At 65.3% G+C, this 54,957-nt stretch carries 55 protein-coding genes, 1 tRNA gene, 1 pseudogene and 1 riboswitch (2 of these 58 only partly in view); of the genes and pseudogenes, 30 read left to right on the forward strand and 27 right to left on the reverse strand.

Annotated features, from left to right (window positions below; translation table 11 throughout):
• Positions 1 to 54 carry the 3' portion of a DUF1801 domain-containing protein gene (locus EWH10_RS04240; RefSeq protein WP_044660366.1) on the forward strand. The gene continues 351 nt to the left of window position 1, outside the view, so only the last 54 of its 405 coding nucleotides appear in the window; the start codon falls outside the window, past its left edge; it ends in the stop codon at positions 52 to 54.
• A 57-nt stretch (positions 55 to 111) separates the two neighbouring features.
• On the opposite strand, the gene EWH10_RS04245 is transcribed toward EWH10_RS04240, so the two are convergent.
• The gene (locus EWH10_RS04245) at positions 112 to 795 is read right to left on the reverse strand and encodes a hypothetical protein (RefSeq protein WP_025547473.1); all 684 of its coding nucleotides are present in this window, start codon (positions 793 to 795) and stop codon (positions 112 to 114) included.
• 171 nt (positions 796 to 966) lie between these two features.
• Positions 967 to 1,353: a PH domain-containing protein gene (locus EWH10_RS04250; RefSeq protein WP_044660367.1), complete on the reverse strand. Its 387-nt coding sequence runs from the start codon at positions 1,351 to 1,353 to the stop codon at positions 967 to 969.
• Between the two features lie 102 nt (positions 1,354 to 1,455).
• On the opposite strand from EWH10_RS04250, the gene EWH10_RS04255 reads away from it, so the two are divergent.
• Entirely contained in the window at positions 1,456 to 1,683 is a 228-nt protein-coding gene (locus tag EWH10_RS04255) for an AbrB/MazE/SpoVT family DNA-binding domain-containing protein (RefSeq protein WP_025547477.1), read from the forward strand.
• 3 nt (positions 1,684 to 1,686) lie between these two features.
• Positions 1,687 to 2,076, forward strand: a complete 390-nt coding sequence (locus tag EWH10_RS04260) for a type II toxin-antitoxin system death-on-curing family toxin (protein ID WP_044660368.1) — start codon at positions 1,687 to 1,689, stop codon at positions 2,074 to 2,076.
• 46 nt (positions 2,077 to 2,122) lie between these two features.
• Here EWH10_RS04260 and lepA read toward each other — a convergent pair whose 3' ends face one another.
• Entirely contained in the window at positions 2,123 to 3,928 is a 1,806-nt protein-coding gene (gene lepA, locus EWH10_RS04265; protein WP_025547480.1) for a translation elongation factor 4, read from the reverse strand.
• A 187-nt stretch (positions 3,929 to 4,115) separates the two neighbouring features.
• On the opposite strand from lepA, the gene EWH10_RS04270 reads away from it, so the two are divergent.
• Entirely contained in the window at positions 4,116 to 4,886 is a 771-nt protein-coding gene (locus EWH10_RS04270) for a CsgG/HfaB family protein (RefSeq protein ID WP_025547481.1), read from the forward strand.
• A gap of 85 nt (positions 4,887 to 4,971) precedes the next feature.
• On the opposite strand, the gene EWH10_RS04275 is transcribed toward EWH10_RS04270, so the two are convergent.
• Positions 4,972 to 5,487: a hypothetical protein gene (locus EWH10_RS04275; RefSeq protein WP_044660369.1), complete on the reverse strand. Its 516-nt coding sequence runs from the start codon at positions 5,485 to 5,487 to the stop codon at positions 4,972 to 4,974.
• Positions 5,488 to 5,615: 128 nt separating this feature from the next.
• On the opposite strand from EWH10_RS04275, the gene EWH10_RS04280 reads away from it, so the two are divergent.
• From EWH10_RS04280 to EWH10_RS04295, 4 genes are all read left to right on the forward strand, one after another.
• Entirely contained in the window at positions 5,616 to 7,136 is a 1,521-nt protein-coding gene (locus tag EWH10_RS04280) for a fumarate hydratase (protein ID WP_044660370.1), read from the forward strand.
• An 88-nt stretch (positions 7,137 to 7,224) separates the two neighbouring features.
• Positions 7,225 to 7,545, forward strand: coding sequence for a DUF559 domain-containing protein (locus tag EWH10_RS04285; protein WP_229742335.1), 321 nt, complete (start codon positions 7,225 to 7,227; stop codon positions 7,543 to 7,545).
• Between the two features lies 1 nt (position 7,546).
• The gene (locus EWH10_RS04290; RefSeq protein WP_044660371.1) at positions 7,547 to 8,464 is read left to right on the forward strand and encodes a DMT family transporter; all 918 of its coding nucleotides are present in this window, start codon (positions 7,547 to 7,549) and stop codon (positions 8,462 to 8,464) included.
• Positions 8,465 to 8,560: 96 nt separating this feature from the next.
• Positions 8,561 to 9,925, forward strand: a complete 1,365-nt coding sequence (locus EWH10_RS04295; RefSeq protein ID WP_025547487.1) for a methyl-accepting chemotaxis protein — start codon at positions 8,561 to 8,563, stop codon at positions 9,923 to 9,925.
• Positions 9,926 to 10,206: 281 nt separating this feature from the next.
• Here the strand turns inward: EWH10_RS04295 and uvrB are convergent, their stop codons facing one another.
• Positions 10,207 to 12,390: an excinuclease ABC subunit UvrB gene (gene uvrB / locus EWH10_RS04300; protein ID WP_025547489.1), complete on the reverse strand. Its 2,184-nt coding sequence runs from the start codon at positions 12,388 to 12,390 to the stop codon at positions 10,207 to 10,209.
• A 341-nt stretch (positions 12,391 to 12,731) separates the two neighbouring features.
• On the opposite strand from uvrB, the gene EWH10_RS04305 reads away from it, so the two are divergent.
• Together EWH10_RS04305 and EWH10_RS04310 are read left to right on the forward strand one after the other, a co-directional pair.
• Complete coding sequence (locus EWH10_RS04305) at positions 12,732 to 13,277, forward strand: DUF3617 domain-containing protein (protein ID WP_044660372.1); 546 nt, start codon at positions 12,732 to 12,734, stop codon at positions 13,275 to 13,277.
• A gap of 109 nt (positions 13,278 to 13,386) precedes the next feature.
• Positions 13,387 to 13,890, forward strand: coding sequence for a DUF3617 domain-containing protein (locus EWH10_RS04310; RefSeq protein ID WP_025547492.1), 504 nt, complete (start codon positions 13,387 to 13,389; stop codon positions 13,888 to 13,890).
• Positions 13,891 to 14,210: 320 nt separating this feature from the next.
• Here the strand turns inward: EWH10_RS04310 and EWH10_RS04315 are convergent, their stop codons facing one another.
• Positions 14,211 to 16,508, reverse strand: a complete 2,298-nt coding sequence (locus tag EWH10_RS04315; protein ID WP_044660373.1) for a putative bifunctional diguanylate cyclase/phosphodiesterase — start codon at positions 16,506 to 16,508, stop codon at positions 14,211 to 14,213.
• Between the two features lie 158 nt (positions 16,509 to 16,666).
• Entirely contained in the window at positions 16,667 to 18,427 is a 1,761-nt protein-coding gene (locus tag EWH10_RS04320) for a fatty acyl-AMP ligase (RefSeq protein WP_044660374.1), read from the reverse strand.
• A 150-nt stretch (positions 18,428 to 18,577) separates the two neighbouring features.
• On the opposite strand from EWH10_RS04320, the gene EWH10_RS04325 reads away from it, so the two are divergent.
• The 4 genes and pseudogenes from EWH10_RS04325 to EWH10_RS22170 form a co-directional block, all read left to right on the forward strand.
• Positions 18,578 to 19,102, forward strand: coding sequence for a regulatory protein RecX (locus EWH10_RS04325; protein WP_065846156.1), 525 nt, complete (start codon positions 18,578 to 18,580; stop codon positions 19,100 to 19,102).
• A 49-nt stretch (positions 19,103 to 19,151) separates the two neighbouring features.
• Positions 19,152 to 19,670: a DUF192 domain-containing protein gene (locus EWH10_RS04330; RefSeq protein ID WP_025547498.1), complete on the forward strand. Its 519-nt coding sequence runs from the start codon at positions 19,152 to 19,154 to the stop codon at positions 19,668 to 19,670.
• A gap of 49 nt (positions 19,671 to 19,719) precedes the next feature.
• Positions 19,720 to 20,118, forward strand: a complete 399-nt coding sequence (locus tag EWH10_RS04335; RefSeq protein ID WP_025547500.1) for an NADH:ubiquinone oxidoreductase subunit NDUFA12 — start codon at positions 19,720 to 19,722, stop codon at positions 20,116 to 20,118.
• 227 nt (positions 20,119 to 20,345) lie between these two features.
• Positions 20,346 to 20,516, forward strand: a pseudogene (locus EWH10_RS22170) (DUF2155 domain-containing protein); the annotation flags it as partial.
• A gap of 35 nt (positions 20,517 to 20,551) precedes the next feature.
• Here EWH10_RS22170 and aat read toward each other — a convergent pair.
• From aat to EWH10_RS04370, 6 genes are all read right to left on the reverse strand, one after another.
• Complete coding sequence (gene aat / locus EWH10_RS21940; protein ID WP_044660376.1) at positions 20,552 to 21,316, reverse strand: leucyl/phenylalanyl-tRNA--protein transferase; 765 nt, start codon at positions 21,314 to 21,316, stop codon at positions 20,552 to 20,554.
• A 116-nt stretch (positions 21,317 to 21,432) separates the two neighbouring features.
• Positions 21,433 to 22,467: a tRNA preQ1(34) S-adenosylmethionine ribosyltransferase-isomerase QueA gene (gene queA / locus EWH10_RS04350; RefSeq protein ID WP_044660377.1), complete on the reverse strand. Its 1,035-nt coding sequence runs from the start codon at positions 22,465 to 22,467 to the stop codon at positions 21,433 to 21,435.
• A gap of 111 nt (positions 22,468 to 22,578) precedes the next feature.
• Entirely contained in the window at positions 22,579 to 23,355 is a 777-nt protein-coding gene (locus EWH10_RS04355) for a peptidylprolyl isomerase (protein WP_044660378.1), read from the reverse strand.
• Positions 23,356 to 23,449: 94 nt separating this feature from the next.
• Complete coding sequence (gene coaD / locus EWH10_RS04360) at positions 23,450 to 23,962, reverse strand: pantetheine-phosphate adenylyltransferase (protein ID WP_025547507.1); 513 nt, start codon at positions 23,960 to 23,962, stop codon at positions 23,450 to 23,452.
• 4 nt (positions 23,963 to 23,966) lie between these two features.
• Complete coding sequence (locus EWH10_RS04365) at positions 23,967 to 24,887, reverse strand: polyprenyl synthetase family protein (RefSeq protein ID WP_044660379.1); 921 nt, start codon at positions 24,885 to 24,887, stop codon at positions 23,967 to 23,969.
• Positions 24,888 to 24,913: 26 nt separating this feature from the next.
• A complete protein-coding gene (locus EWH10_RS04370; protein WP_025547511.1) occupies positions 24,914 to 25,174 on the reverse strand; it encodes an exodeoxyribonuclease VII small subunit in 261 nt (86 codons plus the stop codon).
• Positions 25,175 to 25,341: 167 nt separating this feature from the next.
• On the opposite strand from EWH10_RS04370, the gene EWH10_RS04375 reads away from it, so the two are divergent.
• The gene (locus tag EWH10_RS04375; protein ID WP_025547512.1) at positions 25,342 to 25,722 is read left to right on the forward strand and encodes a hypothetical protein; all 381 of its coding nucleotides are present in this window, start codon (positions 25,342 to 25,344) and stop codon (positions 25,720 to 25,722) included.
• A 160-nt stretch (positions 25,723 to 25,882) separates the two neighbouring features.
• On the opposite strand, the gene EWH10_RS04380 is transcribed toward EWH10_RS04375, so the two are convergent.
• Entirely contained in the window at positions 25,883 to 26,311 is a 429-nt protein-coding gene (locus EWH10_RS04380; protein WP_025547513.1) for a DUF805 domain-containing protein, read from the reverse strand.
• A gap of 105 nt (positions 26,312 to 26,416) precedes the next feature.
• Between EWH10_RS04380 and purL the strand changes: the two genes are divergently transcribed.
• The 3 genes from purL to EWH10_RS04395 all read left to right on the forward strand — a co-directional run bounded on the left by purL (position 26,417) and on the right by EWH10_RS04395 (position 30,692).
• Positions 26,417 to 28,594, forward strand: a complete 2,178-nt coding sequence (gene purL / locus EWH10_RS04385) for a phosphoribosylformylglycinamidine synthase subunit PurL (RefSeq protein ID WP_044660380.1) — start codon at positions 26,417 to 26,419, stop codon at positions 28,592 to 28,594.
• Positions 28,595 to 28,677: 83 nt separating this feature from the next.
• Positions 28,678 to 29,847, forward strand: a complete 1,170-nt coding sequence (gene purT, locus EWH10_RS04390; protein WP_065846162.1) for a formate-dependent phosphoribosylglycinamide formyltransferase — start codon at positions 28,678 to 28,680, stop codon at positions 29,845 to 29,847.
• A 125-nt stretch (positions 29,848 to 29,972) separates the two neighbouring features.
• Positions 29,973 to 30,692: a dienelactone hydrolase family protein gene (locus EWH10_RS04395; protein WP_044660381.1), complete on the forward strand. Its 720-nt coding sequence runs from the start codon at positions 29,973 to 29,975 to the stop codon at positions 30,690 to 30,692.
• Between the two features lie 17 nt (positions 30,693 to 30,709).
• Here the strand turns inward: EWH10_RS04395 and EWH10_RS04400 are convergent, their stop codons facing one another.
• Together EWH10_RS04400 and EWH10_RS04405 are read right to left on the reverse strand one after the other, a co-directional pair.
• Positions 30,710 to 31,840, reverse strand: coding sequence for a M14 family metallopeptidase (locus tag EWH10_RS04400; protein WP_044660382.1), 1,131 nt, complete (start codon positions 31,838 to 31,840; stop codon positions 30,710 to 30,712).
• The gene (locus tag EWH10_RS04405) at positions 31,837 to 32,451 is read right to left on the reverse strand and encodes a DUF4136 domain-containing protein (protein WP_083198934.1); all 615 of its coding nucleotides are present in this window, start codon (positions 32,449 to 32,451) and stop codon (positions 31,837 to 31,839) included. The genes EWH10_RS04400 and EWH10_RS04405 overlap by 4 nt, the downstream gene beginning before the upstream one ends.
• A gap of 208 nt (positions 32,452 to 32,659) precedes the next feature.
• On the opposite strand from EWH10_RS04405, the gene ykgO reads away from it, so the two are divergent.
• Positions 32,660 to 32,785 carry a type B 50S ribosomal protein L36 gene (ykgO, locus tag EWH10_RS04410; protein ID WP_004210176.1) on the forward strand — a complete coding sequence of 42 codons (126 nt, stop codon included), beginning with the start codon at positions 32,660 to 32,662 and terminating at the stop codon, positions 32,783 to 32,785.
• Positions 32,786 to 32,788: 3 nt separating this feature from the next.
• Positions 32,789 to 33,415 carry an HAD family hydrolase gene (locus EWH10_RS04415; protein WP_025547522.1) on the forward strand — a complete coding sequence of 209 codons (627 nt, stop codon included), beginning with the start codon at positions 32,789 to 32,791 and terminating at the stop codon, positions 33,413 to 33,415.
• Positions 33,416 to 33,468: 53 nt separating this feature from the next.
• Here EWH10_RS04415 and pyk read toward each other — a convergent pair whose 3' ends face one another.
• Positions 33,469 to 34,926: a pyruvate kinase gene (gene pyk / locus EWH10_RS04420; protein WP_025547524.1), complete on the reverse strand. Its 1,458-nt coding sequence runs from the start codon at positions 34,924 to 34,926 to the stop codon at positions 33,469 to 33,471.
• Positions 34,927 to 35,028: 102 nt separating this feature from the next.
• Here pyk and EWH10_RS04425 point away from each other — a divergent pair, with 102 nt between their 5' ends.
• The 5 genes from EWH10_RS04425 (at position 35,029) to ruvC (ending at position 37,457) form a co-directional block, all read left to right on the forward strand.
• Positions 35,029 to 35,328 (forward strand): DUF1244 domain-containing protein, encoded by a 300-nt coding sequence (locus tag EWH10_RS04425; RefSeq protein ID WP_025547525.1) that lies wholly within the window; start codon positions 35,029 to 35,031, stop codon positions 35,326 to 35,328.
• A 51-nt stretch (positions 35,329 to 35,379) separates the two neighbouring features.
• Positions 35,380 to 35,622, forward strand: a complete 243-nt coding sequence (locus EWH10_RS04430) for a DUF2312 domain-containing protein (RefSeq protein WP_007688707.1) — start codon at positions 35,380 to 35,382, stop codon at positions 35,620 to 35,622.
• Between the two features lie 23 nt (positions 35,623 to 35,645).
• The gene (locus EWH10_RS04435) at positions 35,646 to 35,972 is read left to right on the forward strand and encodes a heavy metal-binding domain-containing protein (protein ID WP_170825568.1); all 327 of its coding nucleotides are present in this window, start codon (positions 35,646 to 35,648) and stop codon (positions 35,970 to 35,972) included.
• Between the two features lie 68 nt (positions 35,973 to 36,040).
• Positions 36,041 to 36,784, forward strand: coding sequence for a YebC/PmpR family DNA-binding transcriptional regulator (locus EWH10_RS04440; RefSeq protein ID WP_065846157.1), 744 nt, complete (start codon positions 36,041 to 36,043; stop codon positions 36,782 to 36,784).
• Positions 36,785 to 36,965: 181 nt separating this feature from the next.
• Complete coding sequence (gene ruvC / locus EWH10_RS04445; RefSeq protein ID WP_025547533.1) at positions 36,966 to 37,457, forward strand: crossover junction endodeoxyribonuclease RuvC; 492 nt, start codon at positions 36,966 to 36,968, stop codon at positions 37,455 to 37,457.
• A 189-nt stretch (positions 37,458 to 37,646) separates the two neighbouring features.
• On the opposite strand, the gene ppc is transcribed toward ruvC, so the two are convergent.
• Positions 37,647 to 40,346 carry a phosphoenolpyruvate carboxylase gene (gene ppc, locus EWH10_RS04450; RefSeq protein WP_044662821.1) on the reverse strand — a complete coding sequence of 900 codons (2,700 nt, stop codon included), beginning with the start codon at positions 40,344 to 40,346 and terminating at the stop codon, positions 37,647 to 37,649.
• A 139-nt stretch (positions 40,347 to 40,485) separates the two neighbouring features.
• Here ppc and EWH10_RS04455 point away from each other — a divergent pair, with 139 nt between their 5' ends.
• On the forward strand, positions 40,486 to 41,940 hold the full coding sequence (locus EWH10_RS04455) for a helicase HerA domain-containing protein (RefSeq protein ID WP_044662822.1): 1,455 nt from the start codon (positions 40,486 to 40,488) through the stop codon (positions 41,938 to 41,940).
• Positions 41,937 to 42,404 (forward strand): low molecular weight protein-tyrosine-phosphatase, encoded by a 468-nt coding sequence (locus EWH10_RS04460; RefSeq protein ID WP_044660383.1) that lies wholly within the window; start codon positions 41,937 to 41,939, stop codon positions 42,402 to 42,404. The genes EWH10_RS04455 and EWH10_RS04460 overlap by 4 nt, the downstream gene beginning before the upstream one ends.
• Before the next feature lie 132 nt (positions 42,405 to 42,536).
• Here the strand turns inward: EWH10_RS04460 and EWH10_RS04465 are convergent, their stop codons facing one another.
• The 5 genes from EWH10_RS04465 to paoA form a co-directional block, all read right to left on the reverse strand.
• Entirely contained in the window at positions 42,537 to 43,322 is a 786-nt protein-coding gene (locus EWH10_RS04465; RefSeq protein WP_044660384.1) for a S1/P1 nuclease, read from the reverse strand.
• Between the two features lie 159 nt (positions 43,323 to 43,481).
• Positions 43,482 to 45,485, reverse strand: coding sequence for a TonB-dependent receptor (locus tag EWH10_RS04470; protein ID WP_044660385.1), 2,004 nt, complete (start codon positions 45,483 to 45,485; stop codon positions 43,482 to 43,484).
• Positions 45,486 to 45,537: 52 nt separating this feature from the next.
• Positions 45,538 to 47,754, reverse strand: a complete 2,217-nt coding sequence (gene paoC, locus EWH10_RS04475) for an aldehyde oxidoreductase molybdenum-binding subunit PaoC (protein ID WP_044660386.1) — start codon at positions 47,752 to 47,754, stop codon at positions 45,538 to 45,540.
• A gap of 3 nt (positions 47,755 to 47,757) precedes the next feature.
• Positions 47,758 to 48,708: an FAD binding domain-containing protein gene (locus tag EWH10_RS04480; RefSeq protein WP_044660387.1), complete on the reverse strand. Its 951-nt coding sequence runs from the start codon at positions 48,706 to 48,708 to the stop codon at positions 47,758 to 47,760.
• Complete coding sequence (paoA, locus tag EWH10_RS04485) at positions 48,705 to 49,355, reverse strand: aldehyde dehydrogenase iron-sulfur subunit PaoA (protein WP_044662823.1); 651 nt, start codon at positions 49,353 to 49,355, stop codon at positions 48,705 to 48,707. Before paoA ends, EWH10_RS04480 begins: the two co-directional genes overlap by 4 nt.
• Before the next feature lie 258 nt (positions 49,356 to 49,613).
• Here paoA and EWH10_RS04490 point away from each other — a divergent pair.
• Positions 49,614 to 49,688, forward strand: a tRNA-Gly gene (locus EWH10_RS04490).
• Between the two features lie 313 nt (positions 49,689 to 50,001).
• Positions 50,002 to 50,394, forward strand: coding sequence for an ArdC-like ssDNA-binding domain-containing protein (locus EWH10_RS04495; protein ID WP_065846158.1), 393 nt, complete (start codon positions 50,002 to 50,004; stop codon positions 50,392 to 50,394).
• Positions 50,395 to 50,495: 101 nt separating this feature from the next.
• On the opposite strand, the gene EWH10_RS04500 is transcribed toward EWH10_RS04495, so the two are convergent.
• The 3 genes from EWH10_RS04500 to EWH10_RS04510 all read right to left on the reverse strand — a co-directional run bounded on the left by EWH10_RS04500 (position 50,496) and on the right by EWH10_RS04510 (position 53,609).
• Positions 50,496 to 51,211, reverse strand: a protein-coding gene (locus tag EWH10_RS04500; protein WP_229742333.1) for an IS5 family transposase whose coding sequence is annotated in 2 segments (ribosomal slippage) — positions 50,496 to 50,917 and positions 50,917 to 51,211 — 717 coding nt in all. Because the reading frame shifts where the segments join, the coding sequence is not laid out codon by codon here.
• A 119-nt stretch (positions 51,212 to 51,330) separates the two neighbouring features.
• Entirely contained in the window at positions 51,331 to 53,190 is a 1,860-nt protein-coding gene (gene thiC / locus EWH10_RS04505; protein WP_044660390.1) for a phosphomethylpyrimidine synthase ThiC, read from the reverse strand.
• Positions 53,191 to 53,201: 11 nt separating this feature from the next.
• On the reverse strand, positions 53,202 to 53,609 hold the full coding sequence (locus EWH10_RS04510; RefSeq protein ID WP_044660391.1) for a DUF2065 family protein: 408 nt from the start codon (positions 53,607 to 53,609) through the stop codon (positions 53,202 to 53,204).
• A gap of 55 nt (positions 53,610 to 53,664) precedes the next feature.
• Positions 53,665 to 53,775: riboswitch (TPP riboswitch) on the reverse strand.
• An 83-nt stretch (positions 53,776 to 53,858) separates the two neighbouring features.
• On the opposite strand from EWH10_RS04510, the gene EWH10_RS04515 reads away from it, so the two are divergent.
• Positions 53,859 to 54,155: a hypothetical protein gene (locus EWH10_RS04515; protein ID WP_044660392.1), complete on the forward strand. Its 297-nt coding sequence runs from the start codon at positions 53,859 to 53,861 to the stop codon at positions 54,153 to 54,155.
• Positions 54,156 to 54,564: 409 nt separating this feature from the next.
• Here EWH10_RS04515 and EWH10_RS04520 read toward each other — a convergent pair whose 3' ends face one another.
• Positions 54,565 to 54,957, reverse strand: the final stretch of a protein-coding gene (locus EWH10_RS04520) for a cytochrome P450 (protein WP_044660393.1). It continues 981 nt past the right edge of the window; only the last 393 of its 1,374 coding nucleotides appear in the window; its start codon lies beyond the right edge, outside the window; the stop codon is at positions 54,565 to 54,567.

Consider the following 54,957-nt stretch of genomic DNA (forward strand, 5'->3'; position numbering starts at 1 on the left):
GGGGCGCTCAACATGAGCAGGCTGAGGAAGAAAAGTCAGATGACATCTGAATAATGGAAGAGCGGCGCGCCCATAACCAACGGATCAGACCACAGCGCCGCCCACGCCCCATCAACATTCCAGCCCGATCAGCGTCCCGCTGCCGATCCGCCCGACATAACGCTTCCCGTCGATCTCCAGCCAGTCGGGCGTCACTTCCAGCCGCCGCCCCCTGATCGTGGTGCGCAGATGCTCGACGGCAATGCGGTTGCGCGCCACGATGCGCAGCACCGCCAGCCCCTCGCCCCGCGCCGCCATCATGCTGTAGCGGTCGCCGCGCAGCAGGAAGTGCCAGCTACCGTCCGTCGGCATCCACTCATTGCCGTTCACGACCTGCACCGGCTCGCCATCGGGGCCACCCATGCGCACGCTGATGCGGGTCGCGCCATTGCTTCGGCGCGGCGGCGCGAAGATCAGGATCGGCTCCCCCTCCAGCGTCAGCGGGATCGGCGTGTCCCTCAGCAATTGCGAGCCGCCCATGATCAGCGTCGGCAATTCCGGCGAGAAGGGCAGGCGGTCCCGCGCGAAATGGCGCTGCCGCACGACGGGATTGGCATGGAAGCCCTGCACCTGCATCGGCGTCAGGCGCCCTTCCTCCACCAGCCCATGGCAGGTGGGGCAGAGCAGCGTCACCCCATGACTTTCGGGCAAGCGAAGATAGCGGTAGATGGTCACGCCACAGCGGACGCAGGCGAAACCGCAAGCCTGACGCACTTCGTCCTGCTGCTGCGCGGTCAGTTCTGGCAGCGACGGCATCACACGCAAGCCCATGCACGACGACCCCTTGCTCACCTGCCCGCGCCACTGCGGACCGGCGTTCCTCCGGCGTCCTTCCTGCTGGCCGTGGGCGCTCCAAAGCACCCCTTCTCGCTATTGCACTATCGTTGAAATAAATGCGGACAAGTCAAGAGGCTGTTCACCATTCTCCTACCGCTGGGGCAGCAGGTCGAGATTGCGCGAAGCCGCGATCGCCCGGATGCGGTCCGGCCGCGGCATGGACTTGATCGCGATTTCCGCCATGTCCCCGGCGCTGAACAGTTCCACATTGCCGACGTTGAAGATGCGCTGGCCCAACGTCTGGGTGATGCGCACGCTGCGGATGCTGGAAAGCGCGATCTCCGTCCGCTGCTTGGCCAGAAGGCCCCGTTCCAGCAGCACTTCCCGGTCGGAAAGCGCCAGCCGCTCCCCCTTGTGCAACACCCACCACACGCCGATGGCGAGGATGCCGACGACGGAGATCAGCAGGAGGATGAACAGGAAGGGATGCGCGCGGAACATCGCGGGATGCTCGTCATACAGCCATGTCTCGCTCATGCCGGTCCCCTGCGGTTGGTCGTGAGCATTGACCATGGACGCCCCGCCGCCGTCAAGGCCGCCGGGCTTGCACCGCGGCCGGATAATGGTTATAACATCCGTATGAACACACCGCTCAAGATCACGAAGATCGGCAATTCCGCCGGGGTCATCCTGCCCAAGGAGGTGCTGGCGCATCTCAATGTCGGCGTCGGCGAGACCCTGTCGGTCGTCACCACGCCGCGCGGCATCGAATTAAGCGCAGCCGAACCCGATTTCGACGCTCAGATGGCGGCAGCGCGGGAAGTCATGCAGCGCCGCAAACGCGCACTGCGCGAGCTTGCGAAATAAACCATGCCCCGCAATTGGGTCTGGATCAGCGCCGAAGTGGCGCTTGCGGCGCATGCCGAACAGTTGGCCGAACATGGCGGCGGTGAAGGCGTGCGCGACTCAGGCTTGCTGGAAAGCGCCATGGCCCGCCCGCAGAATCTGGCGGCCTATCATGAACCCGATGCGGCGGAACTGGCGGCTGCCTATGCCTATGGCATTGCGCGCAACCATCCCTTTGTCGACGGCAACAAGCGCACCGCCGCAGTTGTCAGCGAAACCTTCCTGGCGCTGAACGGCTATGTGCTGACGGCCACCGACGCCGAGTTGGTAGTAGCCTTCCTGGCTCTCGCGGCCGGAGAACTGAGCGAGGAGGAAACCACCGCCTGGTTTCGGGACCATCTGGCGGCGGAATGAAGTCCCTTTAGTTCGGGAATAGCGTACTCCTGCACCGGCAGGAGCCTCAGTTCTCATCCCCCATGCGCAGCGCGGCAATGAAGGCTTCCTGCGGGATCTGCACGGACCCATATTCGCGCATCCGCTTCTTGCCCTCCTTCTGCTTCTCCAGCAGCTTCTTCTTGCGGGTGATGTCGCCGCCATAGCATTTGGCGGTCACGTCCTTGCGCATCGCGGCGATCGTTTCGCGCGCAATCACCTTGCCGCCGATCGCCGCCTGGATCGGAATCTTGAACAGGTGGCGGGGGATCAGGTCCTTCAACCGCTCGCACATGCCGCGCCCGCGTGATTCGGCGGTGCCCCGGTGAACGATCATGCTGAGCGCGTCCACCGGCTCATTGTTGACGAGGATGCTCATCTTGACGAGGTCGCCTTCCCGCGCCCCGATCTGATGATAGTCGAAGCTGGCATAGCCGCGGCTGATCGACTTCAGCCGGTCGTAGAAATCGAACACCACCTCGTTGAGCGGCAGTTCATAGGTCACCTGCGCGCGCCCGCCGACATAGGTCAGGTTCTTCTGGATACCCCGCCGGTCCTGGCAGAGCTTCAGGATCGACCCCAGATATTCGTCGGGGCAGTAGATCACCGCCTCGATCCACGGCTCCTCGATATAGTCGATATGGTTGGCGTCGGGCATGTCGGCGGGGTTGTGCAGATGCCGGACCGTCCCGTCATTCATGTGGATCTCGTACACCACCGAAGGCGCGGTGGTGATGAGGTCCAGATCATATTCCCGGCTCAGCCGCTCCTGAATGATCTCCAGATGCAGCAGCCCCAGGAAGCCGCAGCGGAAGCCGAAGCCCAGCGCGGCCGACGTCTCCATCTCGAAGGAGAAGCTGGCGTCGTTCAGCCGCAGCTTGGAAATCGATTCGCGCAGCTTCTCGAAATCATTGGCGTCGACCGGGAACAGGCCGCAGAACACCACCGGCTGCACTTCCTTGAAGCCGGGCAGCGGTTCCTTCGCCGGATTCTTGACCGTGGTGATGGTGTCGCCGACGCGGGTCTGGCTGATGTCCTTGATCTGCGCGGTGATGAAGCCGATCTCGCCCGGCCCCAGTTCGCCCAGTTGCTCGATCTTCGGCCGGAAACAGCCGACGCGGTCGATCAGATGCTCGGTGCCGCCGATCATGAACTTGATGTTCTGGCCCTTCTTGATGACGCCGTTGACGACGCGCACCAGGATGACGACGCCCAGATAGGGGTCGTACCAGCTATCGACCAGCATCGCTTCCAGCGGCGCCTCCCGGTCGCCCTTGGGCGCGGGGATCTTGGCGACCACGGCTTCCAATATGTCATCGATGCCGATGCCTGCCTTGGCGCTCGCCAGCACGGCTTCCGATGCGTCGAGGCCGATCACCTCCTCGATCTCGGCCTTCACCTTCTCCGGCTCGGCGGCGGGCAGGTCGATCTTGTTGATGACCGGCACGATCTCATGGTCATGCTCGATCGACTGGTAGACGTTGGCCAGCGTCTGCGCCTCTACCCCCTGCGCGGCGTCCACCACCAGCAACGCGCCCTCGCAGGCGGCGAGCGAGCGGCTCACCTCATAGGCGAAGTCTACATGGCCCGGCGTGTCCATCAGGTTCAGTTCATAGGTCTCGCCGTTCTTCGCGACATAGTCGAGGCGCACGGTCTGCGCCTTGATGGTGATGCCGCGCTCCTTCTCGATATCCATGTTGTCGAGGACCTGCGCCGACATTTCCCGGTCGGTCAGGCCGCCGGTGCGCTGGATCAGGCGGTCGGCCAGGGTCGACTTGCCATGGTCGATATGGGCGATGATCGAGAAATTGCGGATGTGCGAGAGATCGGTCATGGCCCGCGCCGATAGCAGCCATTTGAGGGCCTGTCAGCAGGCTCGCACATCCCAGGCCCGTTAAGGCTATGGCGGTGATAACCGTTCGCATTACTTGCGCGCCCGCGCGGTTGTGCTAGAGCATGGTGCAAATATCGGGGCGCCACAAAATCAAAACGACTTCAGCAACTTTCAGGGGTGCATGACAATGCGTGTGTTCGCGAAGTTCGTCGCTGCCGCAGCCGGTCTGGCTGTCGCGGCTTCTCCGGCGATGGCCGCCGACAAGGGTTCGTCCGCCCGGCAGCAGCAGGCCAAGAAAACCGCCGAAATTCCTCATTGCACCCGGCGCCTCGGCACGGTGGCCATCGTCGAGCCGGACAACCAGTGGTGGCGTGAGCTGAACCTGGGCAGCCCGGAGGCGATCCTCAAGGTGTTCATCCAGCAGTCGGGCTGCTTCGGCATCGTCAACCGCGGCCGCGCCATGGCCAGCCGCAATATGGAACGCGCCATGGCGGACTCCGGCGAATTGCAGGCGGGGTCCAATCTGGGCAAGGGCCAGGTGAAGGCGGCGGATTATTATCTGCAGCCCGACATCGTCTCCTCCAACAAGAATTCAGGCGGCAATGCGCTGGGCGGCATGCTCGGCGGCTTCCTGGGCGGCCGGACCTTCGGCGCGCTGGCAGGCGGCATTTCGGTCAAGAAGAGCGAGGCCAATGTGACGCTCTCCATCGTCAACGCCCGTACGACCGAGGAAGAGGCGCTGACGGAGGGCTATGCGCGCAAGTCGGACCTGAGCTTCGGCGGCGGCGGCGGCGCCGGCTGGTGGGGCGGCTTCGCCGCGGCCGGCGGCGGCGGCTACCAGAATACGGAGATCGGGCAGGTGATCGTGCTCGCCTATCTCGACGCCTATACCAAGCTGGTGACGCAGCTTGGCGGCCTGCCCGCCAATGCGGCCGCAGCGGCGCCCCGCGCACAATAAAGGACGGTTTTGAAGGGAAGGGCGCTGCCGGAGCTTCCGGTGGCGCCTTTTTTTCACTGGTCTCGCCATCCTGCTGCGCGATATTCTAGCCTTCCCACGTCCTGAGCGCCCGTTCATAGCGTTTTGCCGCTGCGTCGCGGGCTTTCTCCAGCGGGTGCCTTTCGGCTTGATGCCGTTTTTCCAGGTCCTGACGCGCGCGCCGAAGGGCGGCTTCGCGGCGGGCCAGTTGACGGCGCTCTGCTTCCTGCTGCCGGTCGAGAGCCGCCAATGCCTCCTCCGCCGCCTCCAGCGGTGCGCGGTCGGGGCGGGGCCTGGGCCTGGCCGCGCCGCGCGCCTTCGCCTTTCTGGGGCTTGCGGGCTTCTCTTCGGGCAGCGCGGCGAGATGTTCCGCCATGGAACCGCGCGGGCGCTTGATGACCTGGCCTGGACGGGCGAGCGGCTCGGCCATGAGGGCCGGATCGGTCACGACCTCCGCCACGCCGCGGGCGAAGAGATTGGCGTCGGCGCCCCAGGCCTCCAGCGCCGCCTTCTGGCTGGGCGCGGCGACATAGGCGTCGTGAAAGCCGATGGCGGTGCGATAGGTCTTGAGCGCGCGGGGCATGGGCGGGAAACGCCCGGGACAGGCGGCCGGCTCCCTGCCGCTACTGGACTCACGCGCGATTCCCTACTAGCCGCTCCCCTGCATGGACCCGCCGTGCGGGGCGGGCCTTAGATTAGGGACCAGGGTAGATGACCGTCATCAAGACCGCCGATCTGATCGAGAGCGTGGCCGACGCGCTCCAGTTCATCAGCTATTATCATCCGATGGATTATATCCGCGCGCTGGGCAAAGCCTATGAAGCGGAGGCCAATCCTGCGGCGAAGGACGCCATCGCCCAGATCCTGACCAACAGCCGCATGTGCGCAGAGGGGCATCGCCCGATCTGCCAGGACACCGGCATCGTCAACGTCTTCATCAAATGGGGCATGGACTGCCGGCTGGACGATAACAGCCGCTCCATGCAGGAGGTCGTGGATGAAGGCGTGCGCCGCGCCTATCTGAACCCGGAGAACCGCCTGCGCGCCTCGATCCTGAAGGACCCCGCCTTTTCGCGCGTCAATACGAAGGACAACACGCCCTGCGTGCTGAATGTCGAGATGGTGCCGGGCGACAAGGTCATCGTCGACGTCGCGGCCAAGGGCGGCGGGTCGGAGAACAAGACCAAGTTCAAGATGATGAACCCCAGCGATTCGATCGTCGACTGGGTGCTGGAGATGGTGCCGCAGATGGGCGCGGGCTGGTGCCCGCCCGGCATGCTGGGCATCGGCATCGGCGGCACGGCGGAAAAGGCCGTGGCGCTGGCCAAGGAATCGCTGATGGAGCCCATCGACATGGGCGAATTGAAGGCGCGCGGACCGCAGAACGAGATCGAGAAGCTGCGCATCGAGATTTTCGACAAGGTCAACGCGCTCGGCATCGGCGCGCAGGGGCTGGGTGGCCTCGCCACCGTGCTGGACGTCAAGATCTACGACTATCCCTGCCATGCGGCGGGCAAGCCGGTGGCGATGATCCCCAATTGCGCGGCGACCCGCCATGCGCATTTCACGCTCGACGGCTCGGGTCCCGCCTATCTGGAGGCGCCGAAGATTTCGGAATGGCCGCAGGTCGACTGGAAGCCGAGCAAGGAGGCGATCCGCGTCGACCTCGACACGCTGACGCCGGAAGTGGTGCAGAGCTGGAAGCATGGCGACCGCCTGCTGCTCAACGGCAAGATGCTGACCGGGCGCGACGCGGCGCACAAGCGCATCCAGGACATGCTGAGCCGCGGCGAGGAACTGCCGGTCGATTTCAAGGGTCGCGTCATCTATTATGTCGGCCCGGTCGATCCGGTGCGCGACGAGGTGGTGGGCCCGGCCGGTCCGACCACGGCGACCCGCATGGACAAGTTCATGGACATGATGCTGGAACAGGGCCTCGCGGCCTGCGTCGGCAAGGCGGAGCGCGGCCCGGCGGCGACCGACAGCATCGCCAAGCATAAGAGCGCCTATCTGATGGCGGTCGGCGGCGCGGCCTATCTGGTGGCGCGGGCGATCAAGGCGGCCAAAGTAGTCGGCTTCGAAGACCTGGGCATGGAGGCGATCTACGAGTTCGATGTGCAGGACATGCCCGTCACCGTCGCCGTCGACAGCGAAGGCCAGAATGTCCACCGTCTCGCCCCGCTGGTGTGGCAGGAGAAGATCAAGAAAGAAGGCCTTCTCGAAAGGGTGTGAGGCTCGCCCGGGTCCTCCCCGTCGGGAGATGGGGAGGGGGACCGTTTGCGAAGCAGATGGCGGCGGGGAATCGGCGCAAGGCAGCCGAATGGAAGGAGCGTCGCGCAGGCGCGGGAATTGCGGCGCGCTTTGCCGCACCCGAAATCGCGCTGTGAACAGCATCCGGTCGGGCTTTTATGCTGGATTCCACTGCGCCTCTGTCCGGTTGGCGGTGGAGCCGGACAGCTGCTTTCATGACCATGCTGAGCAGATGGCGCAGGATGCCCAGCGTGACGCATGGGAGCGTTCTCAGGGGGTTAGGGTGCTCTGGATCAAGGCTCATGACATAATCCGGGATTTCGACGATGTGGCGCGGCATATTCTGCACCACGGTTGCGCATTTCCCCTCCACCATCCCGGGAAGGACTAGGATGGCGTTTCCCATCTGGCTTCCGGCGACGCTGCTGGCGGGAGCGACGCAGGCCTGGCGGACGGCGGTGCAGCGCCGGGTCAGCAAGGAACTGTCCGTCAACGCGGCGGGTCTGGTGCGCTATCTCTACGGCCTGCCCTTCGCGCTGATGCTGCTGGCGGGCTATCGGCTGATCTATCCCGGCCCGCTCCCCTCGCCCGATCCATCGTTCCTGCTGTTCTGCCTGGGGGGCGGACTGGCGCAGATCGTCGCGACCAATTTGCTGATCATGGCCTTCGCCCATCGCAATTTCGTCGTCGGCACGGCTTATTCCAAGACGGAGGCGGTGCAGGGGGCCATCCTATCCTTCCTGCTGATGGGGGAGCGTCTGCCTCCCTTGGCCTGGGCGGGGATCGGCTGCGGCGTGGCGGGCATCATGCTGCTGTCGGTCGGCGGCAAAAAGCCGGGCTTCCTCCGCGCGCTGGGGCAACCGGCCGCGCTGTGCGGCATCGCCTCTGGCTTCTTCTTTGCGCTGACCGCGATCGCCATCCGGCGGGGAACGCAGGAGGTGGACGCCGGTGGCGCGAACGCGGACCCGGTCCTGGCCGCGCTGATCGTGCTGGTCGTGACGGTCGCGATGCAGACGGTGATGCAGGGCGGCTTCCTGCTGCTGCGCGAGCCCGGCGAAATGCGCAAGGTGCTGCACGGCTGGCGCATTTCGGGGCAGGTCGGGCTGTTGTCCGCCCTCGGTTCGGCATGCTGGTTCACCGGCTTTGCGACTGCGCCGGTCGCGCTGGTGCGGATCGTCGGGCAGGTGGAGGTCGCCTTCACCCTGGGCTTCGGTCATTTCTACCTGGGCGAACGGATGAAGCAGAGCGAGGTCATGGGGCTGGTGCTGGTGGCCACCGGCGTCGTGCTGGCGCTGACTGGCGCGCTATAACGGCCCACCGCATCGATAACGGATATTTTACCAACGTCCGATAGCCCGGACGGCGTGGAAAACCAGGCAAGAACCCGGAACGTCGAACAGGCGGTGATGAAGGTGGCCAAGCTGTCCGGCGACCTGGGCATCCGCACGCTCGACCTGCAGGCGGACATCAGCGAGCTGGCGGATCGCGTCACCAATCAGGCCCGCACGATCGAGGCGATCAGCGGCGCGGCGGCGCAGCTTTCCCGGGATGGCGAAAGCGTGTCGCTGGCGGGACAGGATGCGCGCGAAAAGGCTGTGGCCGCGCGGAGCATCATCCAGGATTCCGGGCGTCAATTGTCGGACGCCAACAGCAATTTCGTCGACCTGATCGAGCGGGTGAGCAGCGTCCACGCACAGCTTGACGGTTTTCGCGAGGCGCTGAAGACCGTCGCCCATGTCACCAGCGTGATCAGCGGCATCGCCAGCCAGACCAATTTGCTGGCGCTCAACGCGACCATTGAGGCGGCGCGCGCAGGCGATGCCGGGCGCGGCTTCGCCGTGGTGGCCGCAGAGGTCAAGAAGCTGGCGCAGGAAACCGCGACCGCCACCCAGACCATCGATCAGTCCATCGGAGCGCTGACCGGCGAGGCGGGCAAGATGCTGGAGGGCATCGTCCACGGCGCGGAAACCGCGCGCACGGCGCTTAACGACACCAAGAATATCGAACTGCTGGTCGAACGGCTCGGCGCGCTGATGGAAGACCTGTCCAGCAACAGCGAGGGGGTGGCCGAACGCATCGCCTCCATCGTCGGATCGGCGGGCGAGATTCGCGGTGGGCTGGCGGCGCTGGCGAGCACCTCCACCGACAATGCGGGGGGCCTGCAAAGACTGTCCGGCCGCATCTCGACCGCCAGCGACGACACCAACCGACTGTTGCAACTGGTGGCGGAAAGCGGCGTCGAGATACCCGATACGCCCTATATCGATTTCTGCCTGGATGCCGCGCAGGCGGTAAGCGACGCGCTGGAACTGGCCGTTGTCGAGGGCCGGCTGACGGAAAGCGAATTGTTCAGCGAATCCTACATGCCGATCCCCGGCACGCAGCCGGTGCAATATAGCCATCCGGTCCAGCCGGTGCTGATCCCCGCTGCGCGGGTGCAGCAGGAAAGGGCGCGCGTCTTTCCGGGGCTGTTCGGCATGACCTTCACCGACCGCAACAGCTTCGGCGCGGTCGCGATGCCGGAACGGTCGCATCCGCAGCGGCCGGGCGACGACAACTGGAATTTCGAATATTCGCGCCAGGGCCTGATCTTCGATTTCCCCGACACGCGCGAGCAGTGCAGGATCACCCAACCCTTCTGCATCAAGGCCTATCGGCGGCTGAACGCCGTGGGTGAGGTCATATTGCTGAAGCAGGTCATCGCCTCCATCCATGTTCGAGGACGGCATTGGGGGATTTTGCAAATGGCCTATCAGGACCAGGACAGGTGAGATTTTCGGCCTGAAGGGTCGGGAGCGGCCTTCGCCGCGTTCGGAAGAGGGAGCGGCGTATGGAAGCCCCGTTCAAACGCCATGATCTACGGAAGGCGGGTGGATCGCGGCCATTCCGCTATTCTTGAGGCACAAAGTGCTCCTGCGAAGGCGGGAGCCCAGTTTCCACGGTGCAATGGTCCACAGACGGCGGAACCGCGCTCTGACGAACCATGCGTCTTGTTCGAGCGCCTTCGAGGAGCATGGCGGGTTCGAACAAGAAGCGGACGGTTCCCCGGCCCCTAACGTCCGAACTTCTTCTGCACCTTCCCGTAGCGCAGTTTGCGCGTTCCCGGCTTGCCCTCGGTCGCCCGTCCTCGCGGCGCCGCCACCTGCTGCCCGGCGGGCAGGCCAAGCTCTTCCGCCTCCAGCTTGCGGATTTCGTCCCGGATGCGTCCGGCCTCCTCGAACTCCAGGTCCGCCGCCGCAGCCCGCATCTGCTTTTCCAGATCCTCAATATAGGCGCGCAGATTGTGGCCGACGAGGTGCGGCCTGTCCTCCAGCCCGGTGTCCACCGTCACCTGATCCTTCGACGCGACATGGGCGATGATGTCGCCGATGTTGCGCTTGATCGTGGTGGGCGTGATGCCATGTTCCAGATTATAGGCCATCTGCTTCTCGCGGCGGCGCGACGTCTCGTTGAGCGCCCGCTCCATCGATCCGGTGACGCGGTCGGCATAGAGGATCACCCGTCCCTCGACATTGCGCGCCGCGCGCCCGATCGTCTGGATGAGCGAGGTTTCGGAGCGCAAAAAGCCTTCCTTGTCCGCGTCGAGGATCGCGACCAGCCCGCATTCGGGGATGTCCAGCCCCTCGCGCAGCAGGTTGATGCCCACCAGCACGTCATAGACCCCCAGCCGCAGGTCGCGGATCAGCTCTATGCGCTCCAGCGTCTCGACATCGCTGTGCATGTAGCGGACCTTGATCCCCGCCTCATGCATGAACTCGGTCAGATCCTCGGCCATGCGCTTGGTGAGCGTCGTGACCAGCGTGCGATAGCCCTTCTTCGCCGTCTCCTTCGCCTCATGGATCAGGTCGTCCACCTGGTCCTCCACCGGCTTGATCTCGACAGGCGGGTCGATAAGGCCGGTCGGGCGGATCACCTGTTCGGAGAAGGTGCCGCCGGTCTGCTCCATCTCCCACGACCCGGGCGTTGCGGAGACGCTGACCGTCTGCGGCCGCATCGCGTCCCATTCGTTGAAGCGCAAGGGCCGGTTGTCGATGCAGCTCGGCAGGCGGAAGCCATATTCGGCCAGCGTGATCTTCCGCCGATGGTCGCCCCGCGCCATCGCCCCGATCTGGGGCACGGTCTGGTGGCTTTCGTCCACGAACAGCAGCGCATTTTCCGGCAGATATTCGAACAGCGTCGGCGGCGGCTCGCCCGGCAGACGGCCGGTCAGGAAACGCGAATAATTTTCGATCCCCGCGCAGGAGCCGGTGGCAGCGATCATCTCCAGGTCGAAATTGGTCCGCTGCTCCAGCCGCTGCGCCTCCAGCAGCTTGCCCTCGGCCTGCAATTCCTTCAGGCGCTCCGCCAGTTCGAAGCGGATCGCCTCCATCGCCTGCTTCAGCGTCGGGCCCGGCGTCACGTGGTGCGAATTGGGAAAGACCTTCACAAAGTCCAGGCTCGCGACCTTCTTGCCGGTCAGCGGGTCGAATTCGACGATGTCCTCTATCTCATTGCCGAAGAAGCTGACCCGCCAGGCGGTGTCCTCATAGTGCGACGGGAAAATCTCCAGATTGTCGCCCTTCACCCGGAAATTGCCGCGCGCGAACGCCGCGTCGTTGCGCTTGTACTGGAGCGCGACCAGCTTTCGGATGATCTCCCGCTGGTCCTCGACCTGCCCCTTCTTCATCGCGAAGGTCATGGCCGAATAGGTTTCGACCGAGCCGATGCCGTAGAGGCAGGACACCGACGCCACGATCAGCACATCGTCGCGTTCCAGCAGCGCACGCGTGGCCGAATGGCGCATCCGGTCGATCGCCTCGTTCACGCTCGACTCCTTCTCGATATAGGTGTCGGAGCGGGGCACATAGGCTTCGGGCTGGTAATAGTCGTAATAGCTGACGAAATATTCGACGGCGTTTTCCGGGAAGAAGCTCTTGAACTCCCCATAAAGCTGCGCGGCCAGTATCTTATTGGGCGCCAGCACCAGAGCGGGCCGCTGCAACGCCTCGATCACCTTCGCCATGGTGAAGGTCTTGCCCGATCCGGTGACGCCCAGCAGCACCTGGTCCTTCTCGCCAGCCAGCGCGGTTTCCACCAGTTCGGCTATGGCGGTCGGCTGGTCGCCCGACGGCTCATAGTCCGACACCAGTTTGAACGGCCTGCCACCCTCGCTCTTTTCCGGGCGCGCGGGGCGGTGGGGGACGAAGCCTTCGCCGGTCTCCGGCTCGTCCAGCGTGGTGCGGATCTGGATAGACATAAGCGGAATATGGGGCCTTTGGCTTGAGACGCAATCGGCTTCACGCTCTCTTGTGCCGGGAAGCGGCAAAGCCGTACGCCTCCGCCCTTTCAGGGCTTCGGTTCGAACAGCCCTTCGGACGGCGACGGATAGACCGCCGGCTGGTCACCCTGGCGCGCGAAGAGCCGAAGTAGGCCCTTCTCCATCTTCCCAGTCCATCAACGCTCACCCGATTGTCGAACACGCATAGCATCAGAATTAGAACAAATAAAGAACATATGGCTTGCCCATTCCGCATTGCATCCTCCCCCTCCCTTGATATGGTCGCGCCCTAAACGGCGTGGAAACAGGGAGAAAAGCTTATGCGTCCGACACTCTCCATCCTGATCGGCATGACGGGAGCGACCGCCCTGCTCGCGGCGTGCGGCGAAAAGAAGGCGAGCGAGCCGCAAACCCGCGAGGAGGTCCGCCAGGAAGTGCAGAAGGTCCAGCTCAAGCCCGGCCAGTGGGAGGGCAGCTATGAGCTGGAGGACATCGACATGCCGAACATGCCCGGCGGCGGCGACCAGATGAAAGAGCAGATGAAGAAGATGATGAGCCGCACCTCGATCAAATATTGCGTCTCGCCGGAGGAAGCCGCCAACCCCAGCGGCAAGATGTTCTCGGGGCAGGAGAACAAGGATTGCGCCTACAAGGGCTTCGACGCCAGCGGCGGTTCCGTGAAGGGCGAGATAAGCTGCAAGTCGCAGGGCGGCACGATGAACGCCGTCATGTCCGGCAGCTATGCGCCCGAAAGCTATGAGATGCACATGGACATGAAGATGACCGGTGCGCCCAATGGCATGAACATGAGCATGAAGGCCAGGACCAGCGGCAAGTGGATCGGCACGACCTGCGCGGAGAAGTAAGGGCAGGCGATGTGAGCGAAGCGCCTGCAGGCGATAGCAGATTCCTCTTGCGCTTTGCACGGCTTGGCGCGAGCCTGCACCGGTTCCAACAGAGAACAGGGGAGAGGATATGCAGAAATTCGCGCTGGCGGCCTTGCCGCTTGGGCTTGCTCTCGGCTTGGCCGCCTGCGGCAGCAAGCCGGAACCCGCGCCCGAAACGACCGAAGCGCCGATCGTCATGAAAGCGGGCGAATGGGCGCTGACGCGCAAGACAACCGGCTATAATACCCCCACCGTCACCCCGGCCGAATATCAGGCCGCGCTGAAACAGGTGAGCGAGGACAAGACCTGCATCGCCGTCGATGCCGCCGGCGTGCCGGACGCCAATGCTCTCGCCGGGGATGAGGGCAAGAACTGCACCTACAAGGACAAGCTGATCCGCAAGGGGCGCCTGATCGCTACGCTGAGCTGCACATCCGGCAAGGGCACATCCGAAATCGTGCTGGAGGGCAATTTCACCGCCGATACGCTGACGCTGGGCAGCACCATGACGAGGACCGAGGGCGGCCAGCCCGTGCTGCGCACCACCCATGACGTCACCGGCAAGCGTGCAGGGGAATGCACCAAGGCGTGACGATAAGGACCGGGCGAGGTTCTCCAACTGTGCCCGGTCCGCAAAGTCCGACGGCGCGGCGTCTTCCTTTCGCGGGATCGCCGGCCTTTCGGAGCCTGGCGCGCGGCCCTCGCGGCGATCGAAGGCTCCCGGCCATTATCGCAAGCGCGGGGATGCTTTCCCGAGGCGATGGAATTACGGATCGAGAGCGGCGGATAAGGGGCGGGCCGAGAGCAGCATGGGGGCGAACATGCTGCCGCGACGGACGGGCAAGACTGCGCCATGTTCGATGGACTCCGGAGCGCATCTTGGGTCGCGTCCTTCCATCGCGGCGATGAAGCCTAGGCCCGGGCGCGCACCTGATGTCCGGGGAAGAGCGCCGCCGCGTCGGCCGCCGGCATGGGCCGCCCGAAATAGAAGCCCTGCACCTTGCGGCAGCCCAGGCCCCTGACCATGGCCAGTTCGGCCTCCGTTTCGACGCCCTCCGCCGTGGTCGCCATGCCCAGACTGTCCGCCAGCGTGACCACCGCGCGGATGATCGCCAGGCTTTCCGCCCTGTTGTTCGCCGCGCCCACGACGAAGCTGCGGTCGATCTTGATCGTGTCGAAACGTGTGCGGCTGAGATAGCCAAGCGAGGAATAGCCCGTCCCGAAATCGTCGAGCGACAGCCGAACGCCCAGCCCCCGCAACTGATCGAGTATCTTGAGCGCCCCGGTATCGGCGTTGACGAACACGCTTTCGGTGACTTCCAGCTCCAGCCGCCGCGCCTCCAGCCCGCTCTGCGCAAGGGCGGACACCACCGCACCGACAAAGCTCGGATGGACGAGCTGCTCGGCCGAGACATTGACCCCGATGCGCACGCCGTCGGGCCAGCATGCCGCTTCCTTGCAGGCGGTCCGCAGCACCCATTCCCCGATCGGTCCGATCAACCGGGCTTCTTCCGCGACCGGAATGAATTTGGCTGGCGAGATCGGCCCCATGTCCGGATGGGTCCAGCGCACCAGCGCCTCGAACCCGACGACAATGCCCGCCTGCGCCTCCACCACCGGCTGGAACAGCACGTGCAGCTGGTTCTTCTCCAGCGCGTCGCGCAGCGCGAGTTCCAGTTGGCGGCGCTCCTCCGCCTGCGCATGCAATTGCGGTTCATAGGCGCAATGCACGCCGCCGCCATCGCCCTTTGCGCGATAGAGGGCGAGGTCCGCGCTGCGGATCAGCGCCTCCGATTCATGGCCATCCTGTGGCGACACCGCCGACCCGACGGATGCACCGACGTAAAGCGTATGTTCGTCCACCTGATAAGGGGCTGAAAGGCCGTTGATGATCCGGGCCGCGAGCCTGTCGACGCCGTGATTGTCCCCCAGTTGCGGGATGACGACGGCAAATTCGTCGCCGCCGATGCGCCCGCAAAATTCCGCGCCGGAACAGATATGCCGCAATCGTCGCGCCACCTGGGTCAACAGCTTGTCACCGATCTGGTGGCCCAGCGTATCGTTCACCGCCTTGAACCGGTCCAGGTCTATCATCAGGAAGGCGCAGCCGCCGCGCCCTGCGCCCGCCGTCCCGCCGCCGCCCATGGCCTGATCCAGCACATCGCGCAGATGCGTGCGGTTGGGCAGGCCGGTCAACGGGTCGAACCGCGCAAGCTGCGCGATCCGTTCCGCCGATTCCTTCTGTTCGGTAATATCCGAGCCGACACCCCGGAAGCCGAGAAAGGCGCCGCCCTCGTCATAGCGGGGCGAGGCGGACAGTTCCCACCAGCGCACATCCCCCTCCAGCTCGACCGGCAGGACGATGTTGCTGAAGCTTTCCCGCCGCTTCAGATGATCCGCCAGCGCATGCAGCTCGGTCGGGAACAGGCCGCTTTCCCAGGCATTTCCAGCCAGCAGTTGCACCAGCAGCACGCCTTCCACTTCGGCCGGTGTACGGCCGAGCATTTCGGCAAGGCGCGGCGACACGCCGCTCAACCGCCGCGCGGGATCGGTCTGCCACAGCCAGTCGGACGCGCCATGTTCATATTCGCGCAGCAGCAGGCTGACGACCTCGCTCTTTTCCTCCAGTTGCACGCTGGCGCTGTGCTGCCGGGCGAAGGTCCGTGCATAAAGGAAGCAGCCGACCAGCAGCGACAGCGCATAGCTGGTGGCAAGGGCAAGCAGCGGCGTCTGGTCGCGCGGATCGAACAGCGCGCCAAGCCCGACGATGCAGGGCAGCAGGAAGCCGGTCGCCGCCAGCGGAGTGGCGGCATAGCTGATCGCGCCGCAGACCATGATGCAACTGATCAGCGTCCAGTGCGCCACCAACTGCGCGGCGCCGTGCCCGGACGAGAGCGTCATCATGCACGCCGCCCAGACGAGGCCGTGAAGCAGGCCGGTGAAGCCATGGACCCTGAGATCGGTCGCGCTTGCCGCCGCGCCATTGCGCCTGCGCCGCAGGATGGCGCCGACGGCCATGGAAAGGACCAGCGCGGCGCTCCAGACCATCAGCCCCGGCACGGAGCCGTGATCGCCGAAGACCTGCCACAGGAACAGCAAGCCGAAGAGGTTCATCGCCTGCCTCAGCAGCGCGACATGATCGGCCGAGCGCAATTGGGCGGCAAGGACGCGCTCCGCCGCATCGCCCGGCACGACGGCAAGACCCATCATCGCCCGAAGCGATATTCGCTCCCGCGAAGCCTGTTCAGAAGATGGCCCTTGCCCGCGTCTCACCCGGCCGGATTAACAGCAAGCGGTTATCAATCCGTAACGGCCGTCAAAAGCAGATGAAAAAAGCGGCCCCCGGCCGGTCGGTTCGCGGCAAAGGGTCAGGCGGCGATGTCGTAGGGCCGGATTTCGCCGGTCAGATAGAGGTTGCGCGCCTTCGACCGGCTGAGCTTGCCCGAGCTGGTGCGCGGCAAAGTGCGCGGCGGCACCAGTTCGACCACGCAGTTCATGCCGGTGATCGCCCGCACGCGTTCGCGGATCTGGTCGCGCAGCCGGGTACGCTCATCATTGTCGGAGGTGCGGCAATGCACCAGCACGGCGGGCGCTTCCTCGCCGCCCGGCGTGGTGATGGCAAAGGCGGCGATGTCGCCCTGCTTGAAGCCGGGAAGCTGCTCCACCGCCCATTCGATGTCCTGCGGCCAGTGATTCTTGCCGTTGATGATGATCATGTCCTTGGCGCGGCCCACGATATAAAGATAGCCGTCACTCAAATAGCCCATGTCGCCCGTGTCCAGCCAGCCGTCGACCATGCAGGCGTCGGTCGCCTCAGGATCGCGGAAATAGCCGACCATGAGCGACGGCCCGGTGGTCCACACCTTGCCGATCTGACGCTCGTTCAGCTTCGCTCCATCCTCGTCCCGGATTTCCACGACCATGTCGCGCGCCGGCTTGCCGCAATTGACGATCGAGCGGAAGCGCTGCGGCCGGCCTTCGGTCGCGTCGCCGCCGGAAAGGTCGGTTTCCTCCACCAGTTCGACGATGATGCCCTCGCCCGGCGGCATGATGGTGACGGCCAGCGTGGCCTCGGCCAGGCCATAGCTCGGCAGGAACGCCTTGGGGCTGAACCCCGCGTCCCCGAACGCATCGACGAAGCTCTGCATCACGTCCGGGCGGATCATGTCCGCGCCGTTGCCCGCGAGCCTCCAACGGGACAGGTCGAAACGATCCTGCGCCTTGGTCTGGCTCGACATGCGGCGCGCGCAAATGTCGTAGCCGAAGGTCGGGGAATAGCTGATCGAGGTGCCCTCGTTCCGGCTGATGAGGTCCAGCCACGCCAGCGGCCGCCGGGCGAAATCCTCGGTCTTCATATAGTCGGTCGACACCTGGTTGGCGACGACGGACAGGAAGCAGCCGACCAGACCCATGTCATGATACCAGGGCAGCCAGCTTATGCAGCGGTCGCTCTCGACCAGTTCCATGCCATGGCTGTGCGCCGCCAGATTGCTGAGCAGCGCATGATGCGTCACCGCCACGCCATGGGGGAAGCGGGTCGAACCGCTCGAATATTGCAGATAGGCGATCTCCTCGCCCTTCGCCTGCGGCAGATCGCAGGGCACGGCTTCCCGCGCGATGAAATCCTCGAAGGCGATGCTCTCGACCGCCTTTTGACGGCCGGATTCCCCCGCCATCTCCTCCAGTTCCTTGGGAAAGAGGAACAGCATCGGGTCGCAGCTCGACAGTTGGACGTTCAACTGGTCGATATAGCTTTCCTTGCCGCCGAAGCTGGTCGGCAGCGGCAGCGGCACCGGCCAGGCGCCCGCATAGACGATGCCGAAGAACAATTGCGCGAAATCCGGGCCCGTCTCCGCCACCAGGGCCACGCGATCCTCCGGCTTCACCCCATGGGCGATCAGCCGGTGGGCGCAGGCGACGGCGTCCTCGCGCAGCTCCGCAAAGGGATAGGGTCGCGCCAGATTCCCCCGCGCGTCGTGAAAGTTCAGGCCGCGCCGCCCGGTCGCAGCATAGTCCAGCGCTTCGCCCAGCGTCTCGAAGTCCGAGAAACGGCGGGGCAGATCGTCGGTGGTTGGCGTCGGTGCCATCATGCTTTGCGAACCCGTCATATTGGTGTCACCCAATGTCATGTTTGTCATATTCCGGCGCGCCGCTAACAGCTTTCAAGCCGCTTTGCACCGGATAGTTGCATTCCAGCTTGGGCTTTTACCCCAAAAGGGGCGGTAAAATTCCGGCCCGACTGTGGCATAATCAAGGCGCAACAGGCATGAAGCATTGCCATGACCGGCAAACGCCCTCCTGCCCCGCTCGATGAAGAGGCCATGCGCGAACTTGCGCTGCGCTATGTGGCGCGCTTCGCCACCAGCCGGGCCAAATTGCTCGCCTATCTGGGCCGCAAGATCAAGGAACGCGGCTGGGGCGGCGAAGACCCCGCCGATCCGCAGGCGCTGGTCGATCGGCTGAGCGAATTGCGCTATGTCGACGATGCCGGCTATGCCGTGATGAAAAGCGGCGCGCTCAGCCGCCGCGGTTATGGCGCCCGCCGGGTCGCGGAAACCCTGCGCGCCGATGGCATAGCGGAAGCCGACCGGGTGGAAGCCCACGCCCAGACCCAAAGGGAAAGCTGGTCCGCCGCCGACCGCTTCGCCCGGCGCAAGCGGATCGGCCCCTATGCCCAGGAACGACCGGACCTAAAGCAGCGGGAAAAATGGATTGCCGCCTTCCTGCGCGCCGGCCATGATTACGCCACCGTCCGCCGCTGGACCGACGCCGCGCCGGGGGAAGTGCCGGAAGCGGATGAGTAACCGCTCAGCACCCTGTTTGTTAACCGCCAGGCTGTGATACCTCACCCCCATGAAGCCCTTTCTCCTCCTTCTGCTTGCAATTCTCCCGGCCGCCTGCTCCCCATCCGCCCCCAAAGCAGAAAACACCGCCGCGCCCACCGCCACCGGGCAAACCACCCTCCTCCCCCTCACCATCCACACCGCCAAAACCGCTCACCGCTTCACCGTCGAACTCGCCCTTACCGAACAGCAGCAGGAACAGGGCCTGATGTTCCGCAAGTCGCTCGCCCCCGATTCCGGGATGCTCTTCCCCATGTCACCGCCCCGCACGGCCAGCTTCTGGATGAAGAACACGCTGATCCCGCTCGACATGCTGTTCATCCACACCGACGGCAGCATCGCCTTCCTGAAGGCCAACGCCGCCCCTTATTCCCGCGAGCCGGTCTCCGCCGGCATCCCGGTCGCCGCCGTCCTCGAACTGCGCGGCGGCAGGGCGGCGGAGCTGGGCATCAGGGAAGGCGACCGCGTCACCTGGGGCGATTGCGACCGGCCGTCCTCGTCAAACCCCCTCAATTTCTGCCCCCGCTGACCAGAACCGCCTTGCCAAGCGCCAGCCGCAACGGCTAAGCGCTTCGCCCATGGGAATCCTTGGCAAGATCTTCACCTGGTGGGATGGCGCGACCATCGGCACCTCGCTCTACACCTCCCGCAAGGGCACGAAGGTGGGTGAGGACCATCAGGGCAATGTCTATTATGAAGGCGGCACCGACCCCAATGGACTGACCCGGCGCTGGGTCATCTATAATGGCGCGAACGACGCCAGCCGCGTGCCCGCCGAATGGCATGGCTGGCTGCATCATTCGATCGAGGGCGCGCCGGAGAGTTTCCTGCCGCCCCCGCGCATCTGGGAAAGGGACTTCACCCCCAACGCCACCGGCACGGCCCAGGCCTACCGCCCCACCGGCGCGCTGGAAAAGGGCGGCCTGCGCCAGAAGGCGACCGGCGATTATGAGGCGTGGAGCCCCGACGCATCATGATGCGGCGCCCGGCGGGACGTTTCCTGCCGATTCTCGGCTGCACCCTGGTACTGGCCGGTTGCGGCGGCGACGATCTGCCGACGCAGAACCAGGGCGGTCCTGTCCGCATCGAGGGGCAGAAGATCCGCAATGGCGACGAGTCTCCCCTCACCGGCACGCCGATGAACGAGCGGGTGGCGGTGATCGGCCTGCTCAACAAGCGCAACGGCATCACCACCGACCTGACGATGAAGCCGGGCGAAGCGCTGCGCGTGGGCGATGCCATTGTTCGGCTGCAGGCCTGCGAAACCACGGCGCCCTGGGAAAATGTGCAGGAAACCGGCGCCTTCGTTCAGCTCGACGTGCGCAGCACCGCCGACAATAAATGGCGCCGCAACTTTTCCGGCTGGCTGTTCCGGGAACGGCCCGACCGCAATGTCGTGCAGCACCCGGTCTACGACGTCTGGGTCAGGAGCTGCACGATGTCATGGCCGGAAACCGGTCCCGATACGGTGAAGCTGGGCGACAAGGGCGAAGTGTCGGACGGCGCGCGGGCCAAGGCGTCCCCGGCAAGCGGCGAAAATGCCAGCTCCGCCCAGACGCCGGAACCGGCCGCCAGCACGCCCCGCCCCGCCCCCAGCGCCACGCCGTCCAACGCGCCCGCCAATGATTGAAGATAGTCGCGCTGGCTGATTTCGATCGCACCCAATGACCGCAGATGATCGGTCATGAACTGGCAGTCGAGCAGGGTGAAACCGCCGAAACGCATGCGGGCGGTCAGCCAGGCCAGCGCCACCTTCGACGCATCGGCGCGCCGCGACACCATGCTTTCCCCGAAAAAGGCCCGCCCCAGCGCCACGCCATAAAGGCCGCCGACCAGTTCCTCCCCCTCCCACACCTCAACAGAGTGGGCGAAACCTATTTCATGCAGATGGCGATAGGCACGCTCGATCGGATGGTTGATCCAGGTGGACGGGCGGTCCGGCGCGGCTTCTGCGCAGAGCCGGACGATGCCTGTGAAATCCCGATTGGCGGTGACCCGAAACCGCTCCCGCCGGATCGTCTTGGCCAGCGAATGGGAGATGTGGAAACCGTCGAGCGGCATGATCGCCCGTCGCTTCGGCTCGATCCAGTACACCTCCTCCGCCTCGCGATCGTCGGACATGGGAAACACGCCGATCGCGTAAGCCTGCAACAGCACCAGCGGGTCAATCGTCATCAAAGAAAGACTTAACGCGAGACAGGGCAGCGCGCCAGTGCGACTTTCATTCCTTGGACCGCCTTGCAAAACGGGAGGCCCCATCCGCGGTCGATGGAGCATCAACATGAGCGGCCTTAAGGCTGGGGCAGAAGCAGGCTGGAATCGCCATAGCTGTAGAAACGATAGCCGCGATCAATGGCGTGCCGATAGACCGACAGCATTTTCTCCGTACCCATCAAGGCGCTTACCAGCATGAACAGGGTCGATTTGGGCAGGTGGAAATTGGTCATCAACCCGTCGACTGCGCGGAAACGATAGCCCGGCGTGATGAATATCCGCGTCTCGTCCGCGAAAGGACGGATGATGCCGTCCTCCCCCGTCGCGCTTTCCAGCAGGCGCAGGCTGGTGGTACCGACCGCGATCAGCCGGCCGCCGGCCGCCCGTGCGGCGTTGAGGCGGTCCGCCGTCGCCTGGTCGATCCGCCCCCATTCGGCATGCATCCGGTGATCGTCCGTATCGTCAGCCTTTACCGGCAGGAAGGTGCCGGCGCCGACATGCAGCGTCAGCGTTTCGGTCCGGACGCCGGCTTTTTCGACCGCTGCCATCAATTCGGGCGTGAAGTGCAACGCCGCCGTGGGGGCGGCGACCGCGCCATCCTCCCGCGCGAACATGGTCTGGTAATCGCTGCGGTCGCGCTCGTCGGTCGGGCGCTTGCTGGCGATATAGGGGGGCAGCGGCATCCGGCCCGCCCGTTCCAGCAACAGCTCGACCGGCTCCTCACCCTCGAAGCGGAGCGTGACGCCACCGTCCTCGTCGCGCGGGCCGGCCACAGCGGTGACGCCATTGCCGAAGTCGATCCAGTCGCCATCGCGCACCCGCTTGGCGTTGCGGAGGAAGGCCTGCCATTGGCGCAGACCCAGCCGCTTGTGGAGCGTGGCGCCGACCCTGGCCTGGCCGCGCATCCCCTCCAATTGGGCGGGAATGACCCTGGTGTCGTTGAAAACCAGCACGTCGCCGGCGCGCAGCAGGTCGGGCAGATCGCGCACGATGCGGTCCTGGAAGGGCGCGTCGCCGGGCACCAGCAGCAGCCGGGCCGCGTCGCGCGGGGAAGCAGGGCGAAGCGCGATGCTTTCAGGCGGGAGGTCGAAATCGAACAGATCTACGCGCATGGTCGAATGCTCTAGAACAGCATATCCAATGCTCCTGCGAAGGCAGAAGCCCAGTTCAGGCGGCGGGACTGGGCTCCTGCCTTCGCAGGAGCACGCATTCACCCGGCCTGACTATTTCTTCTTCGGCGCGGCCGGCTTCCTTGCGGGCGCGGGCTTCTTCGCCAGCGGCGCGACGATCGAGGGCGTGGGCGGAGCAGGCGGCGTCGGCAGTGCCGTCACCGGCGGCCTGCCGTCGCTTTCGATCGAGGCCTGGAGGATGATGGTCGGATCGGCGGGCGGTTCGCCCTGATGGATGGCATCGACATATTGCATGCCCTCGATCACGCGGCCGAACACCGTATATTTCTTGTCGAGCTGCATGCGCGGCAGGAAGACGATGAAGAACTGGCTGTTCGCGCTGTCCTCGCTCTGGGCGCGGGCCATGGAGACGGTGCCGCGCAGGTGCGGCATCGGATTGAATTCGGCCTTCAGGTCCGGCAGCGTCGACCCCCCGGTCCCGTCCCCCTTGGGGTCGCCGCCCTGCGCCATGAAGCCGGGAATGACGCGGTGGAATTTGAGCCCGTTGTAGAAGCCCTGGCGCGTCAGCTCCTTGATCCGCTCGACATGGCCAGGCGCGATGTCGGGACGCAACTGGATGCGCACGCGGCCGCCGCTCGACAGGTCCAGATCCCAGACATTTTGGGGATCGACAGGCACCGTGGCCGGCGGCAGCTTGGAAGCGGGATCGAGGCCGAGCTGCTTGGCGGCCTGCTCCGCGCGCACGGCCGCCTCCTCCTTCTTCATCTCCTCGGCATTGCGCCCACCGCCGCCCTGGGCCAGGGCCGCGCTGCTCGATGCATAGAGAGCGAAACCGATCGCCACGGTCTTGAGCGCCGACGTGAACCGCATGAATGAAGCTTTCCTCAAATTTTGCCCAGGTGCGAACTTGCCCTGATAGCGCCCTCTTCGCGATTGGCAACTGAACGAAGGCTGAGTGGAGCCTTCAGCCCTGCCCTTTCAGGCCGATGGCGGCGACCCGCGCCTCCACTTCCTCGCGCACGGCGGGGCTGACGAATTTGTGGATCGGCCCGCCATAGAGCGCGATTTCCTTGACCAGACGGGAAGCGATCGGCTGCAACGACACGTCCGCCATCAGGAAAACGGTTTCGACCCGGCCGTTGATCTGCTGGTTCATCCCCGCCATCTGATATTCATATTCGAAGTCAGCGACGGCGCGCAGGCCCCGGATGATGACGCTCGCCCCCTGCGATTCGGCAAAGTCCATCAGCAGCGAGTTGAAGCCCGTGACGACGATTTCCGTGTCGATGCCCGCGCATTCGCGCCGCACCATATCCAGCCGTTCATCGTCGGAGAACATCGGAGATTTGGAGATGTTGGTGGTGACGCCGATCACCAGCTTATCGACCAGCTTCGCGCCGCGCCGGATGATGTCCATATGACCCAAGGTGATCGGATCGAATGTCCCGGGATAGACCCCCACCCTCTGCTTGCTCATGCCCCTAACGATCCCTTTCCACGATATAGTCGGCAATGGCGCGCAGCAGGTCGGCCTCCGGCCCGAAGCCGTGCAGATGCGCCTTCGCCTGCTCGACCAGCAGGCGGCCCTGTTCCCGCGCCCGCTCCACCCCCAGCAGGGAGACGAAGGTTTCCTTCCCCGCCGCCGCGTCCTTGCCCAGCGCCTTGCCGGCGAGAACGGCGTCCCCCTCGACGTCAAGCAGGTCGTCCGCGATCTGGAAGGCAAGGCCGATGTCGCGGGCATAGCCGTGCAGGCGCGTCCGCCCCTCCGGCGGGATGCGGGCCATGATCGCCGCCGCATCGACGCAGAAGCCGATCAGCGCGCCGGTCTTCAACTGCTGGAGCCGCGTGACAGTGGGCAGGTCGAAGCTGGTCTTCTCCGCCTCCAGGTCCATCATCTGGCCGCCCGCCATGCCGCTGGTGCCGCTGGCGACGGCCAGCGCCTTCACCAGCTCGACCCGGACGAAAGGATCGGGATGCGTCTCCTCGTCCGCCAGCACTTCGAAAGCCAGATCGTGCAGGCAATCGCCCGCGAGGATCGCCGACGCCTCGTCAAATGCCTTGTGCACGGTCGGCTTGCCCCGGCGAAGATCGTCGTCGTCCATCGCCGGAAGATCGTCATGCACCAGCGAATAGACATGGATGCATTCCACCGCGACGCCAACCCGCAGCGCCGAATCCCGCGAGATGTTGAACAGGTCGCTGGCCGCCTGCACCAGCAGCGGACGCAGCCGCTTGCCTCCGCCCATGGCCGCATGGCGCATCGCTTCGTGCAGGCGCCGGCGCGGGTCGTCGGGAACCGCCAGCAGCGCGTCGAACAGGCGGTCGATGTCGGCCGCCACCGCCGCAGCGCGGTCGGCCACCAGACCAATCGACCGAGGCGAGGCGGAGTCGGGTCCGCTCATGGCCGCCTCTCCCGCACGCTGCACGCTCAGTCCGAACCGAAGGGCTGAGCGCCGGTCACGGCGCCGCCGGCGTCGATCGTCAGCTTGGCGATGCGCGCTTCGGCCGCCTGCAGCCGTTCCATGCAGCGTTTCCGCAGTTCCTCGCCCTGCGAATAGAGCGAAATGGATTCGTCGAGCGGCACATCCCCGCTCTCCAGCCGCCGGACGATCGATTCGAGCGCGCGCAGCGCATCTTCGAACGACATCTGCGACGGATCGCCCTCATGGGTCATGCTGTCTTGCGCCATGTCCCTGCATTGGCGACCCCCGCCCGCCCGGTCAAGCCCGCATGGGCCCTGGGGGCCGATTCCGGCCGCCATTCACGAAAACGTCATGACGTCGCGCCACTGGCTGGCGGACTCGTGGCAGTTTTGCGTTGACGCTTGGCGTGGCTAGTGCACATAGAAGGACCGCTATGAAATATCATCTCCCCCTGATCTCCGTGGCGGCGCTTGCGCTGCTGTCCGCCTGCAACAAGAATGACGAACCCGAAGTGGTGGGCGGCCCCGCCGATCCCATGGCCGAAAAGCTGGCCAATGCCGCTCCCGTCGAACTGCCGCCGATGGTGAAGGAAAGCCATCAATATCGTTGCAAGGACAACAGCCTGATCTTCGTCGACTTCATGAGCGACGACAAGACGGTGAACGTGCGCACCGAAAAGGACGGCGCCCCCACGAAGCTGACCGCCGCCGAGGCGGGCAAGCCCTTCGAAGGCGGCGGCTTCAAGGTCGAGGGCTCGGGCAAGCAGATCACCGCCACCCTGCCGGGCAAGAGCGCGCTGAGCTGCAAGGCCTGATCCTTTCCGTTTTCCTGCAAGTACGGGCCGGCCCTCCCCATGGAGGCCGGCCTTTTTCTTTGGGTTTGCGAGAATGTGGCCAATCGACGCCATTCCCCTCCCGCCTGCTGGAGGGGGAATGGCTTGAACCGCCCAATCATGCACGCCCGGACCGACGCGCTCAACGCAATTCCGGCTCTCCCACCTCGACCGGATCGGGGCCGAAGCGGTTGGGCCCCCGCGTGCCGCTCATGATGAAGAAGATCAGCAGGACGATGCTGCCGATGATCGGGAAGAAGACGATCAGCAGCCACCAGCCGCTGCGGTCGGTATCGTGCAGGCGGCGGACGGAAACCGCGATATGGGGAATGATCATCGCCAGTGTGAACAGCCCCGTCAGCGGACCACCGCGGGTGCTGTAGCCCGCGCCCGCCCACCAGGGGCCGCGCTGGAACCAGTGATCGGTCGTGCTGAGGCCCAATATCCCCTCGACCATCGCGACGCCGATATAACAGAGCAGCAGGAACAGGACGAACATCCAATATTCGCGCGGCCGCGCCCGGCCGGAGAATTTGGCGTAGCGACGAAGCGGCAACAGCATCCATTCCATGGGCAACTCCCCTTTTTTTCGTCCGGCCGGGAAAGCTATCATGTTTTCGCCCGGGCGCGAGCCTCAGCATTGTCTATCGGGCGCTCCCCCGCTAAAGGCGCGCACATGTCCAGCACCGCATCCCAGATCACGCCGCAGGTCGTCGCAGACCATGGGCTTTCCCCGGAAGAATATGATCGCGTCCTGAACGCGCTCGGCCGGGAGCCGAATCTCACCGAACTCGGCATTTTCTCGGTGATGTGGTCGGAGCATTGCTCTTACAAAAGTTCGCGGATCCATCTGAAGAAGCTGCCCACGGAAGGGCCGCAGGTCATTTGCGGCCCCGGTGAAAATGCGGGCGTGGTGGACATCGGGGACGGCCAGGCCGCGATCTTCAAGATGGAGAGCCACAACCATCCCAGCTATATCGAACCCTATCAGGGCGCGGCGACGGGCGTGGGCGGCATTTTGCGCGACGTCTTCACCATGGGCGCGCGGCCGGTGGCGAACATGAACGCGCTGCGCTTCGGGCGGCCCGACCATCCGAAGATGAAGCACCTCATCAGCGGCGTGGTGCATGGCATTGGCGGCTACGGCAATTGCGTCGGCGTGCCGACCGTGGGCGGCGAGGTGAATTTCCACCCCGCCTATGACGGCAACATCCTGGTCAATGCGATGACCGTGGGCGTCGCGGAAACGGACAAGATCTTCTATTCCGCCGCTTCGGGCATCGGCAATCCGATCGTCTATGTGGGTTCGAAGACCGGCCGTGACGGCATCCATGGCGCGACCATGGCCTCGGCGGACTTCGGCGACGACGCCGACGCCAAGCGCCCGACGGTGCAGGTCGGCGATCCCTTCACCGAAAAGCTGCTGATCGAAGCCTGCCTCGAACTCATGGCATCCGACGCGATCGTCGCGATCCAGGACATGGGCGCGGCGGGCCTCACCTCCTCCTCGGTGGAAATGGCGTCCAAGGGCGGCGTCGGCATCCAGCTCAACATGGACGATGTGCCGCAGCGCGAAACCGGCATGACCGCCTATGAGATGATGCTGTCGGAGTCGCAGGAGCGCATGCTCATGGTGCTCCAGCCGGGCAAGGAAGCCTTTGCCGAAGCCATTTTCCGCAAGTGGGAGCTGGACTTCGCCGTGATCGGCCATGTGACGGATACCGGCCGCATGGTGCTGGTCCACAAGGGCGAGACGGTGTGCGACATTCCGCTGGCTCCGCTGGCCGACGATGCGCCGCTCTACGACCGTCCGGCGATGGCGAAGGATGAATATAAGGCCTGGTCGGGCGTGCAGCCCTTGGGCGAGATCAGCGAGAGCGCCGACATCGGCGCCGATCTCGTCAGGCTGATGGGATCGCCTGACATCGCCTCTCGCCGCTGGATCTGGGAGCAGTACGATCATATGGTGGGCGCCGACACGGTGCAGCGCCCCGGCGGCGACGCGGCGGTGGTGCGCGTCCATGGCACGCGGAAGGGCATAGCGATCAGCACCGACTGCACGCCGCGCTATTGCTATGCGGACCCCTATGAGGGCGGCAAGCAGGCGATCGCGGAATGCTATCGCAACATCAGCGCCGTCGGCGCGACGCCGCTCGCCGTGACCAATTGCCTGAACTTCGCCAATCCGCAGCGGCCAGAGATCATGGCGCAGTTCACCGGCTGCCTGGAAGGCATGGGGGAGGCTTGCCGCGCGCTGGATTTCCCGATCGTGTCGGGCAATGTCAGCCTGTACAATGAATCCAAGGCGACCGGCGGCGGATCGGCGATCCTGCCCACCCCGGCGATCGGCGGCATCGGCCTGCTCCAGGACATCGACGGGATGGCGACCGTGGCCTTCAAGAATGAGGGCGACGCCATCTGGCTGATCGGCGGGGAAGGCAGCCATCTCGGCCAGTCGATCTGGCTGCGCGAGATTGCCGGCCGGGAAGCGGGCGAGGCGCCGAAGGTCGATCTGGCGGCGGAGCGTGCCCATGCCGAAACCGTCCGGGCGCTGATCGCGGAAGGCAAGGTCAATGCGGTGCATGACATTTCCGACGGCGGCCTGCTGGTCGCGGTGACGGAAATGGCGCTGGCCGGGAAGATCGGGGCGGAGCTGAGCATCGCCCTTACGACCGCCAGCGCCTTTGGCGAGGATCAGGGCCGGTACATCGTCGCCGCCGCCCAGGGGGTGGACATTCCAGGCGCGCTTCGCATCGGCACGACTGGCGGCGACAAGGTGGCGGGCGTGGCGCTGGCGGACCTGCGCAGCGCCCATGAGGGCTTCTTCCCGGCACTGATGGACGCTGAACTTTAAAGAATAGAAATGACGTGTTCCTGCGCCGACAGGAGCACGCTGCGCTGAATGCGCTGAAGATGTCCATTCCGAGGAGTCCCGCCATGGCCTTTACCGCGAAGATCCTCCTTCTGGGCTCGGGCGAACTGGGTCGTGAATTCGTGATCTCCGCCAAGCGCCTCGGCGCGCAGGTCATCGCCTGCGACAGCTATGCGGGGGCGCCTGCCATGCAGGTGGCGGACGGGTTTGAAGTCTTCTCCATGCTTGACGCCGACCTGCTCGCCAAAGCCATCGAAAAGCATCGGCCCGACTTCGTGGTCCCCGAAATCGAGGCGATCCGCACCGAGGTCCTGGCCGATTTCGAGGCGCGCGGCGTGACGGTCGTCCCTTCGGCCCGCGCCACCATCATGACCATGAACCGCGACCGCATTCGCGAAGTCGCCGCGGTCGAACTGGGGCTGCGCACCTCCCGCTATCGCTACGCCGAAACGCTGGAGGAAGTGCGGGCGGGGGCGGCGCATACCGGCCTTCCCTGCGTCATCAAGCCGGTCATGTCCTCATCCGGCAAGGGCCAGAGCACGGTCCGCACGATTGAAGAACTGGAAGCCGCCTGGGACTATGCAGTCGCGAACATGCGCGGCGACCGCAGCCGGGTGATCGTCGAGGAATTCATCGCCTTCGACTATGAGATCACGCTGCTGACCGTGCGCAGCCGTGACGGCGTCAGCTTCTGTCCGCCTATCGGCCATCGGCAGGAACGCGGCGACTATCAGGAAAGCTGGCAGCCCACGCCCATGTCCGGCGGCGCGCTGGCCGCCGCCCAGGACATGGCGCGCAAGGTGGTCGACAATCTGGGCGGCTACGGCATTTTCGGCGTGGAATTCTTCGTGAAGGGAGAGGATGTCATCTTCTCCGAACTCTCGCCCCGGCCGCACGATACCGGCATGGTGACCCTGATCTCCCAGAACTGGAGCGAATTCGATCTTCACGCCCGCGCGATCATGGGCCTGCCGGTGCCGGAAGTGACGCTGCATGGGGCCGCGGCTTCGGCGGTGATATTGGCGGATCGGGAATCGGATGACTTTCGGTTCGAAGGATTGGCCGAAGCGCTCTCGACGCCCGGTGGGGAAGTCGATCTGCGGCTGTTCGGCAAGCCGACGACCCGCCCCTATCGCCGCATGGGCGTCGCCCTGGCCCGCGCGATCGACGCAGACCAGGCCCGCGCCGTCGCGGCCGAGGCTGCATCGAAAGTGCGGATCATCCATGGTCGATAGGGCGGTTTCCCGCCATTAGGCCCCTCGCCTTGAAGGCGAGGTGTCAACATCCGCAACTGGCCCAATCTTGCCAATCCCGCATGGCATCCCAACATGCGTCCCGACCCCGAAGCAAGGAGCCTTTCATGACCATCACCCGCCGCGTCACCGTGCATGAAGGCCCTGGCGGTCAGTTCGAGAGCATGGCCGTGTTCGACGATGCCGCCGCCGCTCCGCGTCCGGCCATCCTGCTTTTCCCCAATGTTCTGGGCACCAAGGAGGCCGATTTCGCCTATGCCGAAAAGGTCGCGGCGATCGGTTACACCGTGCTCGTCGCGGATGTGTTCGGCCAGGGCAAGCGGACCAGCCGGGCCGATCCGGACATGGGCCGCTACATGGCCGAACTCAATGATGACCGCACTTTGCTGCGGGACCGGACGAACGCCGCCCATGCGCTGCTGAAATCGCTCGATGAGGCGGACGAGAGCCGGACCGCGGCGATCGGCTTCTGCTTCGGCGGCAAATGCGTGCTCGACCTTGCCCGTTCAGGAGCGGATATTGCAGGCGGCGTCAGCTTCCACGGCGTCTATGATGCGCCGCCCCTTCCCCATGCGAAGATCACCGCGCGGCTGCTGATCTGCCACGGCTGGGACGATCCGATCGCGCCGCCGGAAGCCACGGTCGCGCTGGCGAAGGAACTGACCGAAGCGGGATGCGATTGGCAGATCCATGCCTATGGCCATACCGGGCACGCCTTCACCGACCATGACGCGAAGATGCCCGAAAGGGGCCTGGCCTATAATCCCGAAGCCGACCGCCGCAGCTTCCGCGCGATGGCCGATTTCCTGGGCGATCTCTTCGGCTGAACCGCGGCCGGCCGGGTTCAGATTTCGTCGATCATCTCCGCCAGCACGCCCAGGCAGTCCTTGGCGAGTTGGATCGATCGGGCCGGCGACCAGCCGAAATCGGCGTCCGGCAGGTCGTCATTATCCTTGAACGGCATTTCCAGCGTCATTGCCACGGCGCCGAAGCGCTCGGCCAACTGGTTGGTGGACATGGACAAGTTCGCCTTGCCCGCCGGCGCGGTGGGATAGCCCTTCCTCGTCTGGAAATCGGGCGTCCGGGCGGCCAGCGTGTCGCGATAGCGGCGATACAAGGCCGACTTCCGCTCCGTGATGGAGGGGATGCCCTCGAACCCGGCCAGGAACACGGCCGCAATAGCCTCGTCGCCATGCACGTCCATGGCGAAATCGACCCCGACCTCATCCATCGCCCCGCGCACCAGGAACACCTCCGGACTCTTCTCCATCGACGGCTCATGCCATTCGCGGTTGAGGTTGATGCCCACGGCGTTGGTCCGCAAATGGCCGCGACGGCTGCCGTCCGGATTCATGTTCGGCACGATGTAGAAGGTCGCCTCCCTGCGCAGCAGCCGCGCCACGGCGTCCTCCTCGTCGCAGAGCCGCTCCAGCGCGCCCTCCATCCACCATTCGGCCATGCTTTCGCCCGGATGCTGGCGGGCGTAGAGCCAGACCTTCTTCGGTCCTTCCCCCAGCACCAGCAGGTCGAGCGGCTGCCTGTCGAGCGTCAGCCCCAGTTCGCGATGCTCCACCCCCGGCTGGGACGCCGCCCAGGCGACCAGATCATGGTGCCGTTCCATCGAATAGGGCGCGAAATAGGCGAGCCACACCGCATTGCTGTCGGGCGAAAGACGGATCGTCAGCGTCCCGTCGGCATAGCCGGTGTCCGCCAGCAGCCAATTCTCCCGATCCTCGCTATAGCGCGCCTTATAGCCTGGCCAGCCGTCGGGATAGGCCGACGCGCCGCAATTGACGATCGCCAGTTCGACTTCCCGCCCGGCCACGCCAGCCACGCGGAAGTGGAACCATTGGTAGAAGTCGCTCTGCCGGTCCTTAACGATCTCCAGCTCGGCGCGGACGCCTGCGGACGTGGCGGAAATGGAAAGAACGCGAATATTGCCGCTGTCGAAGGCGCTTGTGATCGAGATGCTCATCTGACGGTTATAGTCCGCCCCGATTCGCCCGGATAGCCCCCCAGCAATGCCGTCGCCAGCTTCTGCGCCGCCAAACCCGGCTGCGATGCGGGCGTTCCCTCCCGCGCCCCAGTCTGCGCCCGGCCCTCCCAGATGGTGGTCGAATCGGCGCGGCGGCGTATCTGCACCTGCAATTCGGTGAAGACCTGCCCCTTGGGCTTGCCCGACAGGTTGATGCCGATGCCCAGCCCCAGGCCGGAATAGCCGCCGCTGCCCACGGCGCCGCCCACGCCGACGCTTACCGGCTTGCCATTGGCGCCATAGCTTTCGGGTTCGCGGAAGGTGCGGCGGAAACTCACCAGCGCGACATAGTCGCTCTTCGCCCCCTGTGCGGCCGTGGTGAAGCCCACGCGCTGCAATTCCTGCTCGATCGCGGCGGCATAGGTGCGGAATTCCAGGCCGACATCGGGGTTGCCGGCCATTTCCTCGACGGCGATGGTCCCGTTGCGCGCCGGATCGTCGATATGGAACCGCGTCACCTCCACCGGTGGAACAGCCGTGGCGCAGCCGCTGAGCCCCAGGGCCAGCAGGGACGGAAGGACGATCTTCTTCAACATGGACGGATTCGACATGGATGGCACTCCAGGGGATGAACAGCCTCTACACGACACCGCGCCGCTAATCCCTTAAAAGCGTCAAGCCACGGATTTGCTGCATGCAGGATGAACGGCGCGGCGATGGAGCGAAAAGCGGGCGGCCGCCCTTGACTTTCAGCCGTCCCGCCCATAGGGGCTGCGCTTCGATTTTCGATCACGCAAGATTCATTCAAAGGCTGGTTCCATGAAGATCCGCAATTCGCTCAAGTCGCTCAAGGGCCGTCACCGGGACAACCGCGTGATCCGCCGTCGCGGCCGCACCTATGTCATCAACAAGACCAACCGCCGCTTCAAGGCCCGCCAGGGCTGATTCATGGCGGATATTGCCGCCGTCGTCTTTGACGTTGGCAATGTCTTGTATCACTGGACCCCAAGGGTTCTGTACGAGCGCCTGATCGATGACGATCGGGCGCTCGATGCGTTTCTCCGCGACGTGGTGACGCTGGACTGGCACTTCCAGCATGACCAGGGCCGCCCCTTCGCGGAAACCAGCGCAGAGCTGATCGCGCGCCATCCCGAACATGCGGCGCTGATTCGCCTCTGGGGCGAGAAGTTCATCGACAGCGTAGGACCGGCAGTCGAGGGCATGCCGGAGATCGTCCTTGAATTGCACGAGGGCGGCATTCCGCTCTTCGCCATCACCAATTTCAGCCATGAATTCTGGGCGCCATTCCATGCTCGGGAGTCGGCGCTGTTCGCCCCCTTCCGCGACATCGTGGTCTCCGGCGCGGAAAAGCTGGTGAAGCCCGACCCCGCGATCTACCGGCTGGCGCTGGAGCGATTCGGTTTGAGCGCGGAACAGGCGCTGTTCATTGATGACCGCGAGGAAAATGTCCTGGCGGCCGAGGCGGAAGGCATGCGCGGCCACCTGTTCCGCGATGCGGCGACGCTGCGCCGGGAACTGGCAGAGCTGGCGTTGCTTCGAAGCCCAACCGTCTAAGCTGGACGTGCCCCTGCGAAGGCAGGAGCACGACCCTTAGGAGCGATCGGCATTCAGCCCTCGTCCCGGCCCCTCAGCTCATCTCCGCGAATCGCGGCCACATGCAGCACATTGGTCGACCCCGGCGTCCCGAAAGGCACGCCGGCCAGCACGACGATCTTGCCGCCCTTCTCGACCATATCGTGGCGCAGCGCCATGCGGCGGGCCTTGCCGATCATCTCCTCGAACGTGCCGATGTCCTTGGTCCGGACGGCATGCACGCCCCAGGTCAGCCCCAGCTTGCGCGCCGTATCCTGCCGGGGCGTCAGCGCCAGGATCGGTGTCATCGGCCGCTCGCGCGCCACGCGGCGCACGGTGCTGCCCGAAGAGGTGAAGCAGGTTATCGCGCTCGCCCCGACGACGGACACGATGCTGCCGGCGCCCTCCGCCAGCGCATCGGCGGTGGTGGGATCGGGCTTCGTCTCGGTATAGTGCAGCCGCCCGAAATAGCCCGGGTCGCGCTCCACGCTATGGGCGATGCTGTCCATCATCGTCACCGCCTCGACCGGCCAGTCGCCCGCCGCCGTTTCCGCCGACAGCATGATCGCGTCGGCCCCGTCATAGACCGCGGTCGCGACATCGGACACTTCGGCGCGGGTGGGCGTCGGCGCCTTGATCATGGATTCCAGCATCTGCGTCGCCACCACGACGGGCCGACCCATGCGGCGCGCGGTCGCCACGATCTGCTTCTGCAGCGGCGGCACCGCCTGGGGCGGCAGTTCCACGCCAAGGTCGCCCCGCGCCACCATCACGCCGTCGGCCAGTTCGATGATCTCCTCCAGCCGCTGGACAGCCGCCGGCTTCTCGATCTTCGCCATCAATGCGCCATAGCCGCCCATCAGCTTGCGCGCCTCGGCTAGGTCCTCCGGCCGCTGGACGAAGCTCAGGGCGATCCAGTCGCAGCCCTGCTCGACCGCGAAGCTCAGGTCGCGCCGGTCCTTTTCGGTCAGCGCCGGCACCGGCACGACCACATCGGGCACGTTCACGCCCTTGCGGTTGGAAAGGGTACCGCCGACCTCGACCACCGTGTCGATGCGATCCTCCGCCACCTTCTTGACCCGCAGCACCATCTTGCCGTCGTCCAGCAACAGCCGGGTTTCGGGCACCAGAGCCGCATAGATCTCCGGATGGGGCAGGTTGACCCGCGTCGCATCGCCCGGCGCAGGATCGCTGTCGAACACGAAGGCCGCGCCCGTTTCCAGCACCGCCAGCCCGCGATCGAAGGTCCCGACGCGCAGCTTCGGCCCCTGAAGGTCGCCCAGGATTGTCGTAGGACGTCCGAATTCCTTTTCCAGCGCCCGGATCGTCGCGATGCGCGCGGCATGATCCTCATGCGCGCCATGGCTCATATTGATGCGGAAAGCGTCGGCCCCGGCGACGAACAGCGCCCGGATCATTTCCGGGCTGTCGCTCGCGGGGCCAAGGGTCGCCAATATGCGGACCTTGCGCGAACGGGGCGGTAATTTCGTCATTCCTCTTGTCTCCTGGCCGTCATGGTCGCCTCTGGTTTGCCAGGGCGCGGTTTTCGATTATCCGTGCTGCACGACAGGATGATGATCAGCGAAAGGTTCGCCGTGAGCGATAACATACTCAGTGATGCGGTTGCCGCAACCGCCTTCCGACGGCTGGTGGCGCATTTGCAGCACCGCACCGATGTCCAGAATATCGACCTGATGGGAACGGCGGGCTTCTGCCGCAACTGCCTGGCCGACTGGATCGCGGAGGCGGACGGCACGATCGGCAGGGAGGAAGCGCGGGAGATCATCCATGGCATGCCCTTTGCCGAATGGAAATCCCGCCATCAGGGCGAGGCGACGCCGGAACAGATCGCCCGCATGCAGGAGAGTGTGGCGAAGAACGCCGACAATCATTAGAGGCAGGCGCCGACCGATTCATCAACCGATTCACATTTACTGGAGATTCCCATGAGCGATGGCAATGTCGCCGCCGAACAGCTACGCCTCTTCATCGAGCGCATCGAGCGCCTGGAAGAGGAAAAGAAGGGCATCGCGGACGATATAAAGGACGTCTATCTGGAGGCGAAGGCCAATGGCTATGACGTGAAGACGATGCGGTCCATCGTCCGCCTGCGCAAGATGGAGCGCAATGCCCGCATGGAAGCCGAAGCGCTGCTGGAAACATACAAGACGGCGCTGGGCATCGAATAAATCGCAGCGCGGGGAGAGCGTCCATGACCGGGATCATCGTCAGCACCACCCCTTCGCTGGAAGGCCGGCCTGCGAAGGAATATCTCGGCATCGTCACCGGCGAGGTGATCGTGGGCGCAAACCTGTTCCGCGACCTGTTCGCCAGCGTGCGCGACATCGTCGGCGGGCGCTCTGGCGCCTATGAGGACGTGCTCCAGCGTGCCCGCGAACAGGCGATCGCGGAAATGCGCACCCGCGCCGTGGCGCTGGGCGCCAATGCGGTCGTCGGCGTCGACCTGGATTATGAGACCGTCGGGTCCAGCGGGTCGATGCTGATGGTGACCGCCTCGGGCACCGCGATCCTCGTCTGACATTGCGCATCGAGGGCGCGCTCGCTAGAGAGCCCGCATCGAACAAACAGACAAGTCAGGAGCAGGCCGTGGCCGGCCATAGCAAATTCAAGAACATCATGCATCGCAAGGGCGCGCAGGACAAGAAGCGCTCCTCGATGTTCTCCAAGCTGTCGCGCGAAATCACCGTGGCGGCGAAGATGGGCATGCCCGACCCGGACATGAACCCGCGCCTCCGCCTTGCGGTCAACGCCGCCAAGGCGCAGTCCATGCCAAAGGACAATATCCAGCGCGCGATCGACAAGGCGGTCGGCGGCGACATGGAGAATTACGAGGAAATCCGTTACGAGGGCTATGGTCCCGGCGGCGTGGCCATCATCGTCGAGGCGCTGACCGACAACCGCAACCGCACCGCGACCAACGTCCGCACGGCCTTTTCCAAGAATGGCGGCAATCTGGGCGCTTCGGGCGCGGTCAGCCACGGTTTCGACCGCATGGGCCTCATCACCTATCCGGCGAGCGCGGGCGATGCCGACGCGATCTTCGAAGCGGCGCTGGAAGCGGGTGCGGACGACGTCTCCTCGAACGAGGACGAGCATGAGATCTGGACCGCCATGGACGCGCTGCACGAAGTCGCCAGGGCGCTGGAGGCCAAGCTCGGTCCGGCCGAAGGCGCCAAGCTCGCCTGGAAGCCGCAGACCACCGTCGAGGTGGACGAGAGCAATGCGGCGACGCTGATGAAGCTGGTCGACACGCTGGAAGACGATGACGACGTCCAGACCGTCTGGGGCAATTACGAAGTTTCCGACGAAGTCATGGAGAAGCTGGGTTGATCCTTCCCCTTCCCTCTCCCCTGCGGGGAGAGGGATGCGAAGCCCTGGCGGCCCTGCCGCTCGGGCGAAGCCGGGAGGGCGCGGCAGCCGACGCGCCCGGTCCGGTCTCCCTCCAGACGTGCCCGTCCGGCGGACCGGCGAGCCACCCTGTCCTCTCCCGTGAAGGGACGAGGGGAATATCATGATCATCCTGGGCCTGGACCCGGGCCTTGGCACGACCGGCTGGGGCCTGATCGCCGCGGATGGCAACCGCCTCACCCATATCTCCAACGGCCAGATCAAGACCGATTCAGGCATGGCGCTGGCCAGCCGGCTGCTGGTGCTCGATCTGGCGCTGACCGACCTCATCCTCGAACATCAACCCAATGGCGCGGCTGTCGAAGAGGTGTTCCTCAACGTGAACCCGCAATCGACGCTCAAACTCGGCCAGGCCCGTGGCGTGGTGCTGCTGGCGGCTTCGCGATCCGGCATGGAAGTGGGCGAATATGCCGCCCGGCTCGTCAAGAAATCCGTGGTCGGCGTCGGCAATGCATCGAAGGAGCAGGTCCACGCCATGGTCTCCCGCCTCCTCCCCGGCGCAAAGATCGCCGGACCCGATGCCTCGGACGCCCTGGCCGTAGCGATCACGCACGCCCATCATCTGGCCAGCGCACGAAGGATTCCGCGGAAGTAGAAGGTGGGGCGATCCGGGGCGGGAACTGGCCAATTCAGGACCTTCCCCTCCCGTAAACGGGAGGGGTTAGGGGTGGGCGCGAGCGTAGCGAGCTTCTGACTTAGCCGTTGCAAAACAGCGCAGGTGCCGCGCCAGCCCACCCCCTAGCCCCCTCCCGCCTGCGGGAGGGGGAATGGCAGGAATCCACCCCTATCCGCTATTCCTCAGCGCCGTGGCGATCGCGTTGATCGACAATTCTATGCCTTCCTTGATGCGCGGGTCGTCCTCACCGCTGCGGTGGCGCTTCATCAGTTCGACCTGAAGAAGGTTCAGCGGCTCGATATAGGGCAGGCGCAGGCGGATCGACGTGTCGAGCTTGGGATTCTTCTCCAGCAGCCGCGACTGGGCGGTGGCGGCGAGCAAGCCGTCATGGGCCATGTCCCAACCATCGCGGATGCGGTCGAAAATCTCCGCGCCCCGCGCCTGATCCTCGACCAGCGGCAGATAGTGAGCAGCGATACCCAGATCGGACTTGGCCAGCACCATCTCCAGATTGGCGAGCGCCGATTGCAGGAAGGACCAGTGCTGCGCCATGTCGGCCAGCAGCGCCTTGTCCTCGAAGGCGGAAAGCGCGTGGCCGACCCCATACCAGCCCGGCAGCATCACCCGCGCCTGCGCCCAGCTGAACACCCAGGGGATGGCGCGCAAATCCTCGATCCGGGTGCTCTTGGTGCGGCTGGCCGGACGGGAGCCGATCTTGAGGCCGGAGATTTCCTGGATCGGGGTCAATTGCCGGAAGAATTCCTTGAAGCCCTCAGTACCATAAACAAGATCGCGATAGGCGGCGAAGGCGGTCTTCGACAGTTGGTCCATGGCGGCGGCGAAGCGGGCGGCATCGCGATCGGACAGGACTTCGGGTTCCAGACTGGCGAGCAGGGTCGCGCTGGTCATCGCTTCCAAATTGGTCATGGCGACGTCGCGGGTGCCGAATTTGGCGGCGATCACCTCCCCCTGTTCGGTGATGCGGATGCGACCCTGCACCGTGCCCTTGGGCTGCGCCTGTATCGCCGCGAAGGAGGAGCCGCCACCGCGCCCGACCGCGCCGCCGCGGCCATGGAATAGCTGCATCGCCGTGCCCGCTTCGGCAAAGACGGGGGCCAGCGCCTTGCTCGCCTGGAACAGCCCCCAGGTGGAGGTGATGTAGCCGCCGTCCTTGTTGCTGTCGGAATAGCCGATCATCACTTCCTGATGGCCGCGTTCCCGCACCACGCCGCCTATTTCGGGCAGGCCGAAATAGGCGGCCATGATCTTGGGCGCGGCCTCAAGGTCCGCGATGGTTTCGAACAGCGGCACGGCCATGATCGCGGCCTGCGGCGGCGCGCCCTCCGTGCCCGCGCGCCACAGGCCCGCTTCCTTGAGGATGATGTTCACCTCGAGCAGGTCGGAAACGCTCTCCGCCTTGGAGATGATATAATGGGTGATGCATTGCGGGCCGTAGATGCGATGCGCCTCCGCCGCCGAATGGACGATGGCGAGTTCGGACGCGGTCTGTTCCGAATATTCGAAAAAGGCCGTGCCCAGCGGCCGGTTGTTCGCCAACTCCCGCCGAAGCAGGGCGATGCGGGCATATTCGTCGAGCCCGGCATAGTCCGCTTCGACCCCCGCGACTTTCAGCAGTTCGGCCACCACGCTCTGATGGACATCGCTGTTCTGCCGCATGTCGAGCGTGGCGAGATGGAAGCCGAAGGTTTCGACCGCGCGGATCAGGCGGCCAAGCGCGCCGCCGGTCGCCAGAGCGCCATTGCCTTCGCTCGCCAGCCCCTGCGCGACCGTCACCAGGTCGCGGCGCAGGTCGGCGGGGCTGGCATAGGGTTCGCCCTTGAGCGCCGAGGGGCGGGACGGCGCCTTGCCGACCAGCGACCGGTAGGTGGCGGCCAGACGGGCATAGATGCCGGAAATCGCCCGGCGATAGGGCTCGTCCTGACGGCTGGGCGAGACGTCGCCGCTGGCGTCGGCCAGGTCCAGAACGGCCTGCGACACATCGGCCAGTTCGGTCGAGAGCGACAGTTCCGCGCCAAGGGCGTGGAGCGCATCCATATAAAAGCCCAGCGCAGCCTCGCAGCCCCTGGCGAGCGCGAGCCGAAGCTGCGGCGCCTGAACGAAGGGATTGCCGTCGCGGTCGCCGCCGATCCAGTTGCCGACGCGCAGGAAACTCTGCGGGCGCGCGCCCAGCACCCGTTCCCATCGGGCGTAGAGGGCGGGCAGCACGGGCAGGAAGACGTCGCGGAAATAAGCGAGGACATTCTCGATCTCGTCCGCGACGAACAGCTTTTCCCGGCGCAGCGGCCGGGTCTGCCACAGCAGCGCGATCTGGCGGAAGATCGCCTCGTCCAGATTCTCGCCCTCATCGGTTTCCGTCCGGCCGCCGTCCTTGAGCAGCATCAGGTCCGCGATGCGGTTCTTGTGGTCGATCATGCTCTTGCGCCGCACCTCGGTCGGGTGAGCGGTCAGGACCGGCACGATCAGGGCATGGGACAGCAGGTCGAGCACCGCCTCGCGCTCTATTCCATGGGACCGCAGCTTTTCGACGGCGGAGGCGACGTCGGCCCCCGGCTCGGCAGCGACGCCCTGGCGGTCCTCGGCCAGATTGGCCAGCATCGAGAAGAGCATGAAGCCGCGCACGAAGCTCAGCGTGTCGTCGAGGCTCAGCGCGTCGAGTCCGGTGTCGACCACGTCCGCGCCGTGCAGGCCGCGCGCCCGATCGACCGAGGCGGAGCGGATATATTCGGTCTGCTTGTAGATTTTCTCCCCGCCATAGGCGCGGATGACGTCGCCCAACAAACGACCGAGAAAGCGGATGTCCGGGTTCTGCGTGATCGCAGGAGCGGGAGAGGATGCAAGAGTCGCCATGATGGATCGATGCTGCATCGCAACAATGGGATGGTCAAGGGAATCCGCATCGCGTGACGTGATCCCGCGAGGGGCAGGAGGACGGCATCCTTATTCTGTGCACTTGCGCGAAGCCCCCGCCATGGGCCAAAGGAAATCCGTGACCGCCAGCATCAGCATAGGAAATGACAGCAACGGCAATGCCGTTTTGGTCGATGTCGAGGAATTGCTTGCCACCCGTCTGCTCGTCCAGGGCAATTCAGGGTCCGGCAAGTCGCATCTGCTGCGTCGCCTGCTGGAGGAAAGCGCCGCGCTGGTCCAGCAGGTCGTGATCGATCCGGAGGGCGATTTCGTCACGCTGGCGGATGAATATGGCCATGTGGTGATCGACGCGGGCGACTATAATGAGCGCGAGATCGTCAAGATGGCGATGCGCATACGCGAGCATCGCGCATCCGTGGTGCTCAGTCTGGAATCGCTGGAGCTGGAGGCGCAGATGAAATGCGCCGCGACTTTCCTGTCGACGCTGTTCGACGCGCCGCGCGACCACTGGTATCCCGCGCTGGTGGTGGTGGACGAGGCGCAGATGTTCGCCCCCGTGGCGGCGGGCGATGTGTCGGATGAGGCGCGGCGGCTTTCGCTGGCGGCCATGACGAACCTGATGTGCCGGGGGCGCAAGCGCGGCCTGGCGGGCGTGATCGCGACGCAGCGGCTGGCGAAGCTCGCCAAGAATGTCGCGGCCGAGGCATCGAACTTCCTGATGGGGCGCACCTTCCTCGACATCGACATGGCGCGGGCGGCGGACCTTTTGGGCATGGAGCGGCGGCAGGCGGAGCAGATCCGCGATCTGGAGCGCGGCCGCTTTCTGGCGCTGGGCCCGGCCATCTGTCGACGGCCGGTGGCGGTGAAGATCGGGTCGGTGAAGACCAGCACGCGCGGCGGCACGCACAAGCTGATGCCGCCCCCCGTCACCGCGACGGAGGATTTGCAGGAATTGCTGTTCGCAGGCGCGGGCGAGGAAGAGGCGCTGCCCCCGCCTCCACCCCGCGCCGAGCCGCCGGCCTTGCCTGCGGAGGAGTTGATGCGCGCCCTTGCCGCCGCGCCTTCGGCCAAGCCCGCCGCGCCGGAACTGGACTTTGGCCAGAATGAGCCGGTGGTGATCGCCGTGCTGGAGGAGATCGTGGCGGACCTGGGGGAGGCGCAGCCCAGCGTGTCGACGCTCTATCAGGATTTCGGCGTCCGCTGCCGGATGAAGGGACTGCGCCAGCCGCCGCTCGACCTGCCCGCTTTCCGCAAGCGATTCGCCATGGCGCAGGCGGGCATGTTCGATGCCGCCGACCCGCGCTGGGCCGATGCGATGAAGGCCGCCGAACCTGTGCCGGAGGATATGCTCGCTCCCTTCCTGCTGATTGCGCGGGCGGCGATGCAGGGGCTGCCCTGCCCCGACGATGTGGCGCTGGCGCGCGCCTATGGCACCAGTTCGCCGGGGCGCGTGCGGCGGTTGATCGATTATATGGAAAAGCTGGGCGTGATCGTGGCGCGCACCGATTTCGGCGGGCGGCGGTCGATCGGCGTGCCGCAACTGGGCCTGAGCACGGCGGCGGCCGAGGGATGAGCGCTTCGGTCCTGTTCGTGTGCCTGGGGAATATCTGCCGATCGCCGCTGGCCGAAGCCGCGTTGCGTGCGGAGGCGGAGCGGGCGGGCCTTTCGGTAACGGTGGATTCGGCGGGTACCGGCGACTGGCATGTCGGATCGCCGCCGGACCGGCGCGCGCAGGCGGTGGCGCTGCGGCATGGGATCGACATTTCCGGCTACCGTGGGCGGCAGGTGACGGCGGGGGATTTCCGGCGGTTCGACCATGTCTTCGCGCTGGATGCGGAAAATTTGAAGAATCTGCGGCGGATTCAGCCTTCGGACGGGACGGCGGACGTGCGGCTGCTGATGGATTTGGTGCCAGGGCGCGAGGGGAGCGGCGTGACCGATCCCTATTTCGGGGACGATGCCGGCTTCGACATGACCTGGGACGATGTCACGCGGGCCGCGCGCGCCATCGTGGAGCGGCTGCGGGAGCGGGGGTAGAGTGGTCGCAGGAGCGCGCTGCGCTTCAATTCGGTCCGGAAACCCGGAGCATTTTTCACATTGAGCGGAAAACCCCTGTTTTTCGCGACCGCCATTCCGAGTCGTCGACCATGAACGGACTGTCGACCGGTCCTAGGGCTGCCGGGGCGAATCGAAAATCGCATTCAGGCAGGCGGCGATGCGGACACCTGCCCGCCGCAACCGGTCGTCCAACTCGGCGCGATGCCGATAGGCATAGTCCCAGGACAGGTTCGGGTCCGCCGGATAGACGGTCTTGCGCAGCGCGATGCTTTCGCGGGTCCAGATGTCCGGATCACACAGGCTCCAGGCAATCGTCTGTTCCGGCGTGATCGACCGCGACAGCCAGTCCGCATATTCCGAATAGGACAGGGCGCGCTGGTCGATCAGGCCGGAATCCCAGACCGAATGCAGGTTGCTCTGCGCGCCGAAGAAAGTGACCTTCACATCATTGCCGCCCCGGTCGTCACCACCGCCGACATGCAGCGGCTGATGCAGGTCGCCAATGATGTGAACGACGAAGCGCAGCGCCATGCGGCGGTCGTCCAGCGACGCCTTGGGGTCGCGAAGCGTCGCCGTAAAGCGGGTCAGCGCCGTCATCGCGTCCCCCTCCTTCGGCGCGTCCGCGGCGGTGTAACGATCGCCCTCCCTCACCGTGACATAATGCCAGGGGCTGGCCGTCTTGCGCCAATATTCGGCGGGGTCGGACCGCATGTCGTCCGGCCAGGTCGCCGCTTCGGCCAGATCTTCCGACCCCAGCAGCAGGCGGACCTGGGCGCGTGCAGCGCCACTCAGGTTGCGGTCGGCTATGGCGCCGGTGACGCGATGGCCGATCGGTCCCCAGGCCTGGGCAGGCGCAGCGGCGAGAAACGGCAGGGCGAGGAGAAGGGCAAAGCGCATGAGGACCTCATACAGCTTTGCCCCGGCGGAACCAGCGGGCTTTTTCAGAGGGTTGCCCTAAAGCGATCAGCAAGCGACCGGAACCGATCGCTTGCCGCGAAATCGCGCAAAACAAGGAATCTGGAGCAGCGATCTGATTCCATCAGATCGAAACCGGCTCTAGCTTGCGAACCGGAAGCCGATCCACAGCGTCCGGGGGGTGCCGAGGTCGATGGACCCTCCGGCGTTGCGGGTGATCACTTCCTCATCGAAGAGATTCTCGCCCCGGGCAACCAGGGTGACGCCATGGCCCAGCGGCAGGCGCGCCACCGCATCGACGGTCAGCGCATCGGGCAAGACATCGGTCTGGAGGTCATCCTCATATTGCTTGCCGACATAGCGCAGCGTCGCGGAAAGCGCCGGTCCCTGCTCCGGCTCCCAGGCCAGCGTGGCGCTCGCGGCATGACGGGGGCTCTGCGCGGGGGTGAGGCCGTCAAAGCCCATGCCCGGCGCATGGACGGTGCTGTGGCTATAGGCATAGGATGCCGAAAGCAGGAAGTCGTCCACCCGGCCGACGGCGGTCAATTCGATCCCCTTGGCGGTGATGCGGTCGACATTTTGCCGCTCGCGCGTATTGGCGACATTGGTGAGGGTGACATTGGCTATGGCATCGTCCAGCCGGTTGATGAAGCCGGTGGCGGAGAGGGTCAGGCCCGGAATGGGCGTGAGGTCGATGCCCGCCTCCACGCCCTTCAGCTTTTCGGGCGTCAGCGCGGCATTGGCGCGGGTCGTGATCGGGAAGACCACGAACGGCCGATATAGCTCGTTCAGCGTCGGCAGGCGGAAACCGCTATAGGCCGCGCCGCGTAGCGCGACTGCATCGCTGATGCGGTAGAGAGCGCCCGCCCTTCCGGAGAACTGCCAGTCCGAACGGTCGGCAAAGCTGTTGTTGGCCGCACCGGTGCCGGTGGCGCGATAGAAGCCGTTGCTGATCGTCCAGCGATCCGCCCGCACCCCGCCTGTCAGGACCAGCCGGCCCAGCGTCCAGTCATCCTCGGCAAAGAGGCCGGTGGTCATCTGCTCGCCGCCGGCATGACGGCGGGAAGTGACCGGATTGGCCGCTATATTCGCGTTATAGCCATCCTCGAACATGTCGCCGGTGGCGAAGCGGGTGTCGGCCCCGATGCGCAGCACATGGTCGGGGCCGACCGGTGGGCGCAGCTCGATCTTGCCGCCAATGCCAGTCGAGGGCGTATTGCGCTGGTCGAGCGACTTGCGGAAGGTGGATGCCGAGATCACGATGTTGGAGAAGTTGCGCGCCTGGATATAGGCCAGCGCATCGACCTGCCATGCACCGCGGGATATGAAGCGGATGCTGGCGTCCTGCCCTTCGCTCATGCTGTCCGCGCCCTTGAAGCGCAGGGTGCGCTCGTCGTGGAAGATGGTGCCGCGGAACTGGATCTCCGATGTGGCGGACAGGGGCGCGACGGCCCGCAAATTGGTCGACCAGCCGTCATAGGCGGCGGGCGAAGTCGCGGCGACGCGCTGGTTCCGGGGCGTGGTCTGGAAGCCGTCGCCCCGGTCCCAGCGGCCCGAAAGCGAGACATAGCCGCCGCCCAGATCCGGCGTCAGGCTGGCGGTCAGTTCGGTCGCATCCTTGCTGCCGTAGAAGGCGCTGGCGCCGAAGGTCGGAAGCTGATCCCGCGTCGCGCTGGCGAGTTCGATGGTCCCGGCCACCGCGCCCGCGCCGAAGGCCCCAATGCCGCCGCCGCGCGTCACCCGCACCACCGACAGGCGGTCGGGCACCAGTGCGCTGAAGGGGATATAGCCGAAAAAGGGATCGGCCATCGGCACGCCGTCCAGCAGCACCAGCGTCCGGCTGGAAGCGTTGCCGCCCAAGGCGCGCAATGTCGCTCCCTGGGCGGAAGGATTGGCGGAGCGGCTGTCGGAACGGCGGAACTGCTGGAATCCGGCCACATCGCCCAGCACGCTCTCGATCCGGCCGGAAGCGCCGTTGGTCAGCCGGTCCCGGTCGATGATCACCGACCCATAGGCCGGCGTCCCCGGCGGCAGGGAAAGCCCCTCCCCCGTCACGACGATGCGGTCCGTGTCGGACGCCTCCGTCCCGGCGGCCGCAACCGTCGGAATTGCGGCCAGAACCAGTGACAGCGAAAGATATTTCATCGGCGCCCTTTCCTCTCTTTGGGAGAGGGACTAGGGGCGCCGCGCAGGAAGTTCAAGCGACCCTTTTTCCGGTTGACGCCGCCAGAATCTTGTCGATCGTCAGCGGATAGTCGCGCAGGCGCACGCCCGTGGCGTTGTAGATCGCGTTGGCGACCGCCGCGCCAGCCCCGCAAATGCCCAGTTCACCGACGCCCTTGGCCTTCATGGGCGAGCTTTTGTCGTCCAGTTCATCGATGAACAGCACGTCCTGATGCGGGATGTCGGCATGCACCGGCACCAGATATTCGGCCATGTCGTGGTTGACGAAGAAGCCGAACCGCGTGTCGACGCTCAGCTCCTCCATCAACGCCGCGCCCACGCCCATGGTCATCGCGCCGATCACCTGGCTGCGCGCCGATTTGGGATTGAGGATACGCCCGGCGGCAAAGGCCCCGCCCATGCGGCGGACGCGGACTTCGGCGGTGTCGATGTCGACGCCCACCTCGCAGAAATGCGCGCCGAACGTGGCCTGCGCATAGCGTTTGGTGAGGTCGCCATAGTCCATGCTGTCCTCTGCCCAAAGGCCCTCGCGCCCCGCCAGCGTCCCTAGCGGCTGGGACTGGTTGCCCAGGCGCACCAGACCATCCTCGAACAGCGCCTTGTCCACCGGGAAGCCCGCCTTTTCGGCCAATTTGGCGCGCAGGGCCATGGCGGCGGCATAGACGCCCGCGGTTGAGCTGTTCCCGCCCCACTGGCCGCCCGAACCGGACGACGCGGGAAAGCGGCTGTCGCCCAGCCGCACGGTCACGGCGTCCAGCGGCACGCCCAGCATTTCCGCCGCCGTTTGGCCGATGATCGTGTAGCTGCCGGTGCCGATGTCGGTCATGTCGGTTTCGACCGTCACATGCCCCTTGGCATCGACGCCGATGCGCGCACCCGACTTCGTGACCAGATTGTTGCGGAAGGCGGAGGCGACGCCCATGCCGACCAGCCAGCGGCCATCGCGCACCTGCCCAGGCTTCGGATTGCGGCGGTTCCAGCCGAAACGTTCCGCGCCCTCGCGCAGGCATTCGACCAGCTTGCGGCTGGAAAAGGGGCGCTGCGGCCCGGCTTCGGGATCATATTGCACATCGTTGCGGATGCGCAGTTCGACCGGATCGACGCCGCAGGCCTCGGCCAGCTCGTCCATCGCGACTTCGAGCGCCAGCAGGCCCACCGCCTCGCCCGGGGCGCGCATGGCGTTGCCTTCCGGCAGGTCCAGCGTCGACAGGCGATGCGTCGTCAGCCGATTGGGGCCGCGATAAAGCAGGCGCGTCTGCTGCGCCGCCGTCTCCGCGCCGCCGCCGGGCAGGTCGCCCGACCAGACCTCATGCGCGATGGCGTCGATCACGCCCTGCCTGTCGGCGCCGATGCGGATGCGCTGGATGGTGGCGGGGCGGTGAGTGGTGTTGTTGGGGATTTGCGGCCGGGCGATCGCGACCTTCACCGGGCGGCCGACCATGCGCGCGCCCAGCGCCGCCAGCAGCGCATCGGCACGCAGGAACAGCTTCGCGCCGAAACCGCCACCGATATAGGGTGAGACGAGGCGGATATTCTCCTTCGGAATCTTCAGCGTCGCCGCCATTTCGCCCACGCTCCAGGCGATCATCTGGTTAGAGGTCCAGAGCGTGAGTTTGTCGCCATTCCAGGCGGCGATGGTCGCGTGCGGCTCCATCATCGCATGGCTCTGGTCGGGCGTGGTGTAGTGCTGGTCGATCTTCACCGCCGCCTTGGCGAAACCGGCTTCGAAATCGCCCGCTTTGGTATCAGCAGGGCCGCCGAAGCCGCCTTCGGGCGGAACGCCCTTGTCGCGCTCCGCCGCCAAGTTGAAGCGGCCCTGATCCGGCGCATAATCGATGCGGACGAGCCGGGCGGCGTCGCGCGCATTTTCCAGCGTGTCGGCAATGACCAGCGCCACCGCCTGCTCATAATGTTCGATCTGCGGACCGCCCAGCAGATGGGCGGTGTTCATATTGCCTTTGCCGAGCGGCCCCGCATTCTGGTGGGTGACGATGCCCAGCACACCGGGCGCGGCTTCAGCGGCCCGCAGGTCCATGGCGTTGATCCGTCCCTTGGCGATGGCCGACCCGACGATCCAGCCATAGGCGGCGTTGGGCGCGGCATCGTGCCGTTCATAGGCATAGGGCGCGGTGCCGGTGACCTTCGCGGCGCCGTCGATGCGGTCATGGGGAATGCCGATGACGCGGCCCCGGTCGATCGGGTTGGTGGTGGCTGGCGTGTCGAACTTCATGGCTCAGGCCCCCTTCTGACGGTAGAGCGAGGCAAGGGTGCGGGCGGTCAGTTGCTGCTTGAACGCATTATGCGCGGTGGGTCGAGCGCCGCTGAGCGCCGCCTCCGCCACGGCCGCCGCGCCGGACGGGGCGGCGGCATCTGCGGCATCGGTACGCCAGGGCTTGGCCCCTATGCCCCCGAAGGCGAAGCGCGCCCGGCCGTCCTTCTCAAACACCGCCGCCACGGACACCAGCGCAAAGGCATAGGAGGTGCGGTCGCGCACCTTGCGATAGACATGGGTGCCGCCCAGAGGCTTCGGCAAGGTGACGGAAGTGATAAGTTCGCCGGGCTTCAGCGCATTTTCGATATGCGGCGTCTCGCCCGGCAGCAGGTGGAAATCCGCGATCGGGATGGAGCGACGGCCGCCATCGGCGCCCACCGTATCGACCTGCGCATCGAGCAGGCGCAGCGCCACCGCCATGTCGGACGGATGCTGCGCGATGCAGGCGTCGCTGGTGCCCAGGATCGCCAGGCTGCGGCTCATCCCCTTGAGCGCGCCGCAGCCGCTGCCGGGCTTGCGCTTGTTGCAGGGCATGCGCGTGTCGTAGAAATAGGGGCAGCGGGTGCGCTGGAGCAGGTTGCCTCCGGTCGTCGCCTTGTTGCGAAGCTGACCCGAAGCGCCGGCCAGCAGCGCGCGGCTGAGCACCGCATAATCGCGGCGGACGGCCTTGTCGGCGGCCAGATCGGTGTTGCGGACCAGCGCCCCGATCCTGAGGCCGCCTTCCGCTGTCGGCTCGATGCGGTCGAGGCCCAGATGATTGACGTCGATCAGATGGGTGGGCGTCTCGATCTGGAGCTTCATGAGGTCGAGCAGATTGGTGCCGCCCGCAATGAAGCGCGCGCCCTGGGTGCTGGCGGCTGTCCTGGCCGCATCTTCGACACTGGCGGCGCGGCTGTAGGTGAAGGGCCTCATGCCTTATCCTCCGCAGTTCCATGGCCGGCGACTTCGCGGATCGCCGCGACGATGTTGGGATAGGCGGCGCAGCGGCAGATATTGCCGCTCATCCGCTCGCGCACCTCGCCCTCGGAAAAGGCCACGCGGTCGAGGTCCTCCGTGGCGTGGCTGGGGATGCCCGCCTCGATCTCCTCCAGCACCGCCACCGCCGAACAGATCTGGCCGGGCGTGCAATAGCCGCATTGATAGCCGTCATGGGTGATGAAGGCGCGCTGCATCGGGTGAAGCTTTTCCGGCGTGCCGAGCCCCTCGATGGTGGTCACATGATCGCCCTCATGCATGACGGCGAGGGTGAGGCAGCTGTTGATCCGCCGCCCCTCCACGATCACCGTGCAGGCGCCGCACTGGCCATGGTCGCAGCCCTTCTTGGTGCCGGTCAGGTGGAGATGCTCGCGCAATGCGTCGAGCAGGGTGGTGCGGGGGTCGAGTTGCAGATGCACTTCCCGGCCGTTCACGGTCAATCCTACGGCGCTCATCTGGGCCTGCTCCTTCTGGCGTTGCGGGCGGGCGGGAGCAGCGGCCTGCGCGTCGCCCAGCACGGGAATGGCGGCGGCGGCGGCGGCGCTGCCCTGAAGCAGGCCCCGGCGCGTCAACGGTTCTGGCATGCGATGCTCCTCCTCCTGCCCCCGCCATAGGAAGCGAAGGGCGATCATATTCGGTCGTTGCTCACTGATTTGACAGGCAGAATAGTAGCATATGGCCACGCGAGGCCAAGCCGCAAGGTGGGAAAAGCCACTATCGGGCGGGGAAATCCGGCGGGATCGGAAAAAAATGATTTTATGCAGATTCTCCCTTGCCGAGGTGGGAAGCCGCTGCTAGTTGCCCCCCACCCGCCGAGAGGGACACTTCCTCCGGCCGCCAGAGCGGGCGTAGCTCAGGGGTAGAGCACAACCTTGCCAAGGTTGGGGTCGAGGGTTCGAATCCCTTCGCCCGCTCCAGATTTTCCGAGAAAATCAGCTGGTGACTCGATGCTGATTCGGTCTTGGAAACCTGATTTCCTTATCATCGTCCACACGTCGTCCACGTCTTTCGAGCTGAGTGGCGGTCAGTAGCGTGCGTTCGCGCAGCGCCTGATCCTGCAGGGGAACGGCTTCCCCTGCGTTTGAGCTTCGCTTCGCGAATCTCAAACGACCCCTTCAAACGGGCTGCGCCCCGTAGCGCCCCCTTCAAGAGTGAGAGTGCGGCCGGTTGGCCGTGACGGGTTGAGCGTCACGAGAGAGGCTCGGGACCGACCCGTCGCGGAGAATCGCGATGGCCTATGCACGCACCCACCGTTCCGCGGGTGAGCGGACCGACCTCTACGAACAGATCACCAACCGGATCATCGCCGAGCTGGAAGCCGGACGCGCGCCCTGGGTCCAGCCCTGGGGTTCGTCGAAGGTGAGTATCGGCATGCCCTACAACGCCGTCAGAGATCGGCGATACAGCGGCATCAATGTACTCACACTCTGGGATGCGATCGTCTCGCGCGGCTTTGCCTCCCATGCCTTCCTGACCTTCCGGCAGGCGCTGGCGCTCGGCGGCCATGTCCGACGCGGCGAGCAGGGCGTGGGCGTCGGCGTCAGCGGCGCCAGGCACCAACGAAATTCCCATATACTGGGTTGGAGCGGTACAGGAGACGGCCGACATCGCCAGAAGACCTAAAATGCTGGCCGGGAGCCGATTGCCAAAGCAAAGGCGTAGCATCCTAAGACTCAGTTTCGGTATGATCCACCCCTCCGATAAAGATTAGGGTTTGTGGGGATTCATCGTGAGTTGATGATGGCTGCGGCGAGATAGATCATTGCAGAGAAGCTCTGGTCGGTTTTGCAGGCACGCATAGCGATGCGTTTGAATTCCTTAAGTTTGGAGAAGAAGTTTTCGATCAGGTGACGCCATTTGTACATCTCGACGTCGATCTTGAGCTTTTGGGCGCGGCCGGGATGTTGTGAAATGACAACCTTCGCCCCACGCTGATCAAGATCCTGTACAATCCAGTTGGAATCGAAGGCCTTGTCGCCCAGCAGGGCACCGAACTCAATACCGTCGATCAACGGTGCGACGCCTATGGTGTCGTAGCGGTTGCCCGGCAGCAACTCGAAGCGCACCAGATTGCCCAAGGCATCGGTCAGCGCCAGAATCTTGGTCGTCATGCCGCCTTTTGAGCGACCAATGGCCTGGCCCTGAGTCCCCCTTTTGCGCCCTGGCCATGCCGGTGAACCTTGACGATGGTCGCATCGACCATGGCGTATTCCATGTCGGGTTCCTCCGACAGCACATCGAAAATACGCTTGAAAATATCGGCTTCCCGCCAATCGCGAAACCGCCTGAACGCCGTACTCCAGTTGCCGAACATGGCGGGCAGATCACGCCATGGACTGCCCGTGCGAACAATCCACAGCACCGCCTCCATGAATAGCCTATTGTCACCTGGCGGGCGGCAACCGCGCCTCCCCTCCAATGGAAGCAGCGGCCCGATCAAACCTCATTCCTTATCTGAAAGACCAATCCGTTCGCCCAAGCCTGCCTCCAAAAGGCAGCCTTGAGTCAACCCCACGTCATCCAGTCAAGCTTTGTCCACGAAACCCAGTTCTCCAAAACTCAGTCGCGATCTCGCCCACCAGCGCCCATATAGAGTTCGCTGCCGGTCTGCCGGAAGATTTCGCTCATTTCGGCCATGCCTTTTTCGGCGTCCTCCGCCGCGAGGAAGCTGTCTGCGGGCTGGTTCTGCCTGGCGGCGAAGTCGCGCACTTCCTGCGTGATCTTCATCGAGCAGAATTTGGGGCCGCACATGGAGCAGAAATGGGCGGTCTTCGCGCCTTCGGCGGGAAGCGTCTGGTCGTGATATTTCTCGGCCGTGTCGGGATCGAGCGACAGGTTGAACTGGTCGCGCCAGCGGAATTCGAAGCGGGCGCGGCTCAGCGCGTCGTCGCGGACCTTGGCGGCGGGGTGGCCCTTGGCCAGGTCGGCCGCGTGGGCGGCGAGCTTGTAGGTCACGACGCCCACCTTCACGTCGTCGCGGTCGGGCAGGCCCAGATGCTCCTTGGGCGTGACGTAGCAGAGCATGGCCGTACCGTACCAGCCGATCATCGCGGCGCCGATGCCGCTGGTGATATGGTCGTAACCCGGCGCGATGTCGGTGGTGAGCGGCCCAAGCGTGTAGAAGGGCGCCTCGCCGCAGGCTTCGAGCTGCTTGTCCATATTCTGCTTGATCTTGTGCATCGGGACGTGGCCGGGGCCTTCGATCATCACCTGCACATCCTGTTCCCAGGCGCGCTTGGTCAGTTCGCCCAGCGTGTAGAGTTCGGCGAACTGCGCTTCGTCATTGGCGTCGGCGATGGAGCCGGGGCGCAGGCCGTCGCCCAGCGAATAGGCGATGTCATAGGCCTTCATGATCTCGGTGATTTCGTCGAAATGTTCGTAGAGGAACGATTCCTTGTGATGGGCGAGACACCATTTCGCCATGATCGATCCGCCGCGCGAGACGATGCCGGTGACGCGCTTGGCCGTCATCGGGATATAGGGCAGGCGCACGCCCGCATGGATGGTGAAATAGTCGACGCCCTGTTCGGCCTGCTCGATCAGCGTGTCACGGAAGATGTCCCAGGTCAGTTCCTCGGCAATGCCGCCGACCTTCTCCAGCGCCTGATAGATGGGCACGGTGCCGATCGGGACCGGCGAGTTGCGCATGATCCATTCGCGGGTGTCGTGGATGTTGCGGCCGGTCGACAGGTCCATCACCGTGTCGGCGCCCCAGCGGATCGACCAGACCAGCTTGTCGACTTCGCTCGCCACGTCGGAGGCGACGGCGCTGTTGCCGATATTGGCGTTGATCTTCACCAGGAAGTTGCGGCCGATCGCCATCGGCTCCGATTCCGGGTGGTTGATGTTCGACGGGATGATGGCGCGGCCGCGGGCGACCTCCTCCCGGACGAATTCCGGCGTCACATAGTCGGGGATCGACGCGCCCCAGTCCTGCCCGTCGCGGACATATTCGGCGAGGCGGGCGCGGCCCAGATTTTCGCGCTCGGCCACATATTCCATCTCCGGCGTGATGATGCCGCGCCGGGCATAGTGCATCTGGGAGACGTTCGCTCCAGCCTTGGCGCGCAGGGGACGCTTGACCGTGTTGGGAAAGGGCTGAACGCCGCCGCTGCGGTCGGGGCCTTTCAGGCCGTTATCCTCCGGCTGGATGGCGCGGGCGTCATATTCCTCGACATCGCCCCGGCCGATGATCCAGTCCCGGCGCAAAGCGGGAAGGCCCGCCATGATGTCGATGCGGGCATTGGGGTCGGTATAGGGACCAGACGTGTCATAGACGCGGACCGGCGCTTCGCCGCTGCCGGGTTCCAGGTCGATCTCGCGCATGGCGACCTTGAGCGGGCCGACATGGATCTTGCGCGAGCCACGGATGGGTCCGGTGGTGACGCGCATCTCTGTTCGTGCTGGGACGTCTGCCATTTGGGTTCCTTTCAGGCGATGACGGTGGCGCGGCCGGTGAGGCCGGCGAGGAAGAGGAGAATGCCGAGGACGATGCTGAGGATCGCCCAGGCGCGGGTGAAGTTGAGGGACCAGCGACCGATCTTGAGCAGGGGCGCCGGGACCGCGAGCAGCAGCGCCCCCTCGACCAGCGCGACATAGCCGATGGCCGAGACGATGATGGACAGCGGATCGCGCCAGATGCTGTGGATGAGGACGAGCGCCGCGCCGACCGCGAAGACCGGAAAGGCCAGCGCCATCACCAGACCGGGCGAGCGTTCCAGATCGTCCATCATCTGCCGCCAGCGCTGCGGCGCCACGAGGCCCCCTGTGCCGATGACGATCATGTAGAGGCCGATGGCTTCAGCCAGGCGCAGGGTCAGGACGGAAATGCTGTCCATGGCTTGCCGTCCTCCTCTTCGCGTCGGGGCGGAGGGCGGGCGCGGGTTGCTGCATGCGAACAAGCCGTTCCCTCCCTACGCCGGTCTTATCCGGATCAGGTTCAGCGGGTCGCGGCCACGTCAGCCGCCTCTCAACCGCCTGTGGACGGTCCCCCGGGGATGCCCCGCATGTAGCCCAAGCGGAGAGCGAACGAAAGCCCCGTTCTGACGCTGGACAGCAGGTCGCCTTTTCCGCTTTAGTGGCCGGCGATGAAGCATCCCGATCTGTCGACGAAGGAAGGGCGCAAGGCGCACCGGCACGAGATGCGCATGATCGCGGTCAGGCCGCGCCGTTGGGGATTATGGCTGCTGACGGCGGGTTTCCTGCTGGTGCTGGCGCCTTCCGCCTTGAACATGCACAGCCTGTTCGGACTTTGGCCGCCGATGCTGGGCGCGATCTGCATCATGCTGGGCGTGCCGCTGCTGGCGGCGAGCGTGGTGTTGAAGCGGCGCTATCTGCGGCAGCGGGTGGCCGGACAGGCGATAGTGGGGCGGATCAGAGGGTGAGATTCCGGCGGTTTTCCGCCGAAGTTCACACCATATGCGCGCGCGTGCCCGGGCGCGCGTAGGCATGGGCGCGATGGTTCGGACGTATTCAAAGAGGGGTGCTGGTTAGGCCGGGCAAGGCGGAATAGGACAGGCTGAAACTGTCCCGGCGCAGGAAATAGGATGGTTTTCGAGGCGGGTGTCGCTTTTGGGTTACGCATGCCGAGTTGAGATACGGACCGGTGATTGCTCGTCTGGTTTCGACCAATCCAGGACATTCCCCTCCCGTAAACGGGAGGGGTTAGGGGTGGGCGCGAGCGTAGCGAGCTTCTGACTTAGCCGTTGCAAAACAGCGCAGATGCCGCGCCAGCCCACCCCCTAACCCCCTCCCGCCTGCGGGAGGGGGAATGTCCGCAATCCACCCCATCCGTCAAAGCCGGACGGCATCGAACATCAGCTTCATCCCCGTCCTTGGCCGGATGGTCAGGCGGCTGATCGGTTCGGGCCTGAACCCGTCGGGCACCGACAGGCGGTAGCGGCGCAGGACGCTGGCGATCACCGTCATCACCTCCTGCTGTGCAAAGCCCGCGCCCACGCAGACCCGGGGCCCGCGGCCGAAGGGAAACCAGGCCTGGCGCACCATCTCCGCATTGGCGGGATCTTCGAAGCGTTCGGGCATGAAGCTGTGCGGACAGGCCCAGTTGTCCTTGTTGCGCTGCGTGAGCCAGGGGGCGACGACCAGCATTGCGCCTTCCTCAAGGCTCTTGTCGCGCATCGGCATCGGGCAGGTCACTTCGCGCGGGAAGAAGGCGACGGGCGGATA

Origin of the sequence: Sphingobium fuliginis (assembly GCF_004152845.1) — a bacterium.
In the GTDB taxonomy this organism is placed as follows: domain Bacteria; phylum Pseudomonadota; class Alphaproteobacteria; order Sphingomonadales; family Sphingomonadaceae; genus Sphingobium; species Sphingobium fuliginis.

Bases quoted from the DNA above. Each gene is read 5' to 3' on its own strand.
- EWH10_RS04245 (WP_025547473.1), bottom strand. From the start codon at position 795: ATGCCGTCGCTGCCAGAACTGACCGCGCAGCAGCAGGACGAAGTGCGT.
- EWH10_RS04250 (WP_044660367.1), bottom strand. From the start codon at position 1,353: ATGAGCGAGACATGGCTGTATGACGAGCATCCCGCGATGTTCCGCGCG.
- EWH10_RS04255 (WP_025547477.1), top strand. From the start codon at position 1,456: ATGAACACACCGCTCAAGATCACGAAGATCGGCAATTCCGCCGGGGTC.
- EWH10_RS04260 (WP_044660368.1), top strand. From the start codon at position 1,687: ATGCCCCGCAATTGGGTCTGGATCAGCGCCGAAGTGGCGCTTGCGGCG.
- lepA (WP_025547480.1), bottom strand. From the start codon at position 3,928: ATGACCGATCTCTCGCACATCCGCAATTTCTCGATCATCGCCCATATC.
- EWH10_RS04270 (WP_025547481.1), top strand. From the start codon at position 4,116: ATGCGTGTGTTCGCGAAGTTCGTCGCTGCCGCAGCCGGTCTGGCTGTC.
- EWH10_RS04275 (WP_044660369.1), bottom strand. From the start codon at position 5,487: ATGCCCCGCGCGCTCAAGACCTATCGCACCGCCATCGGCTTTCACGAC.
- EWH10_RS04280 (WP_044660370.1), top strand. From the start codon at position 5,616: ATGACCGTCATCAAGACCGCCGATCTGATCGAGAGCGTGGCCGACGCG.
- EWH10_RS04285 (WP_229742335.1), top strand. From the start codon at position 7,225: ATGGAAGGAGCGTCGCGCAGGCGCGGGAATTGCGGCGCGCTTTGCCGC.
- EWH10_RS04290 (WP_044660371.1), top strand. From the start codon at position 7,547: ATGGCGTTTCCCATCTGGCTTCCGGCGACGCTGCTGGCGGGAGCGACG.
- EWH10_RS04295 (WP_025547487.1), top strand. From the start codon at position 8,561: ATGAAGGTGGCCAAGCTGTCCGGCGACCTGGGCATCCGCACGCTCGAC.
- uvrB (WP_025547489.1), bottom strand. From the start codon at position 12,390: ATGTCTATCCAGATCCGCACCACGCTGGACGAGCCGGAGACCGGCGAA.
- EWH10_RS04305 (WP_044660372.1), top strand. From the start codon at position 12,732: ATGCGTCCGACACTCTCCATCCTGATCGGCATGACGGGAGCGACCGCC.
- EWH10_RS04310 (WP_025547492.1), top strand. From the start codon at position 13,387: ATGCAGAAATTCGCGCTGGCGGCCTTGCCGCTTGGGCTTGCTCTCGGC.
- EWH10_RS04315 (WP_044660373.1), bottom strand. From the start codon at position 16,508: ATGATGGGTCTTGCCGTCGTGCCGGGCGATGCGGCGGAGCGCGTCCTT.
- EWH10_RS04320 (WP_044660374.1), bottom strand. From the start codon at position 18,427: ATGACATTGGGTGACACCAATATGACGGGTTCGCAAAGCATGATGGCA.
- EWH10_RS04325 (WP_065846156.1), top strand. From the start codon at position 18,578: ATGACCGGCAAACGCCCTCCTGCCCCGCTCGATGAAGAGGCCATGCGC.
- EWH10_RS04330 (WP_025547498.1), top strand. From the start codon at position 19,152: ATGAAGCCCTTTCTCCTCCTTCTGCTTGCAATTCTCCCGGCCGCCTGC.
- EWH10_RS04335 (WP_025547500.1), top strand. From the start codon at position 19,720: ATGGGAATCCTTGGCAAGATCTTCACCTGGTGGGATGGCGCGACCATC.
- aat (WP_044660376.1), bottom strand. From the start codon at position 21,316: ATGACGATTGACCCGCTGGTGCTGTTGCAGGCTTACGCGATCGGCGTG.
- queA (WP_044660377.1), bottom strand. From the start codon at position 22,467: ATGCGCGTAGATCTGTTCGATTTCGACCTCCCGCCTGAAAGCATCGCG.
- EWH10_RS04355 (WP_044660378.1), bottom strand. From the start codon at position 23,355: ATGCGGTTCACGTCGGCGCTCAAGACCGTGGCGATCGGTTTCGCTCTC.
- coaD (WP_025547507.1), bottom strand. From the start codon at position 23,962: ATGAGCAAGCAGAGGGTGGGGGTCTATCCCGGGACATTCGATCCGATC.
- EWH10_RS04365 (WP_044660379.1), bottom strand. From the start codon at position 24,887: ATGAGCGGACCCGACTCCGCCTCGCCTCGGTCGATTGGTCTGGTGGCC.
- EWH10_RS04370 (WP_025547511.1), bottom strand. From the start codon at position 25,174: ATGGCGCAAGACAGCATGACCCATGAGGGCGATCCGTCGCAGATGTCG.
- EWH10_RS04375 (WP_025547512.1), top strand. From the start codon at position 25,342: ATGAAATATCATCTCCCCCTGATCTCCGTGGCGGCGCTTGCGCTGCTG.
- EWH10_RS04380 (WP_025547513.1), bottom strand. From the start codon at position 26,311: ATGGAATGGATGCTGTTGCCGCTTCGTCGCTACGCCAAATTCTCCGGC.
- purL (WP_044660380.1), top strand. From the start codon at position 26,417: ATGTCCAGCACCGCATCCCAGATCACGCCGCAGGTCGTCGCAGACCAT.
- purT (WP_065846162.1), top strand. From the start codon at position 28,678: ATGGCCTTTACCGCGAAGATCCTCCTTCTGGGCTCGGGCGAACTGGGT.
- EWH10_RS04395 (WP_044660381.1), top strand. From the start codon at position 29,973: ATGACCATCACCCGCCGCGTCACCGTGCATGAAGGCCCTGGCGGTCAG.
- EWH10_RS04400 (WP_044660382.1), bottom strand. From the start codon at position 31,840: ATGAGCATCTCGATCACAAGCGCCTTCGACAGCGGCAATATTCGCGTT.
- EWH10_RS04405 (WP_083198934.1), bottom strand. From the start codon at position 32,451: ATGTCGAATCCGTCCATGTTGAAGAAGATCGTCCTTCCGTCCCTGCTG.
- ykgO (WP_004210176.1), top strand. From the start codon at position 32,660: ATGAAGATCCGCAATTCGCTCAAGTCGCTCAAGGGCCGTCACCGGGAC.
- EWH10_RS04415 (WP_025547522.1), top strand. From the start codon at position 32,789: ATGGCGGATATTGCCGCCGTCGTCTTTGACGTTGGCAATGTCTTGTAT.
- pyk (WP_025547524.1), bottom strand. From the start codon at position 34,926: ATGACGAAATTACCGCCCCGTTCGCGCAAGGTCCGCATATTGGCGACC.
- EWH10_RS04430 (WP_007688707.1), top strand. From the start codon at position 35,380: ATGAGCGATGGCAATGTCGCCGCCGAACAGCTACGCCTCTTCATCGAG.
- EWH10_RS04435 (WP_170825568.1), top strand. From the start codon at position 35,646: ATGACCGGGATCATCGTCAGCACCACCCCTTCGCTGGAAGGCCGGCCT.
- ruvC (WP_025547533.1), top strand. From the start codon at position 36,966: ATGATCATCCTGGGCCTGGACCCGGGCCTTGGCACGACCGGCTGGGGC.
- ppc (WP_044662821.1), bottom strand. From the start codon at position 40,346: ATGGCGACTCTTGCATCCTCTCCCGCTCCTGCGATCACGCAGAACCCG.
- EWH10_RS04460 (WP_044660383.1), top strand. From the start codon at position 41,937: ATGAGCGCTTCGGTCCTGTTCGTGTGCCTGGGGAATATCTGCCGATCG.
- EWH10_RS04465 (WP_044660384.1), bottom strand. From the start codon at position 43,322: ATGCGCTTTGCCCTTCTCCTCGCCCTGCCGTTTCTCGCCGCTGCGCCT.
- EWH10_RS04470 (WP_044660385.1), bottom strand. From the start codon at position 45,485: ATGAAATATCTTTCGCTGTCACTGGTTCTGGCCGCAATTCCGACGGTT.
- paoC (WP_044660386.1), bottom strand. From the start codon at position 47,754: ATGAAGTTCGACACGCCAGCCACCACCAACCCGATCGACCGGGGCCGC.
- EWH10_RS04480 (WP_044660387.1), bottom strand. From the start codon at position 48,708: ATGAGGCCCTTCACCTACAGCCGCGCCGCCAGTGTCGAAGATGCGGCC.
- paoA (WP_044662823.1), bottom strand. From the start codon at position 49,355: ATGCCAGAACCGTTGACGCGCCGGGGCCTGCTTCAGGGCAGCGCCGCC.
- EWH10_RS04495 (WP_065846158.1), top strand. From the start codon at position 50,002: ATGGCCTATGCACGCACCCACCGTTCCGCGGGTGAGCGGACCGACCTC.
- thiC (WP_044660390.1), bottom strand. From the start codon at position 53,190: ATGGCAGACGTCCCAGCACGAACAGAGATGCGCGTCACCACCGGACCC.
- EWH10_RS04510 (WP_044660391.1), bottom strand. From the start codon at position 53,609: ATGGACAGCATTTCCGTCCTGACCCTGCGCCTGGCTGAAGCCATCGGC.
- EWH10_RS04515 (WP_044660392.1), top strand. From the start codon at position 53,859: ATGAAGCATCCCGATCTGTCGACGAAGGAAGGGCGCAAGGCGCACCGG.